The organism is [Collinsella] massiliensis, assembly GCF_002161605.1.
In the GTDB taxonomy this organism is placed as follows: domain Bacteria; phylum Actinomycetota; class Coriobacteriia; order Coriobacteriales; family Coriobacteriaceae; genus Enorma.
In genome coordinates this window covers 115,343-161,918 of record NZ_NFIE01000002.1, presented here as the reverse complement: position 1 = coordinate 161,918, position 46,576 = coordinate 115,343, and the positions used below count along the sequence as shown (strand labels likewise).

Genomic DNA, 46,576 nt, shown 5'->3' with positions numbered 1-46,576 from the left:
GCGGGGGCGCGGCGGGGGGGGTGCGACAGCGACGCAGCGCGCGCATACGACGACGGGGCGGACCCAGCCGGATCCGCCCCGATTGCGCACGTGATAAAAACCAGACAGGCTGGTTTTTATCATTTTTGCTGGCGCCTGCGCCCTACGACAGGCGCGCGCCTCCATATCGGCCACCCAGGGCAGCCGCGCGCTCACGGCCAAGCTCCGTCGCGCGGTACACGTTCCCCAGCTGGCCTCCGTTCTCATCGAACGATGGCTCGGAAACCACGTAGCCATTGCGGCGCAGCCGCATGAGGGCTTGGTCGAGGGTGCGCACGCAGCAGCCCAGGCGCTCGGCGAGCTCCTTCTTGCGGAAGGTGATCGAACCGTCTTTGGCGGTATCGCGCGCGATGAGCTCCAGCACGCGCTCGTGCACGAACGCATGGCGGCCGTTGATGCTCTCGCTCACGCCCCGCAGCGATATATCCGATCTCCGGCTCGCCACGCGCTTCTACTCCTTGCCCTTGCTCTTGACCGCGAGGGCGGCGCCCAGGCAGGCGACGCCGGCAGCGCCGATGCCCGCGATCAGCGTCAAGCTGTTATCGCCGGTCTGGACGAGGCCGTCCGAGCCGGGCTTCGAAGGCTCTTCGGGCTTCGGCTGCTCGCCCTTGCCCTCCCACATGAGGACGAACGGCGAGAAGCTGGTCGTCTCGAACTTGATGCCGTATGGGGTGGTCTCGACCTCGACCGGCACGGCGTTCGCGGAGGCGATGCTATCCTCGACGTCGCCAGTGGCGATCTCGCGATCAAGCCCCTCGAAGTGCACGAGGTGGAACTCGGTGTTCTCATCCGTTCCCACAGGGTAGGGCCAGTACACCGTCACAGGCTCGCTCGAGCTGATCCAGGCGTTGCCGTTGTTCGCATCCACCAGATCGAGGTAGCGCGCATCGTACCAGGGGTTCTGGAACGTCGTGCCCGTATCGGCGATCACGTCGACCGCGCGGTTGGCGAGCTGCTGGTCATAGTCGTCGGCACCCTCGGTGTTGTGGTCGCTCACCACGTTGTCGAACAGCAGCGAGGGCGCGGCGGAATCCGTCACGTCGATGTTGCTTTCGTTGATGGTGTAGCGGGCGTTCCGGGAAACCACCGCATAGGCCTTGCCGGCGTTCTCCGCCTTGGCGTCGGCGAGGTCGTCGACCGTGTTGAGGATGTCCGTCACCACATCGGCCTGGTCGCCCGTCACATAGCGGACATTCAGGTCGCCCGTCTCGAGCTGCATGGTGTTGTAGAACTTCTGGCCGTTGACGTCGACCTCGAAGACCACCTGGTTCTTATCGACGAGCTCGGTGTAGAGCTGCATCGTGTAGTGCTCGTTCAGGGCACCGCTCTCGCTGGGCTCGAAGGTATCGCTCGTCGAGGTGTTGCCCTCGCCGTCGGTGAACTCCAGACGGACGGGCACGGCCTCCTGGCCCTCGGTGGGCGCGGGCACGATACGGTAGATATGGCGGCCGTACGCGCCGGAGTAGGTCTTGCCGTACGGCTCGAGCGTCCAGTGGAGCTCGCCGTTCTCGCCGGCATACCCATGCGTGTAGATGGTGAGGTATTGGGAAAGGTCGGCGTTCTCGCCATCGGTGGCGGCGCCCGCAGCCCGGAGCGCCGCGTTCACATCGTCAGGGAGCGCGAGGTAGAAGCCCGGCTCGGGGAGCGAGTTGCTACCCGTGATCTGGCCGTTGGACGAAACGCCCTCGTAGCCGTCCGTACCGCCCATGTAGATGGTGATGTCGGCCGGGTCGACCGTCACCACGCCGAGGCCGTGCGCCGCCTTGAGGGCGAGGGGACCCGTCACCGTGGTCGTGTCGCCGTCGAAGGTGTACTTCTCGACATGGACACCGTCGTAGGTATCGGCGTGCGCCTCCCAACGGGCGTCGGCAGCGTCGATGAACCAGCCGTCGATGGTGTCGGTGCAGTCATCGGGGTTGCCGTCGCAATCAACGCCGTCAAGCTTCCAGCCACTTCCAACATGGCCGAACGTAATGCTACCGGTGCTGTAGATATCGTCGCCCGACGTCGTGGCATGGTTGTTATACACCTGGGCATCGCTTGGGAGCGTCAAGTTGCCGGGGTTGTAGATTCCGCCGCCGCTTCCGTCGCTGTTGTTGGTGATCGTCACCTTCGCGCCGTCGTGCATCACCGTCGTGCGCTGGTTGTCCAGGCCGTCGCCGCCATTGCCGATCAGGGTGAGCGCAGCTCCGCTCTCGACCTCGCCCGTCCCGTTGGCGGTCAGGTTGAGGCCGGCGCCCCAGTACTTTGCTCCATTGGTATTGGCGGTCAACGACGACGTTCCATCAAGATAGAAGTCGCCCGATCCGACATTCACACCAGTACGACCGTTTCCATTAGCGGTAACTATGGATTGGTTCTTTATGACAAGATGACCCGTCGATAGACCATGGTCGCCGTTTTCGTTATAGGTGACCGTCGCGTTATCGAGGTAGTAGTTCGAGCCGTTTGATCCGTTTCCCCTGCTATTGAGCACTTCAAGCTTCGAAGAGGTAACGTACACGTTCCAGGTTCCAATGACTCCGGAATAATTGTTCCTGAAGCTAACGACAGAGTCGTTTGAAATGTTGAACGTGTTATAGGGACTAGCTGCGTTGTAATCTTCGACGCCGCCACCGTTCGCGCAGTTAATGCACGTATACGTCGAGCCGTTCAGCACGTTAACAGTTTCGGCAACCGAACCGGTATCCCAGGTTGCGATTCCGTCTCCCGCAGCAGAATCTATCGTGAGCTCAGCCTTATTATCGAGCGTGATCGTCGCCCCGTTGTCGAGCATGATCGCAGCATTTGCTGGATTATCCGAATACGCAGTCTTATTCGCATTGTTGATGACAACCTTGCAGCCATCAAGCTTCAGCTCATGCTGACCAGTAATTCCAAATGAGTACTCGGTGAACGTTACCGTATGGTTGCCCGTAATCGTTACGTTCTTATTGATTGCCCAGGCGGCGGTGAGCTCAGAGTCGCAATCCTGGAGCAGCTCAATCGTCTGACCGCCCTGAACCGCTTTTGCAGCCTCCGCAAAACTCTGATAATCCGTATCGCCGATCCTTGCAACGGGCTCCGCAGCCCACGCCGGTGCTGGCGCAGCCCATGCGAGCAGCACAGCGACGAGCGCGCACAGCATGCCGAGCGCCCGTAGACCCTTCCCCTTCACAGCAGGTCACCTCTCCATTTCCACGTCGTTTGAACCGTGTGACCGTCGTCTCTGGCCGGACGAACCGCTGCGCAGGGGCGACGTGCATGCCGTACCGGGAGACGTTGTTCAAAAAGCAGACATTTAGAAACAGGTCTGGTTTAATGCGATTTGTATGCTTGTATCACGACGAGCTGCGAGGTTCAGGGGGTTTTCGACGCCGAGCGCACCGCTCAAAACGTCTACCTTTTGACCGCCGCATATCGGCGCACGGCGTGCCGGTGCCTACAGAGCGCCCGGCGCGCCTTTGCATGCGCTCATCCAGCGACGGAATGTCGACTGCGATACACCGCAGGCTCCGGCGGCCTCGGTGCACGTGAGGTCGCCTGCCAGATAGAGCCCGCGAACCGTTTCGAACGCCTCGGGACGCTCGATGCGCGGCCGACCGAAGCGCACGCCCCGCGCCTGCGCGGCGGCGATGCCCTCGGCCTGCCGCTGCCTGATGTTGTCGCGCTCGATGTGCGCGACGTAGCTCAGAAGCTGTAGAACCATATCGGCGATGAACTCGCCGGTCACACCGTTCGCCTCGCGGCGCGTGTCGAGCAGCGGCATATCGAGCACCACGAGATGGACGTTGCCGCACTTGGTAAGCCGCCGCCATTCGTCAAGGATCTCGTCGTAGTTGCGCCCCAGCCGATCGATGCTCTTGACGACCACGGTGTCGCCCGTTCGCAGCCGCCGCACGAGTCGCTGGTATGCCGGCCTCTGGAAATCCTTGCCACTCGCCGTGTCGGTGAAGATGCGCCGCCGTTCCACCCCGAATTCCTCGAGCGCATCGATCTGCCGTGCCAGATTCTGGTCGCGTGTCGAGACGCGCGCGTACCCGTACATGGCTCCGCCCTCGCGGGGCTCTCTTCGCACCGTGCATCGCTGCTCCATGTGTCCTCCTTGTCCAAGGCGAATCCTACAAGGAGCAGCATTCCCGTACCCCGCGCTGCGCCGACGCAGCGCGGGGGGCGCGCATACGACGACGGGGCGGACCCAGCCGGATCCGCCCCGATTGCGCGCGTGATAAAAACCAGACAGGCTGGTTTTTATCATTTTATGCCGGCGCCGACGCCCTACGACAGGCGCGCGCCCACTTCCTTCGCAGCCGCGGCCTTGTCGAAGTTGCCGCCCGTCGCCTTGTTGAGCGCGCCCATGACCTTGCCCATGTCCTTGCGCGTGGTGGCGCCCACCTCGGCGATCGTCCGCTCGATGAGCTCCACGAGCGCGTCGCCCGAGAGCTGGGCGGGCAGCAGGCTCTCCAGGATCTTCACCTGCTCCTCCAGCGTGTCGGTGCGCTCCTGGTTGTTCCCCGCCTTGCGCGACATCTCGAGCGTCTCGTTCGTCTGCTTGATGAGGCGCTTGATCATGCTGTTCACGTCTTCCTCGGTGGCGTCGCGGCGCTCGTTCACCTCGACGTTCTTCACCTCGGCCATCACCTGGCGGATGATGGACAGGCGCACCTTGTCCTTCGCCTTCATGGCGGCGACCATCTGGTCGTGCAGCTCTTGGTTCGTCATATCGTCCTCCCCGGTTCGTCCGCAGCGCCGGTGCCGCTACTCTGTCGCGGCGTCGTCGGTCGCGGGCTCGTCGCCCTCGGTCGTCGCCGCGTCCATGTCCACGTTGTAGGGCACGTCGGCGGGCATGTCGTTGATCTGGATGTCGGCCTCGGAGCGCTGCTGATCCAGCCACGCCTGGTACGCGGTGGACTGGTTCGTGCTCTCGATGCTCTGGATGAAGGTGTTCCGCAGGTCCTCGGGAATCTGGTCGACCGAGGTCACCTCGCCGTCCACGTAGAAATGGTCGGTACACATGATGATGTGGTAGCCGTAGTCGGTCTCCACCACGCCGCTCACCTGGCCGGTGTCGAGTGCGGAGAGCGCCTGCTGGTAGGCGTCGACGAACGTGGTGAGCTTGTCCCAGCCCACGTCGCCGCCGTCCGACGCCGACGAATCCTCCGAGTACTCCTTCGCGGCGTCCTCGAACGAGATCTCGCCGGCGTTGATCTTGTCGAGGATCTCCTGCGCCTTCGCCTTGGCCTCCTCGCGCGTGGCGTCATCGGCGTCCTCGGCCACCTTGATGAGGATGTGCGACGAGCGGCGGGCGTCGTTGTACGTGCTCAGGTTCTCATTCGCGTACGCGATGACCTCGTCGTCCGTGGGCTCCTCGACCGGCGCGACCGAATCGCGGAAGGCCTCGGACTCGAGGTTCTGGCGGATGGTCTCCTTATAGGTGGACTCGGTGTAGCCGAGCTGCTCGAGCATCTGGACGAACGCGTCCTCGGAATCGTAGTTCGACACGATGTCCTGCCACTCGGCCTCGACGTCCTCGTCGCTCACCTGGATGTTCGCGTCGCGCTCGGCCTGGCTCACCAGCACGTCGTCGATGAGGCCGTCGATGACGTTCTCGCGGTAGCTCTCCGGTGTCATGCCCATGGAGCTGAGGTACGCAGCCCAATCCGCGTCGTCATCGTAGCCCATGGAGCTGCGCGTGCTCATAATCTGCTCGGTCACCGTGTCCTCGGTGATCTTCGTGCCGTTCACCGTGGCCGCGACGCCGCCCGTGAGCTTGTACTCCTCGTCGGACGCCACCTGGTTGAGGACGCCCGAGCACGCGACGCTCGTCACCGAGAGCACCATGGCGAGCACGCCGATGGCCACGAGCACGTACTTGATGCCCTTGTGGATCTGCTGCTTGTTCTCACGCTTGAAGTCCGCCTTCGTCTTGGGCCGGTCCGCGCGGCCGCTCGCGTGCGCCGAGGCCGCCGTGTGCGCGGAGCGCGTGTGCCGCTGCGAGCCCGCGGGCGGGCGCTTGCTTTCCTTGTTCGATGCCATTCCTGTCCGTACCTTTCGGCTCGACATCAGCTGTAAACCGCCGTAATGATACTACGGGGGTGTATGGGGTCTGTGGACTTGCAGGCGGGGTCACGTGATGTACAGGACGGGGGCGGGGGCGGTGCGGAGCTCGCGTGCGGATAGCTACCCGGGCACTGGCGCCGGGCGCACGCGGACGGCCACCCGGCCGCGCCCACCTGCCGCGCCCCCATCGCTTACTCAGGCAGGACGCTCACCGTGCGGTCGTCGTTCACCTGCACGCGGCCGTCGGCGAGCAGCTGCACCACGTGCGGGTACAGCTGGTGCTCGACCTTGTGGATCGCCGCCTCGAGCTCGTCGACCGTCCAGCCCTCCTCGACGCGCACCGCTTCCTGCGCGATGATGGGGCCCTGGTCGTAGACCGCGTTGGCGAAGTGCACGGTCACGCCCGTCACCTTCACGCCGCGGTCGAACGCGTCCTGGATGCCGTGCGCGCCCTGGAAGCTCGGCAGCAGCGCGGGGTGGATGTTCACCACGCGATCAGGCCAGAGCGCGAGCAGCGGCTCGTGGACTTTGCGCATGTAGCCGGCCATGACGATGTACTCGGCGCCCGCGCGCTCGAGCTCGGTCGCGATCACCTCGTCGGCGTCCCACGGGTCGGCGTAGAGCTCCTTGGAGAGCGCGAGCGTCTGGATGCCCGCGTCGGCCGCGCGCTTGAGGCCCGCCGCGCTCGGGCGGCTCGACACCACGAGCACGATTTCAGCATTGAGCTCGCCCGCGGCGATGCGGTCGATGAGCGCCTGCAGGTTGGTGCCGGAGCCGGAGATGAGCACGCCGATCTTGAGCGGCGCCAGCTGCGCGCCGTCCTGCGCCGCGGCCGCGCGAGCCTCGTGCCGTGCGCGCTGGATCTCGTTGTTGCCGGGCGCGAGCGGCGCCACGACGCGGCGGGCGGCGGGGTTGCCGGCCTCGGCCATCGCCCGCGCGAGCTCGCTGTCCACGTCGCTCGAGAAGAAGAAGTCGCGCGGCAGCGCCTCGGGGGGCAGGTCGGCCGCCTCGATCTCTTCGCGGTGCTCGTCCATGCTATGTGAAAAAACCCCTGGGGTATTTTTACGATCAGCGCTCATCGGAATAGGTCACCTCGCCGGAGCCGGGCACGCACGTGCCCACGCGGAACGGATGCTCGCCCTGTGCCTCGAACGCGGCGCGCACAGCGGCCTCGTCCTCGGGGGCGCAGATCACGCACAGGCCGACGCCCATGTTGAACGTCTTGCACGCCTCGTCGGCCGAGAGCCCGGCGGCGCGGGCGATGTAGGAGATGACGGGCGGCACATCCCAGCCCATCGCGAAGCCCTCGGGCGAGGTGGTGCGCTCGACCACCGCGTCGACGTCCGAGGCCAGCGCGCGGTTGAGGTTCTCGGTGATGCCGCCGCCCGTGATGTGCGCGATGGCGTGCACGCGCGAGCCGGCCTCGCCGCGCAGCACCTCGAGCACGGGCTTCACGTAGATGCGCGTGGGCGCGAGCAGGGCGTCGGCCAGCGAGGCGCCGCCGAGCTCCTCGAGCGGCTGCTCGAGCTCCGCGCGCTTCGCGGCGGCCTCGGGCGTGCCCGGCTCGATGCCGTCCACCCCCACGACCTTGCGCACGAGCGAGTAGCCGTTGGAGTGGATGCCCGACGAGGGCAGGCCCAGGATCACGTCGCCGGGGCGCACGTTCTGCGGGTCGAGCATGCGCGGGCGGTCGACGACGCCCACGGCGAAGCCCGCGAGGTCGTAGTCGTCCGCGCGCATGACGCCGGGGTGCTCGGCCATCTCGCCGCCCACGAGCGCGCAGCCCGCGAGCTTGCAGCCGTCCGCAACGCCCTTGACGATCTTGGCCATGCGCTCGGCCTCGATGTGGCCGATGGCGATGTAGTCCAGGAAGAAGAGGGACTCCGCGCCGGACGCGAGGATGTCGTTCACGCACATGGCGACGAGGTCTTGACCCACCGTCTCGTGGCGGTCGAGCAGCTGGGCGAGCACGAGCTTGGTGCCCACGCCGTCCGTGCCCGAGATGAGCACGGGGTTGTCCATCTCCTTGAACGCGGCGGCAGAGAACAGGCCGCCGAACCCACCGATGCCACCGATGACCTCGGGACGGGCGGTCTCGGCGACCATCTGCTTGATGGCATCGACCGCGCGACCCCCTTCGGCCGTGTCGACGCCGGCGTCTTCGTAGGTGATATGCTCGCGGCTCTCGCTCATGCGCAGATCCTTTCCGAAAGAATGACCGTTCTGCCATCATAGCAGGTTGAATGTACCCAGGGCGCATGCGCCGAAAACGCACCGAGGACTCATGGAAGGCGGACGGGGCGCGGGGCCAGAGACGGGGCAGGAGCCCGGCACACGGAGCCAGCGGCAGGACGGGAGCCGGTGCGCGGGGCCAGCGGCGGGACGGGATCCCCACATGCGGCTCAGGGCAGCTCAGATTCGGGCGATATTCGCGCCCCGGAGCACGCCGCGTTCCCAAAATCGTCCAAACGAGCGTTTTATAGGGGGTGGGCAAAGTAGCCGGGAAATCGGCAACCCTGCTACCTGCACATTTGTTAGCACGGAACCTCTCGCTACTCGGGCACCCCTTCATAAACCGTTCGTTTCGTGAACTTTGTGACGGGCTGGTTCCCACTTGTATCAGCAAAGCGCCGCGATCGTTCCTCGGCGACCTGCGATTCTGCCCCCTGTGCCAGCTCCGTGCAAGATCTGTGACAGGTTCATGCCAGGTCCGTGCCAGATTCAGCACAGATCGCTATGAGATGCTTCACCCGGGTCGAACGGGGCGCAGCCAACGCGGGCGGCCCCGCCGACGGGCAGAAAGGGGAACCCAGCATGATCGTCATCACCGGAACGTCCGCCCTCGCATGGTGGAACACCCCCACGCTCTTCAAACACGAGGAGATACCGCCCGAGCAGTTCGCCGCGTGGCTCAAGATGGATGAGCAGATGAGGCGCTACGCGGCCGGCCGGAAGAACAGGAGACACGTCGACGAGCGCATCCTGGCCCGACTGCCCTTCGATCTCAAGGGCATCCCGCTCCCCATCGAGGTCGAAACCGACTACGGCGCCGTGCGCACATCCCCGTTCGCACGCGTGCACCGGCTGTCCCGAAAACCCGACGCATCCCTGCTCCAGGCGCTCGGCAACGACCTGTACGTCGCATCCCCCACCCTGGCGCTCGTCCAAGCGGCGCGGCGGCGCTCGCTTACCGCGACGGTCGCCCTCATGTACGAGGCATGCGGCATCTACGCCGAGCCGAGCGTGACGGACCTCGTGCGCCCCCTGCTGGACGCATGCACGACGCAGGCGCACGGGGCGAAGCAGCCATCGCAGTTCTTCAGGGAGGATGAGAATGACCCGTGGAAACCGGTATTCGATAGGAACGGGAACCCATCCAGCATGTGGAAGCGGCCACAGCTCATAACGACGGAGCAGCTCCGCATCGAGCTCGAAGCGATGCGGTGCGTTGACGGGCTGCCGCAAGCGCGGAGAGCGGCGCAGTTCGTGCATGACCGCTCCGGGTCGTGGCTGGAAACCGCTTGGGCGCTGTTTGCCCTGCTACCGCCTCGATGCGGCGGCGCGGGGTACCCGACTCCCCTGTTCAACGAGCGCGTGACGTTCACCCCCGAAGCGAGGCTGCTCGCGGGCATGTCATACTGCAAATGCGACATGCTCTGGCCGGAGCAGAATGCCGTCGTCGAACTCAACGGGATGGCGTACCACGCCGACCGCGCGGGGTTCAAGGAGGCGTCCGGCAGGCGCGCCGCGCTCGAGTCGATGGGATATTCCGTTCTCGAGATCACCTACGACCAGATGAGCGACATCACGCAGCTTGAGATCCTGCTCGACATGATGTCGACCAGGCTCGGCCTCAAGCCCGCGAAGCGAAGCACAAAACAGGTCGAGCGGCGCAAGAAGCTGCACCAGGAGCTTTTCGGGCAGCCCGAGTCGTCTGAGTGAGCCGTTTTCGGCTCGTTTGGGCTCCGAAATCCGCACCCGCCGGGATAGTGTTTCCCAAAGTGAGTGAAACGAACGGTTTATGAAGGGGTGCCCAAGTAGCGAGGGGTTGCGCGCAAATAAATGCGCAGGTAGCAGGGTTGCCGATTTCACGGCTACTTTGCCCACCCCCTATAAACCGCTCGTTTGGACGATTTTGGGAAGCGAGGGGCCGCGCGCGGGCCGTCTGAAGGCAGTTTGTGGGCGTTCGCGGCGCCCTGCGATGCCCAAAACGGCGCCCGGCGGCACCCAAACCGCGCCTGGCAGCGTCCGGCGGCACCCAAACGGCGCCCGGCAGCGCGCCCGCGCCTGCTACCCCTGCAGGTCCGGGTTGACGAGCTCGTCCGAGCTGGCGTTCGCACCCTCCGCGCCCACGTCGGCCTGCACGTCGTCGGCGGAAACGGACGGCGTCTCCTCCACAACCGTACAGATCATGATGGCGCGGTGGTCGGCCGGCGCCAGGCCGCTGCAGGTCACGAGCGCGAGCACGCGGTCGGTTGAGGCGATGCGCTCGTCGACGTCGCTCGCCTCCGCCTGGGCGTAGCCGCGCAGGTCCTCGAGGTAGGCCGCGAGCGCCGCCTGGTCGCCGAAGTTCTCCTGCCGCGCCTCGACGTAGGTCTCGGGCACGCGCGCGGTGTAGAGCGGCGACAGCTTGTAGGTGGTCTCGGGCGTGAGGTAGTACACCGTGGTCATCTTGTCGAAGTTCGCCTGGTCGAGCGTCTTCTCGATGGGGTCGAACATGGAGCCGTTGCTCATGTGGTGGCCGTAGACCGTCGTCTGCTGGCCCACCATGCCGGGCGCCTGCTGGTCGCAATCGAGCATGATGCTGCCGCTCTCGTTCCACGAGCCGTCGGGCAGCGCGCGCAGATACTGGTCGTTCGTGTCGCCCTGCACCACGGGGAAGCTGATGTCCGTGCCGGGGATGTAGATCCACGCGACGATGTCCTCGCTCACCTGCTTGAGCGCGTCCCAGTCGACGACGGGCACGCCGTCGCCGCTGGAATCGTCCACCGTCACGTACTGCGAGAGCTCGTCGTACGTGGCGCCCGCCTTCTGGTAGCCGATCTGCGCGGAGATGAAGATGCCGCCCGCGACGAGCAGCAGCAGGATGCCGACGCCGATGAGCACCTTCGAGACGATGTCGCGCCCGCTGCGCTTGCGCGGCGCTCCGGAGGTGCGGGTGGCGCGGGAGCCTCGCCCGGCAGCGGTGCGGGAACGGGACGCGGCGGAGCGGGAAGCTGCCGAACGGGAGTAGGGTGACGGCGCGTGGGGCGAAGCGGGCCGGGGCGCCTCAGCGCGGGCGGGACGCGCGTAGGGCGACGTCGGCGGGGTGGCCGAACTGTGCGCTCGGGATGCCGATGCGTGGGAGTGGGGGGCTGCCTCGCGGGCGTTGGGTGTGGCCGAACTGTGCGCTGCCTCGCGGGCGTGAGGCGCAGCCGCGCGGGGCGTGGCCGCATGCGAACCCGAGCTGTGCGCGGTCGCGTGCGCGGACGAACCCGGGACGGCGCGGTGCGATCCCGCGCTGCGAGCGGGCGGGACGTTCGTGGCTCCGGGGTGCGTCGCGCCATGATGCGGCGTGCGGGGAGCGCGCGGCGCGTCGCCCGCGAAATGCGAGCCGTTGCCCCGCGGGCTCGGCGACGCCTGGCCGCCCGTCGTCTCGGCTTCCTGCTTCGGACGGAACCGTCTGCCCTCGTATGCCGCCATGAAACCTCCGTGCGTCATGCGATTCAAACAATAACTCACCAGTATAGGCGATGCGCGAGCACGCTCAGGTAAAGAGGAGGTAATCCCACATCAGGTACGAAATTGGCGTGGCGCGGCGAGAAGCCTGCGACGCGCGGGGCGCTGCGGACGCACAGCGAGTCGCCCACGGCTGAGCATCGCACGGCCGCCCGTCGTCCTCTCGCCTCACGCCTCGTGGGATTGCTCCCAGGTGTGGTCGTGCTCCTTCTCGACGACGCTGCCGTCCGCGACGGGGTCGGCCTGCGTGAGGTTGAGCGGGTCGAAGCCCTCCATGAACTTGTCGCGGCCGAAGCTCGGTGGGATCGCCACGGGGTACACGCCGGTGAAGCACGCCGTGCAGTACCCACGCTTGCCGCAGCCGGCGGCGGCGCCCGCGCGCCCGGCGCCCTCGCGGCAGCCCGCGGCGCCCGCGCGCCCGGCCGCCTCGCCCGCCGCCGTCTCCACGGCTTCCCCTACCGGCGGCACGCAGGCCAGCATGCCCTCCACCGAGAGGAACGCGAGCGAATCCGCCCCGATGAAGCGGCAGATCTCGTCCACCGACTTGTTCGCGCTGATGAGCTGCGCCTGCACGTCGGTGTCGATGCCGTAGAAGCACGGCCACACGACCTCGGGGCTGTTCACGCGCACGTGCACCTCGCGCGCGCCCGCCTGCCGCAGCATCCGCACGAGCTGCACCATGGTGGTGCCGCGCACGATGGAGTCGTCGATCACCACGAGGCGCTTGCCGGCGATGATGTCGCGCAGCGGGTTGAGCTTCATGCGCACGCCCATCGCGCGCAGCTCCTGCGTGGGCTGGATGAACGTCCGCGCCACGTAGCGGTTCTTGATGAGCCCCTCGCCGAAGGGGATGCCGCTCTCGTGCGCGTAACCCTCCGCCGGCGGCAGGCCGGAATCGGGCACGCCGATGACCATGTCCGCGTCGACCGGCGCCTCGCGCGCGAGCTGCCGCCCCATGTCGTAGCGGCACGCGTACACGGACTTACCGCCCATGAAGGAGTCCGGCCGGGCGAAATAGACCTGCTCGAAGATGCACTCCGCGGTCTCGGGCGCGGCGGGCACGCCCTGCTCGGACACGAGCCCCTCGGCGCTGATGCGCAGGATCTCGCCGGGGCGGATGTCGCGCACGTACTCAGCGCCCACGATGTCGAGGGCGCAGGTCTCGGACGCGACGACCCAGCCGGCGGCCGCGTCGGGCGAAAAAGGGGTTGAAAGGAACCCGTCCCCATTCAACCCATGGGTTGGTTGGGGACGGGTTCCTTTCAACCCATCCCCATCCAACCCATCGGCGGGGATCATGCCGAGAACGAGCGGGCGGATGCCGTAGGGGTCGCGGAACGCGTAGAGCGCCTGCTCGTTGATGAGCGCCATGGCGTAGCCGCCGCGGATGAGCTCCATGGTCTTGCGGATGCCCTCGCGCAGGTGGCTCGTGCGCTGGGTGAAGTAGCCGATGAGCTTCGTCGCCACCTCGGAGTCGGAATTGGAGAGGAACGGCACGCCCAGCTCGATGAGCTGCCGGCGCAGCTCGTCGGTGTTCACGAGCGTCCCGTTGTGCGCGAGCGCGATGATGACGTCGTTGATGGTGGAGAGGTGCGGCTGCGCGGCCTCCCAGCTCTTGGCGCCCGCCGTGCCGTAGCGCACGTGCCCCACGGCGAGGTCGCCCGTGAGCGAGGAGAGGTCGGCGTCGGTGAACACCTGGTCCACGAGCCCCAGGTCCTTGCGCACCATGACCGTGCCGCCGTCGCCCACCGCGATGCCGGCCGATTCCTGGCCGCGGTGCTGCAGCGCCTTCAAGCCGAAATACGCGAGCCGCGCGACGTCGCGCCCCGGCGCCCACACGCCGAAGACGCCGCACTCCTCGTGCAGGGCGTCATCCGCCCGCATGCTCTCACCGTGCACATCAACCATATCGGAAACCCCTCCGCGCCGTTGTTCCACCATGAGATTATGGCATGCCCCGGCGGCGGACGGCACGGTAACACGCATGTAACGTGGGCGGGCGAAGCGCGCGGGCGGCGCGGGCCTCGGGCGGCGGGCGGATGCAGGCGCGGGCGGGCGCCAGCGCCGGACGAGGCCCCAGCCCAGCGTCCCAGCCCCCTACGCGTCCCCCGCCCGCGCGTCGTCGATCTCCGCGTCGAGCTCGTCGGAATACACGCTGTCGAACGATTCGTCGAACGCCTCGTCGATGCTCGCGGCGCCCAGATCGTTCTGCGCGAGCTCGTCCTCGAGGCTCTGCGCATGGCGGGCGGCGCGCAGCCGCTCGATCTGGGAATCGGACATCACGCGCGTGTTCGTCATCACGCCGTTGAGCATCACGAACGGCCGCTTGAAGGCGGAGAGCACCGCGCGCACGAGGATCGAGAACGCCCACACCGCGTACACGCTCGAGAGGATCGCCTCAAACGCGCCCGCGCCCAGCAGCAGCTCGTCCGTGTGACCGGAGAGCTCCGCGCCGCTCGTGGGCGCGATCCCGAGCGCCGGCGCCAGGCCGCTCGCCGCCGTCACGCCGCTCGTGGGGAAGAGCGCGCCCAGCCAGCTCGGCAGCAGCAGAAACACCCAGAAGAGCAGCCCGTAGCGGGCGATATATGCCCCGTTCGTCGCCGCGGAGCCGTCCGGCCGCACCACGCGCAGGCGCAGCGCCATGTGGCCGGGCGTCTGGCCGCGCGTGAGGCAGGGCACGAGCATGAACACAACGCCCGTGGCCACGAGCGCGCCGATGAGCCCCTCGTAGCGCCCGGTCACGCCGAGCGAGACCACGTTCGTCCACAGCCAGACGATGCCCTGGCAGAGAGCCATATCGATGGCGAACGCCAGCAGCCGCCGCGTGAACGACGTGTGCTCCGAGCCGCGCACGATGGAGCGGGCGTCCACGTCGCGCAGGTCGGGCAGGGACCGGCAGAGCGGGAACGACAGCCAGAAGCCCAGCATGGCGCCGGCAGTGTTCGTGATGAGGTCGTCCACGTCGAAGAGGCGGTACGGGTGCTCGTACAGGCCGAACAAGCCCGTGAGCTGCGACGTCTCGAAGAAGAGCGTGAGGCCGAAGCCCAGGAGCAGCGCCTGCCACCACCTGCGGTGGAAGAGGTAGCGCAGATACACGCCGAAGGGCACGGTGAGCAGCACGTTGAAGTAGACCGTGTAGACGGCCGGCAGGCGCAGGAAGGCGAGCAGGCTCGAGAGCGAGTCGATGCGGTCGAGGCCGCTCGCGCGCAGCTGCTGCATGAAGTGGAACGGCTGGAGCTGCGGGTGCTGGGCGCTCGCGACGTAGATGGCGCGGTCGGCCGGCAGCGGCAGGATCACCATGAAGTACGCGCACATGAGGTAGAAGATGAACGACGCCACGAGGAACGTCTTCCACGCCGAGATGCTGCCATAGCGGCGGTACTGGTAGATGGCGTACGGCAGCGAGAGCAGGGCGGACGCGAGCGGGAACAGCAGCGCCGCGATGCGGATGTTGTCCACGTAGCCAGCCATGTCGCACCCCTCTCTCCGGCGTCGCGGCCCCGCGCCGCGTCGAGCAAGCATACCGCATTTTGACAAAATCCAGACAGGCTGGTTTTTATCATCACTGCGCGGGTGAAGCGGGCGCGGGCGGCGGCCGCTTGCCGCCAGCGTTCGCCGGCCGCCAGCATTCGCCAGCCGCCGCCGTCCTTCGAGCACAAAGTTGACGGATTTATGCACGAAGCCGCTTGCGAGAGCTCGTTCGCGTTGAAAGTTGACAAGTTTGCACGCGAACGAATCGGGCGCGGCAGGCGGCGGGCGCGGGCGCCGGGCGCGAAATGATAAAAACCAGCCTGTCTGCTTTTTATCATCCGCAACGAAAAACGGGGCGATGCAGGTCTCCCCACATCGCCCCGTCGGTGGCTCTATCGCGGCGCGCGCCACGCCTCGCAGCGCGTGCCTCACGCCCCGCGCCCCGCGGCTACTTCTTCGGCCGCGGCTTCTCGCGCCGGTACGTCCGCGCGAGCTCGATACCCTCGGGCGTCGCGGTGTACACGTTGCCCAGCTGCGCCCCGGTCGGCCCGAAGATGGCCTCCGTGGTGATGAGCCCCTCGCGTCGCAGACGCGTCACCGCACGGTCAACCGACCGCACGCACACGCCCATGCGCGTCGCCAGGTCCTGCTTGGCGAACGTTACCGAACCGCGAAGCTCGGTCTCGCGCACCACGAGCAGCAGGATCCGCTCGTGCACGAAGGCATGCCGACCGTTGATGCGTGTCGCCACGCCCGTCAGCGAGGAGCCCGTCGCAGCCATCTTACTCGCCACGCTTCCTGCGTACCGCAAGGCCACCGGCCACGAGCGCCACACCGGCCACCGTCGCCACGCCGAGGAGCAGCGGCATGGTGTCGCCCGTCTGCTCGAGCGTGTCGCCGCCGGGCAGCACCGGCTTCGCCGGCTCCTCCGGCTTGGTGTAGGTGTTCTGGAACACCGGCGCCGGCTCGCTGCCATCGGCCATGGCGACGTTCGTCACCTGGAGCTGGCCCTTGCCGTCGTCCTTGACCGTCACCACGAGCTCGTAGCGCGACTCGTCGTAGGTGACGTTCTCGCTCTGGATGCCGTCGGTCGCGGCGTCATCGTCCTCCGGCAGCACCTCCGAGATCCACAGGTGGTACTCACCCGCCTGCTTGAACGCCATCGGGTCGAAGTTGACCGTACCCGTCGCGTCGTTCGTCGCCTCGGCGTAGAGCGCGTCACCCGCCTCGTTCGTTATCTGGAAGGTGAACTCGCCCTCCTCAAGGTCGCGGCCGGTGAGCACCTTGGTGGCGCCGAAGCCCATGCTCGCGGGCGCTGCCTCGTAGGTGTTCTGGAAGTTAATCTCCTTGCCGCCGGGCCCGTTGATGCGCCACGTCACATCGAGCCCACCGACGTGGTTATCCGTAACGTTCGCCGTGATGGTGTAGGTATCGAGGTCGTACCCGACGCCCACGTTATCCGCGCCCGCCTGCTCCTCGAGCGTGAACTCGTAGGTGCCCGGCTCGGTGAAGGTGATGGGCGCGAACGTCACCGCTCCGGCCTCGCCGTCAGCCGCGGCCGCGTTGGTAGCCGTGAACTGGGTGCTGCCATCGGGTGCCGTGAAGCCGTCGGGCGCCGTGAGCACGAAGGTGAACTCGCCTTCGGTCATGTCGCGGCCGGTGAGCGTCTTGGTGATGGTCAGCTGGCCCTCACCTGTCGGGCTCGACTCCACGGGCTCCACCGAGTAGGTGTTGGTGAAGGTGAAGAGCGGCGCGTCCGCGGGATCGCTCGTCACCGTGAGGTGGCCCTCGCCGTCGTCGTGCACGGTGTAGCTGAACTCGCGCACCGTGGTCGGGTCGTTGGTGATGCCCGCCGCCGAGCCGGACTCGGTCACCTTATAGGTGAACGTGTGCTTACGCGGCGTGCCGCCCACGGCCTGGGTGTCGATGCCCTCGTCGCCCTCGGCCGCGTCATCCTGCGTGCCGAGCGCCTTGTTCAGGTCGTCGAGCGTGAACTCGATGGCGCCGAAGGTCACGTTGCCGTCCTTATCGTTCGTGGCGGTCGTCTGCTCCGGCATCGGCGCGTTCGGGTCGTCGCTCGAGAGCGTGAACGTGAACTTGCCGGCCAGCTCGTCGTAGTTGGGCTTGAGCCCGTCCGCGGCTTCGATGACCTTGCTGCCCGTAGGCGTCATCGGGACCGACGGATCGCCGCCCTCGCTCGTGGAGGTGTAGGTGTTGGTGAACCCGGCGTTCTCGGGCAGGTCGGCGGTAGCGGTGAGGCCGCCGTTGCCGTTATCGACCACCGTGATGGTGAAGTTGAAGCTCGCCTTCGAGGCGCTCACGCCCGCGTCGGCCAGGCCATTGGTGAGCTCGCTCGCCGTGTACTGGATCGTCCACGTAGCGTTGCCGTCCTCGTCGACGTTCGTGATGGTGGCATAGCGGTCCTTGACCATCTGGGCCAGCGACGCGGTGTCGTACTCGAACGAGCCGAAGTCCACCGTGCCGTCGGCGGCGTTGGTCACGTCGCTCTTCACCACGGCCTGGTCACCGCCGGCGTACGCCACCTGGAAGGTGAACTCGCCGGCCTCGAGCGGACGCCCGTCGAGGGTCTTGGTGGTGCTCACCGTCGCAGGGGTGCCGCCATCGCCGGGATCGGTGCTGGCCGTGTAGCTGTTCTGGAAGTCCACGCTCGCGACCGCGCGGTCGGTGGAGGCGTTCGTCACCACGATGGGCTTGCCCACCTGCTCGCCGTCCTTGGTCACGGTCGTCGTCACGGTGAGGGTCGCGGTCGCGGGCTCATGCGCCACGGAAATCTCGACGCGATAGGTCGCATCGTCGTTCGTGTAGCCCTCGCCGCCCTTCTTGGTCTCGGAGACCTCGTAGGCGAACGTCTTGCCCGCGTCGTCCTGCGTGAACGTCATATCCTTGCCCGCGAGCGGGAAGGTCGCCACGGATGCCTTCGTGCCGTCATCGGCCTCCGGCGAGGGCTGCACGCTGCCGCCCGCATCGATACCGAGCTTCGCGGCCGCATCGTTAGCCGAAGTGCTGGTGCCGTCAACCGGCTTCACCGTGAACTCGAACTGGCCGGCCGTCATGTCGCGCCCGGTGAGAGTCTTGGTGATCTGGAAACCACCGGCCGCGGCGTAATCCACGCTCGTGCTGTACGTGTTGGTGAACACGCCATTCTGCACCTGCGGCGTCGCCGTCATGGTGCCGTTGCCGTTATCGACCACGATGATGGTGAGCGTCGCCTCGCGGTCGCTGTCGTAGGTCATGCCGGCAATGTCGCCAGCCGTCTCCTTCACCGTGTAGGTGAAGGTCTTGGTGGGCTTGCCATCCACCATCTGCGCGCCCGTCATATCCTTGTCCGTGAACGTCACGGTGCCGAAGTTGAAGGAGCGCGCCGTGCGGTCGGGGTCGGCGAGCGTAGCCTCGGGGTTGTCCTTCGTCACCGTAACCGTCGAGGCACCGTTGCCGCTCGCGCCTTCGAACGCCGGGGCACCGTCGTTCGGCGTGATGGTGAACTGGAAGCTGTCGCTGTCGAGCCAGCGGCGCCCGTCGATGACCTTGTAGAAGGTCGCCGTGGTCTGGGCGTCGCCGGTGTCGACCGTCGTGCCGCCCGTGCCGTAGCTGTTGTTGAACGTGATGCCGTCGACCTTCATCGGGGCAAGCGCGTCCGCGTCGGCCTTCGAGACCTCCTCATAGGTGCCCTTGTAGATGCTCATCACGGCCTTGGAGTCAAGAGTCTGGTCATCATAGGTGACCTCGACCTTCACGGTAAAGGTGGTCGGGTCGTACGTCACGCCATCGACCTTGTAGCCATTGCCCTCGTTGGCACCGGCGGGCATGTTCTCCGTCACCTCATAGTAGAAGGTGTGGTTATGGCCGTCGAACTGGAACTTAGCCGTGCCGAAGCTCGCGTCCTTGGTCTGGATATCAACGTTTGCATCGATGTAGCGGTTGCCCTGGTCGTCGGTCTGCACGCGGTCACCCATGGGCGCCGTCGCCGCCTCATCACCCACGGCGGTCACGCGGAACGAGAACATGCCGTCCGTCATGGGTTTGCCGTTATTGGGATCAGCATAGACCTTGCTGGCCGTGAGCTCGAGCGTTTCCGCATCGGCGTCGAACTGGTTCTCGAACGCGGCGGTGTTGTCTGCCACGAGCTCGCCGGTCGCATCACCCGTTACGTAGTCTCCATCGTGGTTGCGCACGTGGAACATCTGGGCGCTCACGTCGAGCGTGCCATCATGCGCGTCGCGCACGGTGACGACCACGTGATACGTGTCGAGCGCGTAGTCCATGCCCTGCTTGATCTGCGCCTTCTCCGCATCGCTGCCGTCAACGACGGTGTGCGTGTCGGAGAGCTCGCGAATCACATAAGTGAATTGAGCGGATTCCTTGCCACCAAGGTCATCAGCAGCGTACTCGATATCCGGGAAGTTGAACGATCCGTCCTCGGACACGTGCATGGCGTACGTCCAGCGGTCAGCATCCGTCTCGGGGGTGCCGGTGGGAGCCGGGGTGCCCTTGTCGCCGCGGAGCACGATGTCGACCTGCTCGCCGTTCTGCCAGGCGCGGCCGGTGAGCGTCTTGCTCGCCTTGAGGTAGGTCGCGCCGTCGAGCTTGCCGCCCTCGCTGGCCTTGTAGGTGTTCGTGAACGCGGCAGCGTTCGTCACGGCCTTGTCGGCTTCGTTCGCCGCCTCGTTGTTGTCGTACGTGACCTTGGCCGCGAGCTGGCCAGTGCCGTCGTCGGTCACCGTCACGGTCACCTTAGCGGTATGGGTGTCCTTGGTGATGCCGCTGCCGTTCTCGGCCGGGCTTGTCTCGGTGATGGTGTAGACGAAGTTCTTCGTCATGGCACCGCCGAGGTCGGCCTTCGTGTAGGTGATGTCGCCGAAGATGTCGGTCGCGACGCCGTTCTCGGGCTCGTCGTCGGAGGAGAGCTCAACCGTCTTGGTTCCGGGCAGCGGCGCATCGGGCGTCGATTCGTCGGCCGCGATGGTGAACTCGAAGCTATCGGTGTCGCGCCACTCGTTGTCCGGGCGACCGGTGAAGGTCTTATGGACGGTGATCTGCGCGTCGCCGTCCTTGCCCACCGTCACGTCATCCGGCGTGTAGGTGTTCTGGAACGCGATGCCGTTCTCGGGCGCGTTGACCGTCGCCTCGAGCGTGCCGTCGCCGTTATCGACGATCGTCACGGTGAAGTCGAAGCTCGTCGGGTTTTCAGCCGTCACCTTTGCGGGCAGCTTATCCGTCTTCTCCTGAGCGCTGTAATAGAGCGTCCAAGTGGCGTTGCCCTTGTCATCCAGCTCCTTCGTGGCGTATCCGTCGGCCACTGCCTGGTCGAGCTTGTCGATCGTGTAGGTCATGGCCTCGTTCGTGCCGGTGAAGGTCACCTTGCCCGCCTCGCCGTCCTTCGCGGCGGCGTTCGTGCCGGTTGCCACCTTCGTGGAGGTGAACGCAGCGCCGTCATCCGGATCCGCGTCGCGCGTCACGATCTCGAAGTTGAACTCATCGGCCTTCATATTGCGCCCGGTGAGCGTCTTGGTGGCCTTAACATCCGCCGCCACGTCACCCGTCGTCGCGTCCGTGCCGTAGGTGTTCGTGAAGTCGGGCACTGCGGTCTGGTGAGCGTCCGCCGAAGTCGTCTGGTCGAAGACCGGCTTCTCAACGCCATCCTTCGTCACCTTGGTGTGGACGCTCATGGTGCCGTCGTGGTTGTCGATGGGCGTGATCTCGACGGTGTACTTCGCGCCATCGTAGGTGTAGCCCTCGGCACCGCCGTTCTTCTCTGTCACCGTGAAGCGGATGGTCTGGCCAGCGTCATCCTGGTCGAACGTCAAGGGCTGGTCGAACGGGCTCCACGTCACCGTGTTCGCGCTCGCCTTTTCGGGAGCGGGGTTCTTCCACTCAACCGGATCACCCACGGGGTCGCCGTCCTGGTTGAGCACCTGCGCCTCGAACGTGAACTGCCCCTCGGTGAGCGCATGGTTCTCGAGCGTCTTCTGGATGTTCAGGCCGCCGACCGCGTCATAATCCACGCTGGCCTCGTACGTATTGGTGAACGTGCCGTCCGTCACGATGCTGCTAGTATTCGTCACCACGAGGTCGCCCGTGTTCGGATTGTCCTCGACTTTGAACTTGAGCGTCGCCACGTTGTCGGCGTAGGTCAGACCGCCCTCGGTGGTACCGGCCTTCGCCTCCGTCACCTTGTACACATAGGTGCCAGGCTTGTTGAACGTCAGCGTCCCGAAGCCGAACGACACGTTCTGGCCGTTCTTCGCGCCTGCGCTCGAAACCGTCACCGTCGCCGGATCGGGCATGGCCTCGGCGGCAAGGTTGCTCTCAACCGAGTCGTCCGCCGCGATGGTGAACTCGAAGGAATCGCTCTCGAGCCAATCGCGACCCGTGATGACCTTGTTGAGCAGCCCAGCGGCCGAGGTGTCATACGTTGCGGCATCCGGCGCGTATCTGTTCTCGAACGTCACCGTCGGGATGGTGTAGTCAGCATCATCGGTGTTGCCAGTGTAGACCACATCATCGCCCGTCGGCTCGCCCGCAGCATCGCACGGCGTGATGGTCGTCACCACATGCATGGTGCCGTCGCCCTTGTCCACGACCGCAAGGTCAACGCGGTAGCTCAACGGGTCATAGGTCACGTTGGGCTTGATGGTCTGCTGGGAACCCGCAGCCGTAATCTCGTCCTGCGTGCTCAGCTCGTCCACGACGAAGCTGAACGTCTTGCCAGCGTCGTCCTGGTTGAACTTGAAGCCGTCACCCATGAAGATTTGCATGGTGCCGTCGGCCTCGTTGCCGAAGAGGCGATCGCCGTTCTCGAGCTTCGCGTTGGCCTCCTCAGCCGTGGTGCCCGTGCCGTCGATGCCCTTCACCGTGAAGGAGAACTCGCCCGCACGGAGCGCACGGCCGTCCAAGGTCTTCACGACCTGGATGCCGCCCGTCTCGCCGTCGCCGAAGTCGGTCGACGCGCTGTACTCGTTCTTGTACACGGCCTGGCTGTTGTCAGCGGCCACGACGTCCTTGTTGTCGTACGTGATGTTCTCGATCTTGAGCTTGCCCGCTTCGGCATCGACGCCCACGGTCACGGTCACGTCGGTCTCGTGCGTGTCGTACTTCATGCCCTTGGCGTCATCGGGCTTGGGCGTCTCGGTGATGGTGAAGTGGTAGGTGCCCACCTTGCTGAAGGTGATGCCGTTGAACGCGAACGGATATGCCGTGTCCTTGACCTTGGGGTTCTGGTCGTCATTGTCCGCGACCGTCACCGTGCAATCGTCCGGCATCTTCACGCCGTCCTGCTTCCTGTAACCCTCGGCCTCGGCGATGGTGAACGTGTAGCTGTCGCCGTTCCAGTTGCGGCCGTCCACGGTCTTGGTGCCATGGATGGAGGTATCGCCATCCTCAGTGGTGGTCACGTCATCCGGATCGAAGGTGTTCGTGAAGAGCGCCTGGTTGTCAGGCGCGGCCTGCGTGCCGTCGGCGTCAGTGAAGTACTCGACGGTCGTCTTGATGACAGCCTTGCCGGATTCATCCGTGGCGCGCACAATGGTCACCTTGGCGTAATAGACCTGCTCGCTATAGTCCATACCGGGGACGGGGTTGTAGGTGTCATCCTCAGTAAGCTCGTACCAGAACACCGCCGTGTTCTCGTCCTCGGGGAAGTCATAGTTATCGAACGTGATGCCGAACTGGGCCGTGGTGCCGGTGTTCGTCATCTTGGCGACGCGACCCGCCCCCTCGCCTTCGGCGTCGTCCGGCATAGGCGCTGTCGCGGCGGTATCGCCCACAGGCTTCAGCTCGAACTGGAAGTCATCGTTGTCGATACCGTAGTCTCCGCCGACCGCACTGGTAGCCTTCTTATTCGCCTGGATCGTCGCTTCGGTTTCGCCAACCTGATACGTGTTCACGAACTTAGCCGTACCAGGCTCGCCCCACGGGTCAAGCGCGGTGCCGTCATCGCGACGGGTCTGCTGGATGGTCGTTTCCGCCTTGAGCGTGCCATCGTGGTTATCGGTGACGGTAATGGTCACGCGGTAGCGTGCACGCGACGCACTCACGCCGGCAGGAATCGTAGACTGAGCATCGTTCTCGTAAATCGTGTAGCGATACACACCCGGCGTGTCGAACGACAGGTCTTTGAAGTTGAACTTAATGGGGTCTTCGCCCTTGTTGGGGTCGCCCTTCACAACCACGGTGTCCACCGCCGTGCCGGCGTCATCGGTTGTCCCTGACTGAAGCTGCGCGAGCACAAACGTGTAGCTCTCGTCATCCACCCAGGCACGGCCGTCGATTGCCTTCGTGCCGGTGAGGTCGGTCGAGCCCTTCACGGTCGCGGGCGTGGTGACCTTGTAGGTGTTGGTGAACGCGGCCTGCGCGGTCTCCGCGGCGGCGATGGTACCGGTATCGCCGGTCTTCTCGGTGTCGTAGCCACCCTCGGCATCTTCGGTCACGGTGTAGTGAGCGCCGTTGTTGAGGCCGTAGATGATGAGCTGCTGACCGTCATGGAGCTTATAGGTGGCGCCGCCTTCAGTGAACTTGATTCCGCCATCGACCGGGGTGGTTTGGCCGTCCTCGACGACCGCAGCGGTGTAGCTGCCCGACGCGCCATCCACATGAATCTTGAAGTCGAAGTCCACGCTCTCGTGGTAGGCGACATCCTCCTGCGGGAAGCCTGCAGGCGTCACAACGTCCTTGGAGATGGCGAGCGAGCCGGGCATCTCGATCCCGATGCGGCCGTTGTTACCGAGCGCGACGTTGATCGCATCGCCATTCCAGCTGGGGCTCAGCGCCTGCGTGGCGGTATGCGTCTTGTTGCTGGCGTCCGCCTTCGCGGTGTTGAAATCGCTCGCACGGCTCAGGCGCGGCTTGCCGGTCTTGATGTATACCTGGCCGTCCCGAATCTCATCGTTGTTAAGCTGGTCGTAAGGGCCCTTGATGCCGTAGTAATCCGGGTGGTTCACGAAGTTAGCCTTCGACACCTCGACGGCTTCCCAATTCTCAGTTGCGGTACCAGCCTTGTCATAGGTGAACTTGTACCAGAGACTGCCGCTGCCGCCCAGGTCGTCCTGCGTTGCGGGCTGCGTGCACGCCTCGTCCGTATAGACCGGCGTGTCCTCCTGGAAGTAGTAGAACGCGTTCTTCGTGGACGGCTCGAAGCTCGCCGTGGTGCTGCCCGTCGCGGTTGTGCCGTCGGCCGTGGTCGGGCGCGTCCAGTTATTCGAATAGAGGTACACCTGCGTGCCGTCCTCGGACGTGTTGCCGACGCCCTTGAGGTACGTATTCAGATCACTGCTCTCGTCTCCGAGCTGCTGAATCATGATGTCGTCGATGTTATCAACGACCTTCACGCCATAGAGCGCGCGGATGGGGAACGTCTCGTTCGGGTCGCTCGTAACGGTAGTTTCGCCGTCCTCGGTCTTCACGTTGTAATGCAACAGCGGGATGAGCGACGCCGGGATCTGAACCGTTACCGTGTCGCCCTGAAGCGCAGGATTCGTCGATTTCGCAACCGAAATCTTGATTTGGTTGATGTTGCTGAGGCTACCGCCATCCTTGTCAGTGTAGTTGCCCTCGACCGACACGTCCGGCATGGTGTAGGCACCGCCGTTGGCATCGTACTGCGCGGTGTACGGCGTGTTCTTATAGACAACCGTGAAGTTCTGCTCCGGATTGACCTCCATGTACGCGCCGAGCGTATCCGTGAAGGTGATATAGCCATCGTTGGACATGTTGAAGCCGTGGTCGGTATCGACCTCCGTCGGCACGCCGACAGCACCGGTCTGCATGTCCTCGGCGATTTGCTCAAAGACCTGGCTCAGGCTCTCTGCGTCGGTAGCCGCTTTGTAGTAGCTGTCCTCGCCTTGCGTATTCTCTGCACGCTGTCCCAAGCTATTGCGGTCGTTTGCCGTGGCATTCGGATAGTTGCTCGACATGGCATGCATGAAGCGGTCGCTCGACTGGGTGTTCTGATCCGCCGGGTCATTATCCGGATTGGCATTTTCGAAGATGCCAACCGAATAGATAATCGTAGGATTCTCAGCGGTCTTCAGGCCGCGCGCAATGCTTACCGCCTGGCTCGCCTGACTATTTGAGTCGGCCTCGCCATCCGCAAAGAAGATGACGACCTTCTGCGCGTTTGAACGAGCATCGTTATTAAGTATGTCGCGCGCCTCACTCATGCCGTCCTGGGGCGAGGTACCGCCGCCGGCTTCGATGTTCTCGACCGCACGTTTGAGGTCATCGGCGCCATCCCCGTAGCACGTCGTAAGCTGGGCATTGACCGTTGCGTTGTTTTCGTAGCTCACAATCGAGATGCGATGCCTGCTGTTAGCATCGCTTATGTTTGCGTTGGCCGCCTCAGTCTGGTCGATGAACTGAGAAACTGCCGCCTTGAGGGCATCAATACGGAGATTGCCCCCGCGATAGAACTGAATCTTGCCCTCAGTATCATTCGGATCGGTAATGGGCTCGATATTCTGGCCATTGAGGCGCCACGCCTCGTGGGTAACGCTACCGGTGCCCAGAATCGAGTTGTCGTCGACCTGCTCTTCGATCTCAACGTATTTGCCGTCTACCAACGCATAGTACTGCGGGGCAACGGATCCGCCGGTTGGTATTCCCGCGAACTTGTTGTAGTCGGATTCAACGATATCGTTCACGGGATAATACGCCGTGTCAGAAACGCGATTCTGCTCCATCGACCCAGAGCGATCCAGCACGAGCACGATGTCGAGGGGCTTGTCGGTATAGGTCACCTTGTTCGACGTGGAGGAGAGCGCCGAAAGGGCAACGAGGAAGTCGGAGGATTTCGCCTTGGTGATGGTGCCGCCGTTGGGATCGAGCTTGATGTCGCCCGTCGAGACGGACTTGTCCGTCCAGATGCGGCCGACGTTCGCGGTGCCGTTCGTGGCAACGCTCGCATTCATGTAATCTTTCCAGCTGTTGACCGTCATGTCGTCCGCGACAGGGGCGGATTCATCGCCCGCCGCGCGCCCGAGGCCGAGCGCGTTCTGGTATGCGCGGGCGACGGTGCCCACGGGGTCGGATGCGAGGTCACCGAAGTCCGCGCCATCGGCATAGACCACTGCCGCGGTCAGACCGAAGAACGCGAGCGCGAGCGCGCCGACGATAGCGATCGCGCGCTGGGCGAGGCGGCTATGGAGCAGCCCCTTCCCCGACGCGCCCTGGGCAGGCCTTTTGTTGCGATTGAAGTTCATTCCTGGCATGCGAACACCTATCCTTACTCCCCCGCGCGCGGATCCTCCTGTTTTTGCGCACGCGTACCCGCCCGAGCGAGCGGTATACAGGGTTCATTCTAGGTGGCGTAAACTATAGTTTACAGATATTTTTGTGGGGTGCCCCCTACTAAAAATGCTTATCCCCCTTACTGTTTGCGCTCGTCAGAGGCTCAAAATCGCGGAAAAAAAAATGACTTCAAATTTACGCTCGATACTTGTTGAAACTTTTTCATCCGTAGGCGGCAGGGTTTCGCCCTCACGCGGCGCTCGGCGGCTGGCGCGTGGCTGGCATGCGGCGCGCGGCGGACGGCGGTCAGCGCTCGGCCGGAGTGCGCCAGACGCTCGCTCGGCGGTCGGCACGCGCCCAGCGCTCTTCATGCACAAACCCGTCAACTTTCACCACGAAGTCGCCCTCGCGGACGGCCTCATGCATAGAGTTGTCAACTTTACACACGAAGGCGCGCACGGCGGTCGGCGGCGGGCAGGGGACGGCGCTCACCTCACCCGCGGCACGCGCCTCTCCGCGGTACCTACACGGTCAGCGTCGCTGCGGGAATCACATATACGCCGTCGGGACGGCGGTATGCGAGATCGCCCCGTCCGACGACGACCGCGAGGAACGCCGGCTCCGCGTTCCGCGCGCGGGGATTCTGGAGCACCTTATCGCGCAGGCGCAGCAGGCTTCGCGCGGCCTCCTCCACCTTCGCGTCGCTCAGCTTGATCTCGATGCCCGCCCAGTTGCCGTCGACTTCCACGATCGCGTCGACCTCGAGCCCCTTATCATCCCGATAGTATGAGACCCCATTCCCGAACCCCGGCAGCGTGTGGGCCATCGCGTTCAAGTCGCGCATCATCAGCGTCTCAAAGAGATTGCCCAGCGTCTGCGTGTCTTTCAGCAGGCGCTGCGGCGTCGCCCGCAGCAATGGCGCGGCGAGCGACGGATCCGCGAAATACCGCTTAGGCTTTACCCTGACGCGCGCCTTCGCACGAAGCGGAGGCTCCCAACCGGGCACTTCATCAATCAAGAACATGCGCTTGAACGCATCGAGATAGCGCTCGACCGTACTCGTCGCGACGGCGGCTTCATCCCCCTCGCCGCTCGCATCGCGCCGAAGAGTTTGGATCGTCGTTGCTTGGCCGAGGTGTATCGCCAAGGCTTTCAGCAGCTTCTCCGCCACCGACGGATTGAGCTCCATGGCCGGAATGCTCACATCGAGCGTGTTTTCAATATATGAACCGGCAATTTCTGCCGCCGCCTCGTCCGAGCGCTTGAGGTTCGCGGGCCAACCGCCGCGGCAGCACCAACGCGCAACCTCTACGCGATGCGTTTTACACCCTGCGCGCGAGTGATAGAAAGGTGTCAGTCACTTTTTTATCACCGTCACTCAACATTTCGCCCATCACTCAAGCGTCACTCAGACATCACTCAGATTCACACTCAGATTCTGAGTGAAATCTGAGTGTGAGTCTGAGTGATGCATTGGTGTCAGTCACCTTGTTATCACCCGCGGCCATCGACCTCACTTCTTGATTTATTGCTTCAGGTAATGAGGCCAGAAATGATGTTAATGTGCCTCTACCTGCAGTTTTATTGACCTCACTTATAACCTTAAAGTGAGGTTATAAATTTGAGGGCGGCGCCTATCGCACGCTTCGCCTTATCTCCTGGAATTGCATATTCTCGGAGACAAGGCGGCCGTTCGACCGCCTTACTGACTGGATTTGCATATTCTGGGAGACAAGCGGCGCCCTCGATGGCCAGGTGATAAAAAGGTGACTGACACCATTTTATCACCGCGCGCGCCCCGGCACCCCGGCACTCCGCCCCCTACTCCGTGCGCAGGGCGGTCACGGGGTCCTTCTTCGCGGCCATGCGGCTCGGCGCCAACCCGGCCAGGAACGAGAGCCCCACCGAGATGAGCACGAGCACCACGCCCGCGCCCAGGGGCACCGCCGCGAGGTTCTCCACACCGGCCACCTGGTAGATGATCGCGTTCACGGGGATGTCCAGCAGCACCGTCACCACGATGCCCAGCACGCCGCTCACGAGCCCGATGATGAACGTCTCGGCCGTGAAGATGCGGCTCACGTCCTTCTTGCTCGCACCGATGGCGCGCAGGATGCCGATCTCCTTCGTGCGCTCGAGCACGCTGATGTAGGTGATGATGCCGATCATGATGGAACTCACCACGAGCGAGATGGCCACGAACGCGATGAGGATGTACGTGAGCGCGTTCACGATGGTCGTCACGCTCGACATGAGCATGCCCACGATGTCCGTGTACTGGATCTCCGTGCCCTCGCCGTCCTGCCGGATCTGCTCGTTGTAGTCGTCGATGAGCTGGTCGATCTCTTCCTTCGCCTCGAAGTCCACCGGGTAGATGCTGATGCTCGACGGGTCGTCCAGGCTCGCCTTGCCCAGAATCTCGAGGTTGCCCTCGTACGTGGCGTTATCGGTCTGCGCGGCCATCTGCTCGGAGAACGCCGCGGCGATGTCCTCGTCGCTCATGCCGTCCGCGCGCAGGCCGTCGATGTACTCCGTGAGCTGCGTGGCCTGGTCGCTCGGCATCTGGCCGATCATGAGCTCGATGGCGTCCATGGAGAGGCTCACCGTGTTCTCCTCGAACGGCAGGCCCGTGAAGATGTCCGTGCCGGGCGTGGCCTCCTGCGCCTGCACCGCGGGGCTCGCGTCCTCCTCCTCGATGAGGTGCTCCACGAGCTCGGGCGTGTAGAGCACCGCGCCCCAGTTGCTGCCGCTCGAATTGTCCTCGCTCGGCCGCACGATGCCCACCACCTTGAGCTCGTCGGCCGCGTTCACGGCCTCGGTCATGTACGCCGTGTCGTCGCTCATGTCCGCCCAGGTGCCGTCGGCCTGCTCGGCGTACTTCTCGCTCTCGGGCAGCAGCTTGAACGTGAGGTCCATGAGCTCGTCGTAGGTGTAGGTGGTGGTGTCCGCCGCCTCAACCTTCTCGCCCGCGATCACATCCGCCATCATGCCGCGCAGCTCGCTTTGGTCCATGAGGCCCAGTGCGTAGAGCGTGTAGTCCGAGATGCGGTCGTTCTTGTCGACGTAGATCACCACCTCGTTCCACGCCTCGGGCATGCGGCCGGCCACCACGTCGTAGTCGCGCTCCCAGGTGTCGCGGTTCGGCAGCAGCTCCGTCCACACGTCGTAGGCCGTGCCACTCCCGCCCGACATGCTCGACATCATCTCGGTCTGGGTGTCGCCCATCGCGATGCCGAGCGACTCGAGCACCGTCGCGGGGTTCACCTGCTCCACGCCCTTGGACGTGTCGGATTTATAGACGTTGATGGGCGTGGCGTAGGTGTACTCGATGGCGGTGGTGAGTTCGTCGATGTCGCCGGGGTTCGTGTCGAGCCAGGCCTTGATGGCCTCCATGTCGTTTTCGGTCGCGCCGTTAGCCAGGCCGGACACCATGTCGGTCACGAGGTCCTTCGACTCCACCGCGCCGGACTCGTTCGCCGAGCTCAGCTCGTCGCTCGTGCCCATCATCGAGGTCATCATGCTCGCCATGTCCATGCTCGTGGCGTTGATGGTGAGCGGGTAGCTGCCCATCGTGGATTCCTCGGTGTCCTTGATGTAGTTCTGCGTGCCGTCCGAGAGCGACAGGATGAGTGCGATGCCGATGATGCCGATCGACCCGGCGAAGGCCGTGAGGAACGTGCGGCCCTTCTTGGTCATGAGGTTGTTGAACGAGAGGCTGAGCGCCGAGAGGAAGCTCATGGAGCGCTTGCCCTTGCGCGCGTCGGCCACCGCGTGCTCCTGGATCTGCTCCTGGGTGAGGCGCTCGCGCGCGGGGTCCACCGGGTCGGAGTCGCTCGTGATGAGGCCGTCCTTGATGCGCACGATGCGGTCGGAGTATTCCTCCGCGAGCTGCGGGTTGTGCGTGACCATGATGACGAGGCGGTCGCGGCTGAGCTCCTTCAGGATCTCCATGACCTCGACGGAGGTGTCGGTGTCGAGCGCGCCCGTGGGCTCGTCGGCCAGGACGATCTCCGGGTCGTTCACGATGGCGCGGGCGATGGCCACGCGCTGCATCTGGCCGCCGGAGAGCTGGTTGGGGCGCTTCTTCAGGTGGTCGCCCAGGCCCACGCGGCGCAGGGCCTCCTCCGCGCGGCGACGGCGCTCGGCCTTGGGCGTGCCGGAGAGGAGGAGGGCCATCTCGACGTTCGCGAGCACCGTCTGGTGCGGGATGAGGTTGTAGCTTTGGAAGACGAAGCCCACGCTGTGGTTGCGGTACGTGTCCCAGTCGCGGTCGCGGTAGCTCTTGGTGGAGCGCCCGTTGATGACGAGGTCGCCGCGGGTGTACTGGTCGAGGCCGCCGATGATGTTGAGCAGCGTGGTCTTGCCGCAGCCGGACTGGCCGAGGATGCTCACGAACTCGCGGTCGCGGAACGTGACGGAGATGCCCTTGAGCGCATGGACGACGTTCTCGCCCGACGCGTAGTCCTTCGTGATGCCTTTGAGCTCGAGCACGGCGCTGCCTTTCTTCGATGTTGCTTGCCCTATGGTACCCATTTCGGGGGCTGTGCGGGTGCGGGAGCGCGGGGTGGGTGCGGCGGGCGGCGGGTGCGGGCGGCGGGTGCGGGCGGGGCGCCGGTGTGAGAAAATGGCGTGGTGATAATTTGGTGTCAGTCACCTTTTTATCACGCGCCCGCGCATGATAAAAAGGTGACTGACACCAAATTATCACCGCGCTGACGTATCACCTCGCGGATAAGGAACGCCCATGTCGAAGCGGACGCGCTTGGAAAAGGACAACGCCGGCCCCTGCCCCATCATGCGCGCATGCGGCGGCTGCGCGTGGCTGGGTGTGCCGTACAAAAAGCAGCTCAAGCGCAAGCAGGCGGCGATGGAGGAGCTGTTCCGGCCGCTTCTCGACCGCTTCGGCTGGGACGTGGAGATCGACCCCATCCGCGGCATGGGCGGCACCTCTGCGACCGAGGGCAAGCTCGCCTCGCCCCGCGCATTTCGCTACAAGGCGACGACCCCCTTCGCGCCGCTGCCGAACGGGCGCATCGCCTGCGGGTTCTACGCCGCGGGGACGCACCGGATCGTGCCCGCCGCGGACTGCGCCGTCGAGGCACCCGGCGCGCGGCGCATCCTGAACGAGGTCGCGCGCGTGGCCGAGAGCCTGGGCATGCGCGCCTACGACGAGGACACTCACCGCGGCCTGCTGCGCCACGCCGTGGTGCGCCTGGGCTGGCGCACGGACGAGGGCGTGCTCACCGTTGTGACGACCAACCGAGACCTGCCGCGCGAGCAGGAGTTCGCGCGCGAGCTCCTCGCCCTGAGCCCGCGCATCACCTGCGTGGCGCAGAACGTGAACCCGCGCCCCGGCAACGCCATCCTGGGGCCGGAGACGCGCGTGCTCGTCGGCGAGCCGTGCATGCACGATGAGCTGCTGGGATGCACGTTCGCCATCTCGCCCACGTCGTTCTACCAGACGAACCCCCAGCAGACCGAGGTGCTCTACCAGCTGGCGATCGAGGGCATGGCGCTCCGGCCGAACGACATCCTCGTGGACGCCTACTGCGGGAGCGGCACGATCGGCCTGTGCGCGGCGCATGCGACGGCCCAGAGCGGCACGCCAGTGCACCTGCTGGGTATCGAGCAGAACGAATCGGGCGTGGCGGATGCGCGGCTCAACGCGCGGCTCAACGGCCTTACGCCGGAGCAGGCGACCTTCGTGGCTGCGGACGCCACCGCCTACCTGCGGAAAGCCGCCGTCGAGGGCGCGCGCTACGACGTGGTGGCGCTCGACCCGCCGCGCGCCGGCTCCACGCCCGCCTTCCTCGAAGCCGCGATGGCCACGGAGCCGCGGCGCATCGTCTACATCAGCTGCAACCCCGTGACGCAGGCGCGCGACCTCGAGGTGCTCGGAACGGGCGGCTACCGGCTGCTGCGCCTCACGCCCGTGGACATGTTCCCGCACACGGAGCACGTCGAGACCGTTGCCGTCCTCGCTCGCGCGTAATGGGTTGATTGGGGACGCGTTCCAACCAACCCATTTTTGCGCCGGATTCCCAAAGTGAGCGAAACGAACGGTTTATACGGGGGTGTCCAAGTAGCCGGGAAATCGGCAACCTCGCTACCTGCGATTTTGTTGGCGCGTGACCCCTTGCTACTTGCGGGGGTGCCGATAAACCGCTCGTTTCGCGCAGTTTGGGTTTGCAAGCCATCCCCGGCGCGAAAAAACCGCCCGATACCGAGGCGCCAACCTGTTCGAGAGACCTCAACGCTCCGGAAAATGGGTTGAAAGGAACACGTCCCCAACCAACCCATGTAAAAATACCCCTGGGGTAAATTTACATGCCCTCCCCCTGCGCGTCGCGCCGCGCGCGCCAGTGGTAGTAGCCGCCCTCGGACACGCCGAGCGCCTCGCACGCGGCCGTGAGCGAGAGGTCGTCCATGCGCCCGCGCAGCTCCTCGATGAGCTCGAACCGCCGCGCCTTGGGCACCACGCGGCCCTCACGCGCACGCGCCAGCTCCACGAGCCCCTCGAGCGCCGCCGCCCGGCTCCGCAGGATGCGATTCTCCACCGCCAGGTCGCGCTTGGCCGGCGGCGTGGGCGTCTCGCGCTGCGGAACGGAGTGGCGCCAGCGCGCCACGCAGCGCTCGATGCGCTTCGCCCCGATCAGCGCCGGGTCGAGCCCCTCCGACCGGAAGATCTCCGCGGGGGACTCGCCCGCGTAGTAGCGGTCCATGCACGACGCGCGAAACTGCGGCGCATAGGTGATCGTGTTCTCACTCACCGACGAAACCGCAGGCAGCGATGCCAGATAGGCCTGCTCCTGTGGCGTGAACGCGCGCGACACCTCGTTCATCCTCCCATCCATACAGCGAGGGCCCCGGGCGGTGCACCCAGGGCCCTCGCTCAGTGTTCAGGCGTTGCTAGCGCTTGCGGCGGCGCATGACCGCGCCGGCCGTCACCGCGCCCGCGCCCGCGATCGCCACGAGAGCCGTCGCGCCGAGCAGGAAGCCGCCCGTCCCGACGAGCGCGTCGCCGCTACCCGAACCGTCACCCGTGCCGGGGACGGTGGTCGACGTGCTCGTGTTCACGAAGTGCGAGCCGTCCGCGCCGAAGGTCACGTATGCCGTGAGGTAACCCTCGCCGCTGTCGGTCACGCTCACGTGGATGGTGCGCGTGGCGTCCTCGTCGTAGGTGATGCCCTCCTGGCCGTCGTTAACCTCGGTGATGGTGTAGTCGTACTCGCCCACCTTGTCGAAGGTCACGGTACCGAAGCTCACCGAGCCGTCAGCCAGGTTGGTGACCTTGGTGCTCTCGGGCATCGGCGCGCCCTCGGAGCCCGTGAGCTCAAAGGTGAACTGCCCGTCGGCGAGCGTGCCGTTCTTGAGCTCCTTGCTCGCGCCGAGCACGATCGTGGTGCCCGTGGCCTTGTAGCTGTTGGTGAACGTCATGGCGTCCGCCGGCTTGGAGATGTCGGTCGGATCCGTGTAGGTCACCGTGGCTTCGAGCGCGTGCGTGTCGGCGTTCTCGGTCACCTCGACCGTCACGGTGTAGACCGTGCTGTCGTAGGTGATGCCGCCCAGGCCGGTGTTGATCTCGCTCACCGCATAGGTGTACGTGCCCGCCTTGTCGAAGGTGATGTCGTCGAAGACGAAGTTGCCGTTCTCGTCGTTGGTGGTGCGGCTGACCACCTGGTCGTTCTGCAGCAGCAGGAACTCGAACTCGCCGGCCTTCATGGCGCGGTCGTTGCCCTCGGCCACGTCGAGCACCTTGGTGCCCTCGATCTTGGCGGAGCCGTTGGGACCGACCACCACGGGCGTGGGCTCGTAGGTGTTGGTGAAGGTGATGTCGGCGTTCTGCACGTCAGCCGAGGCGGCGAGCCCGCGGCCGTCGTTGGACGCGGTCACGGTCACCGTCACGGTGTAGGCCGCGTCGGAGTGCGTCACGCGCGCATCATCCGTACCGCCCGTACCCGGCTGGCCGTCGGCACCGAGCTCGTACACCGTGTAGGTGTGCGTGCCGGCCTCGTTGTAGGTGATCGGGTCGAACTGGAACGTCGCGGTGTTATCCGTGGCCGCACCGTTGGTCACACGGTCGACCTCGTTGCCCTCCTCGTCCACGAGGACGAAGGTGTAGGCGCCCTCGGTGAGCGACGCGCCCTGGTAGCCGTTGGTCTCCAGCACCTTGGTGCCGCCGATGGTGTACTCGGTCTGGCCATCGTTGTAGATGTTCTCGAAGTTCAGGGCTGTGCCGTCAACGGCCGTGCCGTCGGCATTGGTGATGGACTGATCCGTCACCGTGAGCTTGCCGTCCTGGTCCTCGATGGTGTAGGAGAGCGTGTAGACCGCGTCGCTGTAGGTGACGCCGTCCTCGTTCCCGGACACCTCGCGCACCTCATAGGTGTAGGTGCCGGGCTCGGAGAAGGTCAGCGTGCCGAAGTCGAAGCTGCCGTCAGCCTGCACGTCCACCGTGGAGCCGTTGCTCGGCTCGGGCGCGGTCACGCCGGTGGGCACAACGATGTTCTTCATCGTGAACTGGAAGTCACCGTCCGCGATCGCGCCGTAGTCGCCATGCTCGTTCGTCACGGTCTTGGTGCCCGAGAAGCCCGTCGACGCATCGTCGGGGGTCGGGTCGACCGTCACGTCCTCGGGATCGTACGTGTTGGCGAACACGATCGAGTCAACCACGGTACCGTCGGCAGAGTCGCCCTCGTGTACGGTCATCTCGGCGGTCAGCGCCCCCGTATCGGGGTGGTCGGTCACGTTGTACACCACCGTAAACGTGCTGTCGTCATACGTCACGCCGGTCTGGTTGCCCGCGACCTCGCTCACGGTGTAGGTGTAGGTGCCCGGCTCGGCGAAGCGGAAGGTACCGAAGTTGATGGCGCCGTCCACGTCGTTGGTGACGGTGTAGGTGCCGTCGCCCGCGGCCTGCGCGTTGCTCGGCATGGGCGCCGTCACGCCGTCAGGGGCGGAGACCGCCTTGATCTGGAAGGTGAAGAGGTCGGGCGAGATACCCTGCGACAGGCCGTTGACGGTCTTGGTCGCCGTCAGACCGGCGAGCGCGGCGTCCGGGTTGTAGACGTTCACGAACGCGCTGGAACCGGTCTGGGTAGTCACCACGGGCGCGCCCACCTCGAGCTTGCCGTCCTGCGTGTTGTCTTCCACCACGACGCGGTAGGTCACCGAGGTGCCGCTCATGTTGGACACGTGCTCCTCGTTAATGTCGCCCTCGGTCACCGTGAACTCATAGGTGCCCGTCTGGGTGAACTTGATAGCGCCGAAGCTGAACGGCACCGCGACGCCCTCGGTGGCGTTGCCCTCGCCCGCGGCCTTGACCGCGTCAGCGTAGCTAACCGTCACCTCGGTGGTCGCGGGCAGCTCGAAGCCCGCCGTCTCGTCGGCGCCCGGGGTCACGTTCTTGCCCGAGAGCGTGAACGTGAAGGTGTCGCCGTCCACCCAGTCGCGGCCGGTGAGCTCCTTGGTGAGCTTGATGGCGCCCGAGCCGTCGAGCGGCAGGTCGCCGCTGGCGCCGTAGGTGTTCGTGAAGGAAACCGTGGCGTTCGCGGGGTTGACCGTCACGTTCATGTCGTTGTCGACCTTGACCTCGATGGTCTTCGTATCGGTGTCATAGATCCAACCGTCACCGGTGCCGGTCGTCGACTCCTCCACGTTGAAGGTGTAGGTGCCCGGCTTGGTGAAGGTGATCTTGTCGAAGCTCGCGGTCTGCGTGAGCTTGTTGTCGGCATTGAAGGCGCCGTCGATCGTGGCGGTCATGCCGTCGAAGGCGGTCAGCGCGCCATCGTCGCCGGTCTCGAACACGGCGCCGTCGATGTTGTTACCCTCGCCATCCTTGGCGCTCGCCAGCGTGAGGTCGAACGCGAAGTCCTTATCGGTGTCCACGTTCACGGTCTTCTGGACCTTGAGCGCGGTGTCCGCGCCGTCGCCGCCGATCGTGGCGACCTTGATGGCGTTGTCGAAGGTAACCGTAGGCGTGGCGTCCGTGGCGACCGGGTCGCCGCCGTCGATGCGCACCTCGACCGAGAGCGCGGCCGCGGTGTCAGCGCTCACCGTGTACGTGACGGTGTGCGTGGCGGTGTCGTACACGTAGCCGTCCGCAGCGGGGTTGGGCACGACCTCGGAGACCTCGTAGGTGAAGGTCTTGCCGCGATCGGCCGCCGTGAAGGTGAGGTCGTTCGTGAGCGGGTTGGAGCTGCCCGACCACACGTACGCGTTGTCGCCCGTGCCCTGCGTGAGCGCGGCGCTGTCGGCCGTGAGCTCGGTCTCGTCGTCCGTCAGGCCCAGCTTGGCGGCCGCGTCGGCGGCGGTGGGCTGGTTGTCGCCCTCGGTGGCGACGGCCTTGATGGTGAACTGGTAGGCGCCCGCTTCGGCGTTCACCAGGCCGGCGGTCTCGGCGCTCGCATGCAGGTTCTTGGTGATCTGCAGCGCGTCGGCGGCGGAGACGGTCAGGTCGGCCGTGTTGGTGAAGATGAGCTCGTCGGTGCCCTCGGCCACCACGTTCGCCTCGAGCGTGCCGTTCTCGTCGGTCACCAAGACGGTCACGTGCTTCGTGGACGCGTCCTTGGACACGCCGGCCACGTCGCTGTCGTTCTCGGTGATGATGAACTTGTAGGTGCCCTCGCTCTTGAAGATGATGTCACCGAAGGCGGCGGTCTTGGGGTCGCCCTGCGTTTCGTTGCTCACCACGACGGTGCCGTCGTCGGCGTTGTCGGGCAGCACCACGGTGCCGTCCTCGACGGCCTTCACCGTGGTATCGTCATCCGGATCGGCCGCCAGCGTGAAGCTGAACGAGTCGCCGTCCTGCCACTCGCGGCCCACGAGGTTCTTGGTCACCACGAGGTTCTCGGCACCGTCGAGGGTGGCGTCCTCGGGGATGGTCCTGTTTGTCACGTGGATGGTCACGTTACCGGTGAAGAGCGCATTGAGGTTGGTGTCGCCCAGATCCTGCTTGTCCGTGTCTGCGGCGCCGTCGTGCTCAAGGCACTGCGTCACATCCAGGCGCGACCAACCGGCCTGAGCGGTGTAGCTGTCGACGCCCTCCGTCGTACCAACGTAGATGAGCTCGTTATCGCCCTCGTCGTTGTAGTGGTAGTGGATGGGATCCGTATCGGCGACGTTCTGCCAATCGGCGTCCGCGGAGTAGCTCGCGGTGGACTGGGGCTGCGCCTGGACATCGTGCAGCGTCGCGTCGACCTTATCGCCCGCGGCAAAGCCCTTCATGCTGTACACGAGGCGCCCGATGCCCGTCTCCACGGTCACGTTGTCCGTATCGGTGCCAGCGTTGACGTGCACGCCCTCGTCGTCCACGACGATCTGGATAGGCTCGGTCTCGTCAACGTAGCCGTCGGGCGCGGTCTCCTCGAGCACATAGCTGCCCTTGGCGAGAATCTGCTCATCCGTGCTGGAGTAGACCTGCAGCGTGCCGTTCTCGTCGGTGGTCATGGTGCTGAGCGCGGTACCGTCGTCCGCCTGGCCGTCCTGGTTCTCATCGGCGTAGAGCGCGAACTGCACGCCCTCAATCGGATTCTTCGTCTCGGCGTCGGTCTTGACCAGCGAGAGCTCGTTCTTGATGTTGGGGATGTTCAGCATCACCGAGAAGACGCGGTCGAAGCTCGTGCCCGTAGTTCCATTGCCGCTCGGATCGAGTTCGTCAACCGTGCTCGCGTCGGTAAGCGCATCCAGCGAATCCGCGTTCGTCCAGTAATACTTCACTGAGTACTTGGCGGGGTCGTTGTTGTCGTTTGCGCCGAACGTATTGATGACGTACTCGTACGTCGTGATGTCGCCCGGCAGGTTGTCGATCTCGACCTGATACGCGCCGCCGGATCCCACGGTAAACGCGTTCTGGTTCGCCTTGGCGGCTGCGATGATTGCAGCCTTGTCGTTAGTCGTGGCAACGTTCCAGCCTGTGAACGCATCGCCCGAGACCGGGTACCACTCGCCATCCGCGCCCTTCTGCATCACCACGGCGAAGACGGTTCCTTTGTCGACATCATGGGTTCCACCACCGTCGACGGCAAGCGTATCCGGCGCGGTGACGGTCACCCGCGCCTGGGAGTACGCGCCCGTCGCCCACTGGTTGCTGGCAAGCAGCATGCCCGCGCCCTTGGACGCATCGTTCTGCTGCGCATTCGAGAAACGCATCTCGACCGTACCGGCGTTGCGGTATCCCGCCGGGACGCTGTCCGCGTCCTCCTGCAGGATCCACCAGCGACTGATGTTGCCGAGCTGTTCCAGCGTGTAGGGACGATCCTGGCCGGAAGCCTCATCCGTGTAGGAGAAGACGAGCTCGCCCGTCGCCCAGTCGGTCGTCGCGTTGATAGTCTGCGCGTTGGCAAGGGGCTGATAGCTCTCGTCGGTCGGCGTGAGAACGAACTGCACGTTTCCGAGAGGATCGTTGTCCTGCGAGATCTTCTTGACGCCCGACTCGGGGATGGTCTCAAGGTTGTACTTGAGCGACATGTTGGAGGCGGAGTTGCCGCGCTCGAGGTAGAAGAAGTTCAGCGTGTGGTAGGAGCCGTCGGAGAAGGTGTTGTCATTGAAGCCGGTGGGGCTCTGCGTGTTGTACGCATCCTCAAAGCACGCGCGAATCGTCGTGTGCTGATACAGCGTGTCAGTCCGAGCGTTATCGTACTCGTTGTTGCCGTTCCCGTCGCCGTACACGTACACATCGCCCGTGGCGAAGTTAATCTCGAGCGACGTAGCACCGTGGATGCCGCCGAGGTCGCCCACGAGCACGCCGTCGATATAGACCCACACATCATCATCGCCGGAGAAGTTGTAGGTGACCGGCTTGTTCTCATTGCCGTCGATCAGGCCGCCCTCCGACTGGATGAAGCGGGTGGACATCGTCATACCGAAGTAATGGTTGAGCACCGAATTGTCAGCATCAGTGATTTTGTTTTGCAGTCCGTTGCGCCCCTCGTTGAACACCTGCTCCGCCGTGTTGAACGGGAAGAACTGGCCTTCCTCGACCGCGGGTTTATCGTACAGCGTGAAGCTGTTGGTCGCCGCATCGAACGATGCGAAGTTATCCTTGCAGTTGTAGTAGTAATAGCCGTCGGAATCGACCTGGAGCAGGCCGCTCACGTTGGGGTACGCCGCCTTGCCGTCAACCGGCTCGCCGTTGAAGAGGTACGCGAGGGACTGATTCCTTGTACCGCCCTTCGCGCCCGAGAGGGTCGGGTATCCGTCGGTGAGCGTGTTGTTCACAAGGCCCTGGTTGGGTTGTGAACCACCGGTGTAGCCGTTGATCCTTCCCGTTCCCCCGTCGGACACGTTACCACCGGACTGGCGGAACTTCAGGCTATGGCCATCGTTGATGCCAGCATTGTTTGCGCCATACGGATCCGAGTTGTCCGCACCATTCTGCGTGGTCAACCAGTAGTCGAACAGGTTGATCGTCGTGCCGTTGGGCGTCACGCCTGGCACAGTGTAGTCGGCCAAAGCGGCCTGTGCGAGTACCGGCACCGCCACGAGAACGGCGACCGCTACGAACGCCGCGGCGATAAAGCCCCTCAGCTTGCGAGTGACCCCCCCCCGTGGCGTTTTTCCGGACGCATGCGCGGGACGCGCGTTCCTGGTTTGTCTCATCATGGCGACTCCTCAACTCCTGCGTTTAAGCTGCGTTGTCTCGAACTCGTCAACGGCGCCCGGCCCCCGTGGGGTCGAAACGCCGCGGCCGACGGGCGGCCAACAATCATTCACGCTGCATTATCGGGCAGTGCAGATAGCAAAAATGCCCAGCTCAGAACTATTGGCGGGGGGTATGTTTTTGTGCTCTAGCCGCCCAGGATGAGCGCAACCCCCCGTCGGCGGATTTGTGATTCATGCCGGATTTTTCGGCGTCACCTTTGCCAATGCCGCGCGGGCGAACGGCCGCACGAGGGGGTGCCCCCTCAATGCGGGGTTACATCCGTCGCGACAGATTCATAAAAACTACATACTTATGTTTCGGCGGCGCCTCGCATGAGGAAATACAAGCAGGGCAGATGCGTTGCCCTCGTCCACAGCGTTGCCGCGAGGGGCATGTAAATTTACCCCAGGGGTATTTTTACATCCATCAGCACATCGCGTGTCGAAGCTCTCCTTGAGGAGGATGTAAAAATACCCCTGGGGTAAATTTACATGAGCACATCCTCGTCAAGCGAAAGCATCCAGGCTACGTACACGCTCTGGTAGTGGCCGTGCAGGATCTGGAACGGGTCGATGTGCGCGACGAGCGCCTGCACCACGGAGGCCATCCCGCCCGGCGTCGTGAGCTCGGAAACCGACGCGACCTTGGCGCTCACGTCGTCGATGACCGAGCGCACCGCCCGCTCGTTCTCGGGGTCGTACGGGCTCCCCTCGCCCGCCGCGTCCGCGCCGACCAGCTGCTCGTAGCTGGAGCAAAATGCCTCGAACCGCTCGGCGAAGGACTCGTCGTCCAGGCCGGGAAGCTCGATGTCCACGCCGTAGCGATCGTAGCCCCAAGCGGAAAGCGGCAGGTAGGTCATCATGTCCGCGGGGTTCACGATGTTGAAGATGTTGTTGTAGCGCGCATCCGAGGCCGAGGCGCTCGTCGTGCAGCCGGGCGAGGCGAAGGTGTAGGCGCACACGGCGTCGCCGGACGCGAGGCCCATCGGGGCGTCGGGCGCGTCCGCGGCGTCGCGAGCGGCGTCATCCTCGGCCGCCTCGCCCTCACCCGAGACTCCGCACCCCGCGAGCTCGTCATCTGCCATCGCCGCGACGATGTTCGCTATGGCACCGCCGCGGCTGTGCCCCGTGAGCACGACGGTCACGTCGTCGCCGCGCGCATGGCTCTCGCGCACCCACGGCTCGAGCGCCGCATAGATCTCGTCCGCGGCGTCCGAGTAGCCGCGGTGGTACCCCTCGAGCCCTTCGGCCACCGACCGCTCGTCGTGCAGGTACAGGTTGCTCACCCATTCCGCCCCGTAGCTGCCGCGCACCGCGACCACGATCACCGACCGGGCCTCGTCCCCCACCGCCACGCGCTTGCGCGCCATGGCATAGGCGACCGAGTCCTCCTCGCTCGTGAACACGTTGAGCACCTGATCGACGATCTCGCTGCGGTAGCGGTACGACTCGGTGCTGACCTCGGTGAAGCCCAGGCCGTGCAGCGCCTCCTCCATATACGCGGGGCCGTCCGCGCCCGACTGGTAGTGGCCCGACTCCGCGTATGCGAGCGACGAGAGCACGGAGGCCGTGCGCGCGAGCTCATGGTTATATATGTAGGGGTCGGCGACCGCCCAGGCGTCGTCCCAGACGAGCGGCGCCACCGCCTCGCGCGCGCCCGTCTCGAAGAACGTGAGCGCCGCCTCGATCTCGTAGCACCCCGCGGCCACCGCGGTCTCGGCGTACGCCGCCTGCGGACGCGCGCCGGAATCGACGCCGCCCAGGCCGCGGCGCGCCTGCTCGTAGCGATAGAGCAGCGAGAACGCCGCCACCAAAAGCAGCGTCGCGAGCACGATGCCCACCGCGAGCGGCACGCGGACGAGCGCCGCACGCAGCACCGAGGTCATGCCGCGCGCGTCACGCACGGTCGCCCCCGGCCTGCTCGCCCGCTTCGCCCGCCGCCTGCGCGGACGCCTCGTCTGCGAGGTAGCGCAGGTCGCAGACGCCCGCGTTCGCGAGCGCCCCGAGCATCGTGGCGCGGTCGCGGTTCATGATGAGCTCCTGCGGGAAGTGAATCTCCTCGAGCATGCGCTTCGTGGTGGGGAACTGGCCGATCTGGTACGCCATGTGCGCGTCGCTCGACACCGAGATGCCCACGCCCAGCTCGGCGCAACGCTCCGCGATGCGGCGGCACGTGTCCACCGTCCCGCCCGTGCGGTCGCCCTCGAGGCTGTGCTCGTTGATCTCGATGAGCTTGCCGCGCTCCTTGGCGGCCGTGAGCACCTCGTCCAGGTCGAACGGCACGCCCGCGCGGCCGGTGTGGCCGAGCACGAACACGCGCGGCTTGGCGAGCACGCGCAGGTACATCTCGGTCGTCTGCGCGATGGAGGCGCTCTGGGCGAAGCTGCGGTCGTGCACGCTCGCGACGAGGTAATCGAGCCCCTTGGTGACGCGGTGGAAGAGGCTCTCGCCGCGCGTGCAGCGGTCGGTCGTGATGTTGTCCGTCGAGATGATGTCCTGGCCGAAGAACCCGCCCTCGAGCGTGGCGATGTCGACCTCGGCCGCGCGCAGCAGCGTGACGCCGTCCCAGGTGCGCGGCCAGATGACCTGGTTCGTGAAGAACTGGAAGTTGCGCAGGTGCTGCTCGGGGTAGAGCATGCAGCTGAAGTGGTCGGACGAACCCAGGAGCTCGAGCCCGGCGGCGCGGGCGGCCGCGACGTTTTCCGCGAGGGTCGAGTATGCGTGGCGCGAGAACAGGGTGTGTGTGTGGATGTCGGTTCTGATGTCGAGCGTCATGATGCCCAGCCTTTCCGCCCGCCGCGCACGGTGGCGCCGCGGACGAGCGCGATGCCGCCCGATTGTGCCGGCGGCGTCCATGTTTATGCCATTATGCCGTGGTTCTTTGACGCAACGGGGCAAAATGCCGGGCTTCGCGGAAGTCGCACGAGCCGGAGGGCGCCGCGGGCGGGAGCGGGGTGCCAGGCGGGCGGCTGGGCGGGGCGCGAAACGGGCAGGAGCCCCGAATTTCGAGCGCATCGCCGCGCGCGGGGCGGGTTTTCCGGGCTCCCGCGCGGCCACGTGAACCCAGATTGCGCGAAACGAGCGTTTTATAGGCACCCCCCCTCAAGTAGCAAGGGGTCGCGCACCAATAAAAGCACAGGTAGCCGAGTTGCCCTTGTGCCGGCTACTCGGCTACCCCCTCATAAAACGTTCGTTTCGCGCACTTTGGGATCCGCGGGTGCGGAACGGGCGCCGTGTGGCCGCTGCAAAGCCCGATTCGGGTGCGAAATGGACGCCTCGCACGCGCCACAAAGCACAGCTCGGGTGCGAGCACGCGTCGCAACGCCCCCGCCCGCGCCCGAAACGCCCTAATTTACTCTGCCTGGAGCCCGTACTCCCGCGCCAGCTGCTCCCACGCGGGCAGCGAACCCTCGATGACCTCGGCCGCCACGCAGTACCCCACGCGGAGCCAGCCCTCGGCACCGAAGCTGTTGGACGGCACGGGCAGCAGCTCGAAGGCACGGGCGCGCTCGCAGAACGCCTCCGCATCGGGGTCGGGCGAGCGAACCCACAGGTAGAAGGCACCGTCGGGCTCCACATAGGAGTACCCGAAGCGCTTGAGCGCGCCGCACAGCACGTCGCGGTTGCGCGCATACGCTTCCACGTCGGACGGCACGTCCACGCAATCGATGACCACGCGCTGGAAGAGCGCAGGCGCGCACACGAAGCCCAGGCACCGCGCCGCACCCGCGACGGCGCACATCACGCGACGGCCCCACGCGCTCGCCTGCGGCACGAGCACCCAGCCGATGCGCTCGCCCGGCAGCGAGAGCGATTTGCTATATGAGTAGCACACCGCCGTGTACTCATAGATGGAGGGGACCCAGGGCACCTCGGCACCGTAGGTGATCTCGCGGTACGGTTCGTCGGAGATGAGCGCGATGGGCTGCTGGTTCTCCCGCGCGGCGGCGCGCCCGGCGTTCGCCTCGTCGAGCACGCGCGCGAGCGCCTCGAGGTTCTCGCGCGTGTAGACCACGCCCGTGGGGTTGTTCGGCGAGTCGATGATGACCGCGGCCGTGCGCGGCGTGATGGCTGCCGCCACCGCCTCGACGTCGATCTGGAAGGTCTGCGGGTCCGCCGGCACCTCCACGCAGGTCGCGCCGGCCGTCTCGATCCACACGCGGTACTCGGGGAAGTACGGCGCGATGACGATGACCTCCTCGCCCGGGCAGGCCACCGCGTGGAGCGCGCACGAGACGGACGCCGCCGCGCCCACCGTCATGAAGATGTCGGCCATGCCGTACGACGTGCCGAAACGCCGGTTGAGCGAGTCCGCCACCGCCTGGCGCGCCTCGGGCATGCCGGGCGCGGGGGTGTAGCCGTGCAGCACCTCGGGCGGCAGGGTGAGCGAGCGCTCGATGCTCGCGCGCACGGCGTCCGGGGCGGGCACGCTGGGGTTGCCCAGGCTGAAGTCGAACACGTGCTCCGCACCCACCTGCGCCTTGCGCTCGTTCGCATAGCTGAAGATCTCGCGGATGACCGAGCTTTCCGCACCGCGCGCGTACATCGCCTCGTTGACCATGGCAACCCTCCTGACCGGGCGCCGCCGCGCCCCTCGTTTCACCTGCCCATCGTAGCAAACGGGGCGGGGCGCGGAGGTGGCGCGCACATTTATTAATAGGGGGAAGCGCGTGTGATAAAAAGGTGTCAGTCACCTTTTTATCATCAGGGAAGAGCGAGCTGGGCACCGGGGGGGCGCAACGGCTGCCTCGTGATAAAAAAGTGACTGACACCTTTTTATCACCCCGGCGCGTCCCCTCCCCCTCCGCCTGCGCTCCCCCGGAAATATAACGAAATAAGAAAAATTACTTTGGTACCTTGACATCTCATATACCGGTAGTAGCCTATTCAGGCGCTAAAAAATTACTTAGGTACCTACGAAATCTGAAGGAGGCGTTGAACCACATGGTCGAAACCACATCGGACGACCAGTCGCATGCGCAGGCGCAGCGCGCGGAAGAGGACGCGGCGGCGGACGAACCCGCAGCTCAGCAGCCCGCGGCCGCCAAGCCCGCCCAGACGCCCGCCCCGAACGTGCAGCCCACGCCCACCCGCGAGGAGCTCATCCTCCGCGGCCTGGGTTTCTGCGGCCACTACCTGCACTTCCACGAAGGCGGCCGCTCCGGGCGCGAGCCCATCCTCTGCATGCTCCACCGCGCGGGCGGCAGCATGTCGCAGCTTGAGCTCGGGAGCCGTTTCGAGCTCAAGCCCGGATCGCTCTCAGAGATCCTCGCCAAGATCGAGACGGCAGGGCTCATCGAGCGCACCCGCGACCCGCGCGACCGCCGCGCGCTTTCCATCCACCTCACCGAGGCGGGCGAGCAGGAGGCGCTCCGCGCCATCGAGGCGCGCAAGGCGTTCCGCGACCAGGCATTTTCGAACCTCACCGTAGAGGAGCAGGACGAGCTCGTCGTCTTGCTCGGAAAGATCCGTAACCGTTGGGAGGAACTTGCATGATCAAAACCCTCATGGCAAGCATCCGCGAGTACCGGCGCGCAGCCATCGCCACGCCCATCATCGTGACGGGCGAGGTCGTCATGGAGGTGGCGATCCCCTTCGTCACCGCGCAGCTCATCAACGTCATCCAGGCCGGCGCGACGCTCGGCGAGATGCTCCCCTACGCGGGCGTGCTCGTGGGCATGGCGCTCGCCTCGCTGGCGTTCGGCATCGGCGCCGGCATCACGTGCTCGCAGGCCAGCTGCGGCTTCGCGAAGAACCTGCGCCACGACGTGTTCGCCGCCGTGCAGCGCTTCAGCTTCGCCAACATCGACCAGTTCTCGGCCTCGTCGCTCGTGACGCGCCTCACCACCGACATCACCAACGTGCAGCTCGCGTACATGATGATCATCCGCACCGCCGTGCGCTGCCCGCTGCTGCTCATCGCCGGCATCGTCATGGCCTTCATCATGGCCGGCCCCATGGCCTTCGTCTTCGTGGTGATCGTCCCCATCCTGGGCTTCGGCCTCTACAAGGTCGTGCGCACCGTGCACCCCATCTTCCGCTCAGTGTTCCATAAGTACGACGCGCTCAACGAGTCCATCGAGGAGAACGTCACCGGCATGCGCGACGTGAAGAGCTACGTGCGCCAGGACTACGAGAAGCAGAAGTTCGGCGTCGCCGCGCAGGACGTGTGCCGCGACTTCACGCGCGCCGAGAAGATCCTCGCGCTCAACACGCCCATGATGAACTTCGCCGTGTACACGGTGTTCGTCGTGGTCATCCAGTTCGGCAGCTACCTCATCATCTCCAGCAAGGGCACGCTGCTCAACGTGGGCCAGTTCAGCGCCCTCACCACCTACGGCTTCATGATCCTCATGGCGCTCATGATGGTGTCGATGGTCTTTGCCATGATCGTCATGGCGCAGGAGAGCGCCGAGCGCATCGTGGA

At 65.3% G+C, this 46,576-nt stretch carries 23 protein-coding genes (1 of these 23 only partly in view); 4 read left to right on the top strand and 19 right to left on the bottom strand.

Features of this window, described 5'->3' with window-relative positions:
• Positions 1-142 precede the first annotated feature (142 nt).
• The 7 genes from B5G02_RS01425 to purM all read right to left on the bottom strand — a co-directional run bounded on the left by B5G02_RS01425 (position 143) and on the right by purM (position 8,271).
• On the bottom strand, positions 143-484 hold the full coding sequence (locus B5G02_RS01425) for a MarR family transcriptional regulator (RefSeq protein ID WP_094334893.1): 342 nt from the start codon (positions 482-484) through the stop codon (positions 143-145).
• Positions 485-490: 6 nt separating this feature from the next.
• On the bottom strand, positions 491-3,196 hold the full coding sequence (locus B5G02_RS01420) for a hypothetical protein (RefSeq protein WP_241146119.1): 2,706 nt from the start codon (positions 3,194-3,196) through the stop codon (positions 491-493).
• Positions 3,197-3,460: 264 nt separating this feature from the next.
• Positions 3,461-4,114 carry a recombinase family protein gene (locus B5G02_RS01415; RefSeq protein ID WP_094334891.1) on the bottom strand — a complete coding sequence of 218 codons (654 nt, stop codon included), beginning with the start codon at positions 4,112-4,114 and terminating at the stop codon, positions 3,461-3,463.
• Between the two features lie 182 nt (positions 4,115-4,296).
• Positions 4,297-4,740: a GatB/YqeY domain-containing protein gene (locus B5G02_RS01410; RefSeq protein ID WP_019240025.1), complete on the bottom strand. Its 444-nt coding sequence runs from the start codon at positions 4,738-4,740 to the stop codon at positions 4,297-4,299.
• 36 nt (positions 4,741-4,776) lie between these two features.
• A complete protein-coding gene (locus tag B5G02_RS01405) occupies positions 4,777-6,054 on the bottom strand; it encodes a peptidylprolyl isomerase (RefSeq protein ID WP_019240026.1) in 1,278 nt (425 codons plus the stop codon).
• Positions 6,055-6,269: 215 nt separating this feature from the next.
• Positions 6,270-7,112 (bottom strand): phosphoribosylglycinamide formyltransferase, encoded by an 843-nt coding sequence (gene purN / locus B5G02_RS01400; protein ID WP_094334890.1) that lies wholly within the window; start codon positions 7,110-7,112, stop codon positions 6,270-6,272.
• A 34-nt stretch (positions 7,113-7,146) separates the two neighbouring features.
• The gene (purM, locus tag B5G02_RS01395) at positions 7,147-8,271 is read right to left on the bottom strand and encodes a phosphoribosylformylglycinamidine cyclo-ligase (protein WP_094334889.1); all 1,125 of its coding nucleotides are present in this window, start codon (positions 8,269-8,271) and stop codon (positions 7,147-7,149) included.
• A 621-nt stretch (positions 8,272-8,892) separates the two neighbouring features.
• Here purM and B5G02_RS01390 point away from each other — a divergent pair.
• Complete coding sequence (locus tag B5G02_RS01390; RefSeq protein ID WP_094334888.1) at positions 8,893-10,020, top strand: hypothetical protein; 1,128 nt, start codon at positions 8,893-8,895, stop codon at positions 10,018-10,020.
• A 348-nt stretch (positions 10,021-10,368) separates the two neighbouring features.
• Here B5G02_RS01390 and B5G02_RS10175 read toward each other — a convergent pair whose 3' ends face one another.
• The 7 genes from B5G02_RS10175 to B5G02_RS01355 all read right to left on the bottom strand — a co-directional run bounded on the left by B5G02_RS10175 (position 10,369) and on the right by B5G02_RS01355 (position 30,999).
• Complete coding sequence (locus B5G02_RS10175) at positions 10,369-11,184, bottom strand: class B sortase (RefSeq protein WP_241146118.1); 816 nt, start codon at positions 11,182-11,184, stop codon at positions 10,369-10,371.
• A 780-nt stretch (positions 11,185-11,964) separates the two neighbouring features.
• Complete coding sequence (locus B5G02_RS01380; protein WP_241146117.1) at positions 11,965-13,704, bottom strand: amidophosphoribosyltransferase; 1,740 nt, start codon at positions 13,702-13,704, stop codon at positions 11,965-11,967.
• Positions 13,705-13,893: 189 nt separating this feature from the next.
• Positions 13,894-15,267, bottom strand: a complete 1,374-nt coding sequence (locus B5G02_RS01375; RefSeq protein WP_019240186.1) for a VanZ family protein — start codon at positions 15,265-15,267, stop codon at positions 13,894-13,896.
• A gap of 448 nt (positions 15,268-15,715) precedes the next feature.
• Entirely contained in the window at positions 15,716-16,060 is a 345-nt protein-coding gene (locus B5G02_RS01370) for a helix-turn-helix domain-containing protein (protein WP_241146116.1), read from the bottom strand.
• On the bottom strand, positions 16,050-26,489 hold the full coding sequence (locus tag B5G02_RS01365) for a Spy0128 family protein (protein WP_241146115.1): 10,440 nt from the start codon (positions 26,487-26,489) through the stop codon (positions 16,050-16,052). The genes B5G02_RS01370 and B5G02_RS01365 overlap by 11 nt, the downstream gene beginning before the upstream one ends.
• Positions 26,490-27,031: 542 nt before the next feature.
• Positions 27,032-27,697: an ATP-binding protein gene (locus B5G02_RS01360; protein ID WP_094334884.1), complete on the bottom strand. Its 666-nt coding sequence runs from the start codon at positions 27,695-27,697 to the stop codon at positions 27,032-27,034.
• Between the two features lie 632 nt (positions 27,698-28,329).
• A complete protein-coding gene (locus B5G02_RS01355; RefSeq protein ID WP_094334883.1) occupies positions 28,330-30,999 on the bottom strand; it encodes an ABC transporter ATP-binding protein/permease in 2,670 nt (889 codons plus the stop codon).
• 253 nt (positions 31,000-31,252) lie between these two features.
• On the opposite strand from B5G02_RS01355, the gene rlmD reads away from it, so the two are divergent.
• Positions 31,253-32,500, top strand: coding sequence for a 23S rRNA (uracil(1939)-C(5))-methyltransferase RlmD (gene rlmD / locus B5G02_RS01350; RefSeq protein WP_094334882.1), 1,248 nt, complete (start codon positions 31,253-31,255; stop codon positions 32,498-32,500).
• A 331-nt stretch (positions 32,501-32,831) separates the two neighbouring features.
• Here the strand turns inward: rlmD and B5G02_RS01345 are convergent, their stop codons facing one another.
• The 5 genes from B5G02_RS01345 to B5G02_RS01325 form a co-directional block, all read right to left on the bottom strand.
• On the bottom strand, positions 32,832-33,350 hold the full coding sequence (locus B5G02_RS01345; protein WP_094334881.1) for an HTH domain-containing protein: 519 nt from the start codon (positions 33,348-33,350) through the stop codon (positions 32,832-32,834).
• A 67-nt stretch (positions 33,351-33,417) separates the two neighbouring features.
• The gene (locus B5G02_RS01340; RefSeq protein WP_162609741.1) at positions 33,418-39,936 is read right to left on the bottom strand and encodes a Spy0128 family protein; all 6,519 of its coding nucleotides are present in this window, start codon (positions 39,934-39,936) and stop codon (positions 33,418-33,420) included.
• A 701-nt stretch (positions 39,937-40,637) separates the two neighbouring features.
• The gene (locus tag B5G02_RS01335; RefSeq protein ID WP_241146114.1) at positions 40,638-42,053 is read right to left on the bottom strand and encodes a lipase family protein; all 1,416 of its coding nucleotides are present in this window, start codon (positions 42,051-42,053) and stop codon (positions 40,638-40,640) included.
• Complete coding sequence (locus B5G02_RS01330; RefSeq protein WP_094334879.1) at positions 42,046-42,924, bottom strand: PHP domain-containing protein; 879 nt, start codon at positions 42,922-42,924, stop codon at positions 42,046-42,048. Before B5G02_RS01330 ends, B5G02_RS01335 begins: the two co-directional genes overlap by 8 nt.
• 577 nt (positions 42,925-43,501) lie before the next feature.
• Positions 43,502-44,710 (bottom strand): pyridoxal phosphate-dependent aminotransferase, encoded by a 1,209-nt coding sequence (locus B5G02_RS01325; protein ID WP_094334878.1) that lies wholly within the window; start codon positions 44,708-44,710, stop codon positions 43,502-43,504.
• A gap of 383 nt (positions 44,711-45,093) precedes the next feature.
• On the opposite strand from B5G02_RS01325, the gene B5G02_RS01320 reads away from it, so the two are divergent.
• Both B5G02_RS01320 and B5G02_RS01315 read left to right on the top strand, forming a co-directional pair.
• Entirely contained in the window at positions 45,094-45,645 is a 552-nt protein-coding gene (locus B5G02_RS01320) for a MarR family winged helix-turn-helix transcriptional regulator (RefSeq protein WP_094334877.1), read from the top strand.
• A protein-coding gene (locus B5G02_RS01315) for an ABC transporter ATP-binding protein (protein ID WP_019240176.1) crosses the window boundary here: on the top strand, positions 45,642-46,576 show its 5' end (the start). Its footprint extends 961 nt past the window's final position; 935 of the gene's 1,896 nt are visible here — the first part of the coding sequence; the start codon lies at positions 45,642-45,644; its stop codon lies off the right edge, out of view. The genes B5G02_RS01320 and B5G02_RS01315 overlap by 4 nt, the downstream gene beginning before the upstream one ends.

Coding starts and splice junctions, on each gene's coding strand:
- purN (WP_094334890.1), bottom strand. CDS start 7,112: ATGGACGAGCACCGCGAAGAGATCGAGGCGGCCGACCTGCCCCCCGAG.
- B5G02_RS01375 (WP_019240186.1), bottom strand. CDS start 15,267: ATGGCTGGCTACGTGGACAACATCCGCATCGCGGCGCTGCTGTTCCCG.
- purM (WP_094334889.1), bottom strand. CDS start 8,271: ATGAGCGAGAGCCGCGAGCATATCACCTACGAAGACGCCGGCGTCGAC.
- B5G02_RS01380 (WP_241146117.1), bottom strand. CDS start 13,704: ATGGTTGATGTGCACGGTGAGAGCATGCGGGCGGATGACGCCCTGCAC.
- B5G02_RS01405 (WP_019240026.1), bottom strand. CDS start 6,054: ATGGCATCGAACAAGGAAAGCAAGCGCCCGCCCGCGGGCTCGCAGCGG.
- B5G02_RS01345 (WP_094334881.1), bottom strand. CDS start 33,350: ATGAACGAGGTGTCGCGCGCGTTCACGCCACAGGAGCAGGCCTATCTG.
- B5G02_RS01330 (WP_094334879.1), bottom strand. CDS start 42,924: ATGACGCTCGACATCAGAACCGACATCCACACACACACCCTGTTCTCG.
- B5G02_RS01325 (WP_094334878.1), bottom strand. CDS start 44,710: ATGGTCAACGAGGCGATGTACGCGCGCGGTGCGGAAAGCTCGGTCATC.
- B5G02_RS01390 (WP_094334888.1), top strand. CDS start 8,893: ATGATCGTCATCACCGGAACGTCCGCCCTCGCATGGTGGAACACCCCC.
- rlmD (WP_094334882.1), top strand. CDS start 31,253: ATGTCGAAGCGGACGCGCTTGGAAAAGGACAACGCCGGCCCCTGCCCC.
- B5G02_RS01320 (WP_094334877.1), top strand. CDS start 45,094: ATGGTCGAAACCACATCGGACGACCAGTCGCATGCGCAGGCGCAGCGC.
- B5G02_RS01360 (WP_094334884.1), bottom strand. CDS start 27,697: ATGGAGCTCAATCCGTCGGTGGCGGAGAAGCTGCTGAAAGCCTTGGCG.
- B5G02_RS01410 (WP_019240025.1), bottom strand. CDS start 4,740: ATGACGAACCAAGAGCTGCACGACCAGATGGTCGCCGCCATGAAGGCG.
- B5G02_RS01415 (WP_094334891.1), bottom strand. CDS start 4,114: ATGGAGCAGCGATGCACGGTGCGAAGAGAGCCCCGCGAGGGCGGAGCC.
- B5G02_RS01365 (WP_241146115.1), bottom strand. CDS start 26,489: ATGCCAGGAATGAACTTCAATCGCAACAAAAGGCCTGCCCAGGGCGCG.